General features: G+C 74.9%; 45 protein-coding genes (1 of these 45 running past the window's edge). 20 read left to right on the top strand and 25 right to left on the bottom strand.

The genetic code is table 11. The features are described 5' to 3' along the window. The 4 genes from LG943_RS08260 to LG943_RS08245 form a co-directional block, all read left to right on the top strand. On the top strand, window positions 1-782 hold the 3' portion of the coding sequence (locus tag LG943_RS08260) for a carbohydrate ABC transporter permease (protein WP_270071617.1). Its footprint begins 109 nt before the window's first position; the window shows 782 of its 891 coding nt (coding positions 110-891); its start codon lies off the left edge, out of view; the stop codon is at window positions 780-782. 2 nt (window positions 783-784) lie between these two features. Then, complete coding sequence (locus LG943_RS08255; protein WP_270071616.1) at window positions 785-1,612, top strand: carbohydrate ABC transporter permease; 828 nt, start codon at window positions 785-787, stop codon at window positions 1,610-1,612. A 365-nt stretch (window positions 1,613-1,977) separates the two neighbouring features. Then, complete coding sequence (locus LG943_RS08250) at window positions 1,978-3,987, top strand: glycoside hydrolase family 31 protein (protein WP_270071615.1); 2,010 nt, start codon at window positions 1,978-1,980, stop codon at window positions 3,985-3,987. Between the two features lie 103 nt (window positions 3,988-4,090). Further along, a complete protein-coding gene (locus LG943_RS08245) occupies window positions 4,091-7,120 on the top strand; it encodes a glycoside hydrolase family 3 protein (protein WP_270071614.1) in 3,030 nt (1,009 codons plus the stop codon). A 365-nt stretch (window positions 7,121-7,485) separates the two neighbouring features. Here the strand turns inward: LG943_RS08245 and LG943_RS08240 are convergent, their stop codons facing one another. From LG943_RS08240 to LG943_RS08200, 9 genes are all read right to left on the bottom strand, one after another. Then, window positions 7,486-8,625: a methyltransferase domain-containing protein gene (locus tag LG943_RS08240; protein WP_270071613.1), complete on the bottom strand. Its 1,140-nt coding sequence runs from the start codon at window positions 8,623-8,625 to the stop codon at window positions 7,486-7,488. A 60-nt stretch (window positions 8,626-8,685) separates the two neighbouring features. Then, window positions 8,686-9,249: a dihydrofolate reductase family protein gene (locus tag LG943_RS08235; protein WP_270071612.1), complete on the bottom strand. Its 564-nt coding sequence runs from the start codon at window positions 9,247-9,249 to the stop codon at window positions 8,686-8,688. 304 nt (window positions 9,250-9,553) lie between these two features. After that, window positions 9,554-11,341: a phosphoenolpyruvate carboxykinase (GTP) gene (locus LG943_RS08230; RefSeq protein ID WP_270071718.1), complete on the bottom strand. Its 1,788-nt coding sequence runs from the start codon at window positions 11,339-11,341 to the stop codon at window positions 9,554-9,556. A gap of 533 nt (window positions 11,342-11,874) precedes the next feature. After that, window positions 11,875-12,426 (bottom strand): COG4315 family predicted lipoprotein, encoded by a 552-nt coding sequence (locus LG943_RS08225; RefSeq protein WP_270071611.1) that lies wholly within the window; start codon window positions 12,424-12,426, stop codon window positions 11,875-11,877. A 291-nt stretch (window positions 12,427-12,717) separates the two neighbouring features. Next, window positions 12,718-13,944 carry an acyl-CoA dehydrogenase family protein gene (locus LG943_RS08220; RefSeq protein WP_270071610.1) on the bottom strand — a complete coding sequence of 409 codons (1,227 nt, stop codon included), beginning with the start codon at window positions 13,942-13,944 and terminating at the stop codon, window positions 12,718-12,720. A gap of 9 nt (window positions 13,945-13,953) precedes the next feature. Continuing rightward, a complete protein-coding gene (locus tag LG943_RS08215; RefSeq protein WP_270071609.1) occupies window positions 13,954-14,787 on the bottom strand; it encodes an SDR family oxidoreductase in 834 nt (277 codons plus the stop codon). A gap of 99 nt (window positions 14,788-14,886) precedes the next feature. Next, window positions 14,887-15,870, bottom strand: a complete 984-nt coding sequence (locus LG943_RS08210) for an NADPH:quinone oxidoreductase family protein (RefSeq protein WP_270071608.1) — start codon at window positions 15,868-15,870, stop codon at window positions 14,887-14,889. Between the two features lie 101 nt (window positions 15,871-15,971). After that, entirely contained in the window at window positions 15,972-16,880 is a 909-nt protein-coding gene (locus LG943_RS08205; protein WP_270071607.1) for a universal stress protein, read from the bottom strand. Window positions 16,881-17,281: 401 nt separating this feature from the next. Continuing rightward, on the bottom strand, window positions 17,282-17,629 hold the full coding sequence (locus LG943_RS08200; protein ID WP_270071606.1) for an ArsR/SmtB family transcription factor: 348 nt from the start codon (window positions 17,627-17,629) through the stop codon (window positions 17,282-17,284). A 16-nt stretch (window positions 17,630-17,645) separates the two neighbouring features. On the opposite strand from LG943_RS08200, the gene LG943_RS08195 reads away from it, so the two are divergent. Continuing rightward, window positions 17,646-18,122, top strand: coding sequence for an SRPBCC domain-containing protein (locus LG943_RS08195; protein ID WP_270071605.1), 477 nt, complete (start codon window positions 17,646-17,648; stop codon window positions 18,120-18,122). Continuing rightward, window positions 18,119-18,835, top strand: a complete 717-nt coding sequence (locus LG943_RS08190; protein WP_270071604.1) for a DUF899 domain-containing protein — start codon at window positions 18,119-18,121, stop codon at window positions 18,833-18,835. The genes LG943_RS08195 and LG943_RS08190 overlap by 4 nt, the downstream gene beginning before the upstream one ends. Before the next feature lie 151 nt (window positions 18,836-18,986). Here LG943_RS08190 and LG943_RS08185 read toward each other — a convergent pair whose 3' ends face one another. Continuing rightward, a complete protein-coding gene (locus tag LG943_RS08185) occupies window positions 18,987-20,645 on the bottom strand; it encodes a glycine/sarcosine N-methyltransferase (protein ID WP_456340055.1) in 1,659 nt (552 codons plus the stop codon). A gap of 462 nt (window positions 20,646-21,107) precedes the next feature. Between LG943_RS08185 and LG943_RS08180 the strand changes: the two genes are divergently transcribed. Both LG943_RS08180 and LG943_RS08175 read left to right on the top strand, forming a co-directional pair. Further along, the gene (locus LG943_RS08180) at window positions 21,108-22,421 is read left to right on the top strand and encodes an aminotransferase class I/II-fold pyridoxal phosphate-dependent enzyme (protein WP_270071602.1); all 1,314 of its coding nucleotides are present in this window, start codon (window positions 21,108-21,110) and stop codon (window positions 22,419-22,421) included. Between the two features lie 196 nt (window positions 22,422-22,617). Beyond that, window positions 22,618-23,301, top strand: coding sequence for a DUF6069 family protein (locus LG943_RS08175; protein WP_270071601.1), 684 nt, complete (start codon window positions 22,618-22,620; stop codon window positions 23,299-23,301). Between the two features lie 636 nt (window positions 23,302-23,937). Here the strand turns inward: LG943_RS08175 and LG943_RS08170 are convergent. Then, window positions 23,938-24,741, bottom strand: a complete 804-nt coding sequence (locus tag LG943_RS08170; RefSeq protein ID WP_270071600.1) for a 1,2-phenylacetyl-CoA epoxidase subunit PaaC — start codon at window positions 24,739-24,741, stop codon at window positions 23,938-23,940. A 232-nt stretch (window positions 24,742-24,973) separates the two neighbouring features. Between LG943_RS08170 and LG943_RS08165 the strand changes: the two genes are divergently transcribed. Continuing rightward, the gene (locus LG943_RS08165; protein WP_270071599.1) at window positions 24,974-27,292 is read left to right on the top strand and encodes a hypothetical protein; all 2,319 of its coding nucleotides are present in this window, start codon (window positions 24,974-24,976) and stop codon (window positions 27,290-27,292) included. 608 nt (window positions 27,293-27,900) lie between these two features. After that, entirely contained in the window at window positions 27,901-28,263 is a 363-nt protein-coding gene (locus LG943_RS08160; protein WP_270071598.1) for an STAS domain-containing protein, read from the top strand. Between the two features lie 142 nt (window positions 28,264-28,405). On the opposite strand, the gene LG943_RS08155 is transcribed toward LG943_RS08160, so the two are convergent. From LG943_RS08155 to LG943_RS08140, 4 genes are all read right to left on the bottom strand, one after another. Then, window positions 28,406-29,116 carry a M50 family metallopeptidase gene (locus tag LG943_RS08155; RefSeq protein ID WP_270071597.1) on the bottom strand — a complete coding sequence of 237 codons (711 nt, stop codon included), beginning with the start codon at window positions 29,114-29,116 and terminating at the stop codon, window positions 28,406-28,408. Between the two features lie 140 nt (window positions 29,117-29,256). Beyond that, window positions 29,257-30,240 (bottom strand): DUF4097 family beta strand repeat-containing protein, encoded by a 984-nt coding sequence (locus LG943_RS08150; RefSeq protein ID WP_270071596.1) that lies wholly within the window; start codon window positions 30,238-30,240, stop codon window positions 29,257-29,259. A 73-nt stretch (window positions 30,241-30,313) separates the two neighbouring features. Then, window positions 30,314-30,982 carry a response regulator transcription factor gene (locus LG943_RS08145; RefSeq protein ID WP_270071595.1) on the bottom strand — a complete coding sequence of 223 codons (669 nt, stop codon included), beginning with the start codon at window positions 30,980-30,982 and terminating at the stop codon, window positions 30,314-30,316. A 4-nt stretch (window positions 30,983-30,986) separates the two neighbouring features. After that, a complete protein-coding gene (locus LG943_RS08140; protein WP_270071594.1) occupies window positions 30,987-32,618 on the bottom strand; it encodes a sensor histidine kinase in 1,632 nt (543 codons plus the stop codon). Between the two features lie 257 nt (window positions 32,619-32,875). Here LG943_RS08140 and LG943_RS08135 point away from each other — a divergent pair, with 257 nt between their 5' ends. The 5 genes from LG943_RS08135 to LG943_RS08115 all read left to right on the top strand — a co-directional run bounded on the left by LG943_RS08135 (window position 32,876) and on the right by LG943_RS08115 (window position 36,955). Continuing rightward, window positions 32,876-33,286 carry a TOBE domain-containing protein gene (locus LG943_RS08135; protein ID WP_270071593.1) on the top strand — a complete coding sequence of 137 codons (411 nt, stop codon included), beginning with the start codon at window positions 32,876-32,878 and terminating at the stop codon, window positions 33,284-33,286. Window positions 33,287-33,629: 343 nt separating this feature from the next. Then, window positions 33,630-34,382, top strand: a complete 753-nt coding sequence (gene modA / locus LG943_RS08130) for a molybdate ABC transporter substrate-binding protein (RefSeq protein WP_270071592.1) — start codon at window positions 33,630-33,632, stop codon at window positions 34,380-34,382. A 43-nt stretch (window positions 34,383-34,425) separates the two neighbouring features. Then, window positions 34,426-35,217 (top strand): ABC transporter permease, encoded by a 792-nt coding sequence (locus LG943_RS08125; RefSeq protein WP_270071717.1) that lies wholly within the window; start codon window positions 34,426-34,428, stop codon window positions 35,215-35,217. Continuing rightward, window positions 35,214-36,257 carry an ABC transporter ATP-binding protein gene (locus LG943_RS08120; RefSeq protein ID WP_270071591.1) on the top strand — a complete coding sequence of 348 codons (1,044 nt, stop codon included), beginning with the start codon at window positions 35,214-35,216 and terminating at the stop codon, window positions 36,255-36,257. Before LG943_RS08125 ends, LG943_RS08120 begins: the two co-directional genes overlap by 4 nt. Before the next feature lie 158 nt (window positions 36,258-36,415). Continuing rightward, on the top strand, window positions 36,416-36,955 hold the full coding sequence (locus LG943_RS08115) for a hypothetical protein (RefSeq protein WP_270071590.1): 540 nt from the start codon (window positions 36,416-36,418) through the stop codon (window positions 36,953-36,955). A 64-nt stretch (window positions 36,956-37,019) separates the two neighbouring features. On the opposite strand, the gene LG943_RS08110 is transcribed toward LG943_RS08115, so the two are convergent. Then, on the bottom strand, window positions 37,020-39,320 hold the full coding sequence (locus LG943_RS08110) for a PrsW family glutamic-type intramembrane protease (protein WP_270071589.1): 2,301 nt from the start codon (window positions 39,318-39,320) through the stop codon (window positions 37,020-37,022). 281 nt (window positions 39,321-39,601) lie between these two features. Then, entirely contained in the window at window positions 39,602-40,555 is a 954-nt protein-coding gene (locus tag LG943_RS08105) for a helix-turn-helix domain-containing protein (RefSeq protein ID WP_270071588.1), read from the bottom strand. Between the two features lie 113 nt (window positions 40,556-40,668). Between LG943_RS08105 and LG943_RS08100 the strand changes: the two genes are divergently transcribed. Then, window positions 40,669-41,733, top strand: a complete 1,065-nt coding sequence (locus LG943_RS08100) for a saccharopine dehydrogenase family protein (protein WP_270071587.1) — start codon at window positions 40,669-40,671, stop codon at window positions 41,731-41,733. Here LG943_RS08100 and LG943_RS08095 read toward each other — a convergent pair. Beyond that, window positions 41,714-42,775 carry an endonuclease/exonuclease/phosphatase family protein gene (locus tag LG943_RS08095; RefSeq protein ID WP_270071586.1) on the bottom strand — a complete coding sequence of 354 codons (1,062 nt, stop codon included), beginning with the start codon at window positions 42,773-42,775 and terminating at the stop codon, window positions 41,714-41,716. The two genes, LG943_RS08100 and LG943_RS08095, sit on opposite strands and share 20 nt — an antisense overlap. 314 nt (window positions 42,776-43,089) lie before the next feature. On the opposite strand from LG943_RS08095, the gene LG943_RS08090 reads away from it, so the two are divergent. Beyond that, window positions 43,090-43,629 (top strand): NUDIX domain-containing protein, encoded by a 540-nt coding sequence (locus LG943_RS08090; RefSeq protein ID WP_270071585.1) that lies wholly within the window; start codon window positions 43,090-43,092, stop codon window positions 43,627-43,629. 137 nt (window positions 43,630-43,766) lie between these two features. On the opposite strand, the gene LG943_RS08085 is transcribed toward LG943_RS08090, so the two are convergent. Both LG943_RS08085 and LG943_RS08080 read right to left on the bottom strand, forming a co-directional pair. Further along, on the bottom strand, window positions 43,767-45,260 hold the full coding sequence (locus LG943_RS08085) for an NAD(P)H-hydrate dehydratase (RefSeq protein WP_270071584.1): 1,494 nt from the start codon (window positions 45,258-45,260) through the stop codon (window positions 43,767-43,769). Window positions 45,261-45,319: 59 nt separating this feature from the next. Beyond that, a complete protein-coding gene (locus LG943_RS08080; RefSeq protein WP_270071583.1) occupies window positions 45,320-45,958 on the bottom strand; it encodes a Uma2 family endonuclease in 639 nt (212 codons plus the stop codon). 324 nt (window positions 45,959-46,282) lie between these two features. On the opposite strand from LG943_RS08080, the gene LG943_RS08075 reads away from it, so the two are divergent. Then, a complete protein-coding gene (locus LG943_RS08075; RefSeq protein WP_270071582.1) occupies window positions 46,283-46,822 on the top strand; it encodes a DUF4913 domain-containing protein in 540 nt (179 codons plus the stop codon). Window positions 46,823-46,844: 22 nt separating this feature from the next. On the opposite strand, the gene coaA is transcribed toward LG943_RS08075, so the two are convergent. Both coaA and LG943_RS08065 read right to left on the bottom strand, forming a co-directional pair. Next, window positions 46,845-47,750, bottom strand: coding sequence for a type I pantothenate kinase (gene coaA, locus LG943_RS08070; RefSeq protein WP_270071716.1), 906 nt, complete (start codon window positions 47,748-47,750; stop codon window positions 46,845-46,847). Between the two features lie 208 nt (window positions 47,751-47,958). Then, a complete protein-coding gene (locus tag LG943_RS08065) occupies window positions 47,959-49,866 on the bottom strand; it encodes a COG1361 S-layer family protein (RefSeq protein WP_270071581.1) in 1,908 nt (635 codons plus the stop codon). 364 nt (window positions 49,867-50,230) lie between these two features. Between LG943_RS08065 and glmS the strand changes: the two genes are divergently transcribed. Next, the gene (gene glmS / locus LG943_RS08060; protein WP_270071580.1) at window positions 50,231-52,081 is read left to right on the top strand and encodes a glutamine--fructose-6-phosphate transaminase (isomerizing); all 1,851 of its coding nucleotides are present in this window, start codon (window positions 50,231-50,233) and stop codon (window positions 52,079-52,081) included. Window positions 52,082-52,192: 111 nt separating this feature from the next. Here glmS and glmM read toward each other — a convergent pair whose 3' ends face one another. The 3 genes from glmM to rplM form a co-directional block, all read right to left on the bottom strand. Further along, entirely contained in the window at window positions 52,193-53,545 is a 1,353-nt protein-coding gene (gene glmM, locus LG943_RS08055; RefSeq protein ID WP_270071579.1) for a phosphoglucosamine mutase, read from the bottom strand. Window positions 53,546-53,797: 252 nt separating this feature from the next. Continuing rightward, a complete protein-coding gene (rpsI, locus tag LG943_RS08050; protein ID WP_270071578.1) occupies window positions 53,798-54,304 on the bottom strand; it encodes a 30S ribosomal protein S9 in 507 nt (168 codons plus the stop codon). Between the two features lie 35 nt (window positions 54,305-54,339). Next, window positions 54,340-54,789: a 50S ribosomal protein L13 gene (rplM, locus tag LG943_RS08045; protein WP_270071577.1), complete on the bottom strand. Its 450-nt coding sequence runs from the start codon at window positions 54,787-54,789 to the stop codon at window positions 54,340-54,342. A gap of 937 nt (window positions 54,790-55,726) precedes the next feature. On the opposite strand from rplM, the gene LG943_RS08040 reads away from it, so the two are divergent. Then, entirely contained in the window at window positions 55,727-57,607 is a 1,881-nt protein-coding gene (locus LG943_RS08040) for a flagellar basal body-associated FliL family protein (RefSeq protein WP_270071576.1), read from the top strand. Window positions 57,608-57,671 lie beyond the last annotated feature (64 nt).

Raw genomic sequence — 57,671 nt, 5'->3', positions numbered from 1 at the left:
CGTCCTTCTACACCGGTGAGGCGCCGTTCGTCGGGGCCGCCAACTACGCGGCGGTGCTGGCCGACCCGGTGTTCGGGACCGCGCTGGGCAACACCGCGCTGTTCACGGCGGGCTCGCTGGTGTTCCAGTTCGCCATCGGCCTGGCGCTGGCGGTGTTCTTCCAGCGCAACTTCCCGCTCAACGGGCTGCTGCGCTCGCTGCTGCTGGTGCCCTGGCTGCTGCCGCTGGTGGTGTCGGGCACGGTGTGGCGGTGGATCTTCGACCAGGAGTACGGGGTCCTCAACCAGACCCTGCTGGGCCTGGGCGTGATCGACCAGGGGCTGCCGTGGCTGTCGAGCACGTCCATGGCGCTGGCCTCGGTCACCGTCGCCAACATCTGGGTGGGGATCCCGTTCAACATGGTCATCCTCTACGGCGGGCTGCAAAGCATCCCGGCCCACCTCTACGAGGCCGCCGCGCTGGACGGCGCCGGGCCCTGGCAGCGGTTCCGCCACGTCACCTGGCCGCTGCTGCGGCCGGTGAGCGCGGTGGTGCTGATGCTCGGCCTGGTCTACACGCTCAAGCAGTTCGACGTGATCATGGTCCTGACCCAGGGCGGCCCGGCCAACGCCACCCAGACCCTGACCACGTGGGCCCACGCGCTGTCCTTCGGCGAGCTGGACTTCGGGCTCGGCGCGGCGGTGGGCAACCTGCTGATCGTCATCGCGCTGGGGTTCGCCCTGCTCTACCTGCGGGGCCTGCGCGCGCAGCCGGGCGCGCCGGTCGCGGGAAGGAGGGGGTGAGGATGGGCGTGCACCGCCGGGTCCGCACCGCGTTCACCACCGTGGTGGCGGTGGCGATCGTCGCCGTGCTGCTGTTCCCGCTGTACTGGATGGTCAACGCCTCCTTCCAGCCGCCCGCCGGCCTGCTGGAGACCCCGCCCCGGTGGCTGCCGCTGGACGGCACCCTGGAGGGCTACCGGGAGGCGCTGGACGGCCAGGGCCGGGCGCTGCTCAACAGCGTGGTCATCGCCGCCGGGACCGTGGCGCTCACCCTGCTGCTGGCGGTGCCGGCGGCCTACGCGCTGAGCCGGTTCCGGGTGCGCGGCGCCGGCGTGGTGCTGTTCGCGCTGCTGCTGGTGCAGATGGTGCCCGGGATCGTCATGGCGAACTCGCTGTACGCGGTGATGAACCAGACCGGCCTGCTCAACACCCACCTGGCGCTGGTGCTGGCCGACTCCACCGTCGCGGTGCCCTTCGCGGTGCTGATCCTGCGCGCGTTCATGGTGACCATCCCCAAGGAGCTGGGCGAGGCCGCCATGGTCGACGGCGCGGGCGCGGCGCGCGTGCTGTGGTCGGTGATCCTTCCGGTGAGCCGCAACGCCATGATCACGGCGGCCCTGTTCGCGTTCCTGTTCGCCTGGGCGGACTTCCTGTTCGCCATCTCCCTCAACACCGACGACGCCGTCATGCCGGTCACGGTCGGCATCTACCGCTTCATCGGGGCGCACACCGCCGACTGGAACAGCGTCATGGCCACCGGCGTGATCGCGTCCATCCCGGCGGCCGTGCTGCTGGTGGCCGCCCAGCGCTACGTCGCGGCGGGGGTCACGGGCGGCGCCCTCAAAGACTGATCCGGCCCGACACAACCTGACCCGGCCCGGCACCGGACCGACACGGACAGCCACCGGCCCGCCCGCGCGGTCCGCACCCCCGCCGCCGCCTGCCGGGGCGGCGGGGGCCGGACCGCGCCCGACTCCCCCCCCCCCCCCCCCCCGGGGGCCCCCCCCCCCCCCCGCCGCGGGGGGGGGGGGGGGGGCCCGCCCCGCCCCCGACTCCCCCGCCCCCAGCCGATCCTCCGCCCCCTGCCCCCGGCCCCCATCACCCAGCCCCGGCTCCCCTCCCCCTCCTCCACCACTCCCTACTCCGCGACCGCCGCGCCGCACCTCGGGTGCGCGCGCCCGAAAACCACTGCTTCGTACACGTGAAAGGACTCCGCGTGCTGCACGAGATCGACGGCGGCATCGAATGGCACGGCGGGCACCAGGTGGTGCGCGTCGAGCCCTGGGGCACCGACAGCGTCCGGGTGCGCGCCGGGCTGTCGCACCTGCGCTCCGACATCCCCGGCGCGCTGGGCGAGCGCCCCGCCTCCGACGCCAAGATCCGCATCGACGACGACTCCGGCATCCCCACCGCGCGGCTGGTCAACGGCGAGGTCACCGCCGAGGTCGGCGACGACGGCATGCTGCGCTTCGTGCGCACCGCCACCGGCGCCGAACTGCTGGCCGAGCGGCGGGCGCACTTCTGGTGGCCGGGGCCGCGCGTCTTCTCCTCCACCGGCAACGGCTACTACCGCATCGAGCAGCGGTTCGCCGCCTACGAGGGCGAGCGGGTGTTCGGCCTGGGCCAGCACACCCACGGCCTGCTCGACCAGAAGGGCGCGGTCATCGACCTGGTGCAGCGCAACGCCGAGGTCAGCGTGCCGTTCCTGGTGTCCTCGCGCGGCTACGGGCTGCTGTGGAACAGCCCGGCGGTGGGCCGGGTGGAGCTGGCCGACAACGGCACCCGGTGGGTGGCCGACAGCGCGCGGCAGATCGACTACTGGATCACCACCGGCCCCGACCCGGCGGCGGTCCTGGACCACTACGCGGCGGCGACCGGCCGCGCGCCGATGCTGCCGGAGTGGGCGTCGGGGTTCTGGCAGTCCAAGCTGCGCTACAAGACCCAGGAGGAGCTGCTGGAGGTCGCCCGCGAGTACAAGCGGCGCGGGCTGCCGCTGGCGGTCATCGTGGCCGACTTCTTCCACTGGACCCACCTGGGCGACTGGCGGTTCGACCCCGCCGAGTGGCCCGACCCCGCCGCGATGGTGCGCGAGCTGCGCGAGATGGGCACCGAGCTGATGGTGTCGGTGTGGCCGTCGGTGAGCCCGCTCAGCGAGAACTACGACGACATGCTGCGCCGGGGCCTGCTGGTGGCCACCGAGCAGGGGCCGCCGGTGCACGCCGACTGGGCCGACAAGGGCGTGGCCGCCAAGGTGCAGGTGTCCTTCTACGACGCCACCAACCCCCGGGCGCGCGCCTACGTCTGGGAGAAGGTCCGCCGCAACTACCTCGACCTGGGCGTGCGGGTGTGGTGGCTGGACGCCTGCGAGCCCGAGGTCAAACCCGGCCACCAGGAGAACCTGCGCTACCACGCCGGGCCGGGCGCGGAGGTCGGCAACATCTACCCGGCCGAGCACGCGCGCGGCTTCCACGAGGGCATGCTGGCGGCCGGCGAGACCGAGGTCGTCACGCTGTGCCGGTCGGCGTGGGCGGGCAGCCAGCGCTACGGCGCGGCGCTGTGGTCGGGCGACATCGCCGCCACGTTCGCCTCGCTGCGCGCCCAGATCCGCGCGGGCCTCAACGTCGCGATGTCGGGGATCCCGTGGTGGACCACCGACATCGGCGGGTTCCACGGCGGCGACCAGGAGTCGCCGGAGTACCGGGAGCTGCTGGTGCGGTGGTTCCAGTACGGCGTGTTCTGCCCGCTGCTGCGGCTGCACGGGTTCCGCGAGCCGTTCGTGGACGAGCTGCACCCGCAGATGTCGGGCGGCCCCAACGAGGTGTGGTCCTACGGCGAGGAGGTCTACGGCCACCTGCGGGAGCTGCTGTTCCTGCGGGAGCGGCTGCGGCCCTACGTCATGGAGCAGATGCGCGCCGCGCACGAGCGGGGGCTGCCGCCGATGCGCCCGCTGTTCGTGGACTTCCCCGACGACGACCGGGCCTGGGCGGTGGAGGACGCGTTCCTGTTCGGCCCCGACGTGCTGGTGGCGCCGGTGACCGAGTACGGGGCGCGCGAGCGCGAGGTGTACCTGCCGGCGGGGGCGCGCTGGCGCGACCCGTGGACCGGCGAGGTGCACGAGGGCGGCGCCGCGATCCGGCTGGCGGCGCCGCTGGAGCGGGCGCCGGTGCTGGTGCGCGAGGGCGCCGACGTGCCGATCGCCGGGGACGCCCCGGAGTCCGCGCGGTAGCCGCCGGCGGCGCGCGCCGCACCCCCGCGACCGGCCGGAGGGGCCGGCACCAGGCGAGTCGACGACCCAGCGAAGGATCCCCCAACCGAAGCGAGGTAGCACGGTGAACCCCAGCACCCCCCATCGACCACCCGTACCCCCCGCCCCCTCCGCGCCGCCCGCCCCCGGGGCGCGGCGCGCCCGCCGGGGCCGCTCCCGGTGGGCGGCCGCCGCGCTGGCCGCTGCCCTCGCGGCCGGCCTGGTCGCGGCGGTGCCCGGCGCGGCCTCGGCCGACACCGGCACGTTCCGCGACCCCGACCTGCCGCTGGACACCCGGGTGGAGGACCTGCTCGGCCGCCTCACCCGCGACGAGAAGGTCGCCATGCTGCACCAGTACCAGCCGGCGGTCCCCCGGCTGGACATCGGCCCGTTCCGCACCGGCACTGAGGCGCTGCACGGGGTCGCCTGGCTGGGCGAGGCCACCGTGTTCCCGCAGTCGGTGGGCCTGGGCGGCACCTGGGACCCCGAGCTGGTGGAGCGCGTGGGCGAGGCCACCGGCACCGAGATGCGCGGGTTCCACGTGCAGGACCCCGCCGCCCACGGGCTCAACGTGTGGGCGCCGGTGGCCGACCCGCTGCGCGACCCCCGCTGGGGCCGCAACGAGGAGGGCTACTCCGAGGACCCCACCCTCGTCGGGGAGATGGCCACGGCCTACACCGGCGGGCTGCGCGGCGACGACGACTTCTACCTGCGGACGGCGCCGACACTGAAGCACTTCGCCGCCTACAACATCGAGGCCGACCGCGACCGGGTGTCGGTGACCGTGCCGCCGCGCGCGCTGCACGAGTACGTCTACCCGGCGTTTCGCCCGGCGATCGCGGCGGGCAACGCCACCGGGGTGATGGCCGCCTACAACCTGGTCAACGGGCGGCCGGCGCACGTGACGCCGCTGCTGGAGGACGTGCGGTCGTGGAGCGAGGACGACCTGATGGTCGTCAGCGACGCCTACGGCCCCTCCAACGTCGCCAACAGCCAGGGCTACTACGCCACCCACGCCGAGTCGCACGCGGCGATGCTGCGGGCCGGCATCGACAGCTACACCGACCAGGACGCCAACCCCTCGCTCACCGTCGGCGCGGTGACCGAGGCGCTGGAGGACGGGCTGATCACCGAGGCCGACGTCGACCGGGCGGTGGGCCACAGCCTGTCGGTGCGGTTCCGGCTGGGCGAGTTCGACCCGCCTGAGCGCAACCCCTACTCCGGTATCACCCCCGAGGTCATCGACTCGCCGAAGCACCGGAAGCTGGCGCGCGAGGCCGCGCTGGCGCAGATGACGCTGCTGAAGAACGACGGCGCGCTGCCGCTGGACCCGGAGTCCGACACCGAGGTGGCCGTGGTCGGGCCGCTGGCCGACACCCTGTACGAGGACTGGTACAGCGGCACGATGCCCTATGAGGTCACCCCCGCCGACGGGATCGCCGAGCGGCTGGGCGAGGGCGGCTCGGTGGCCACGGCCGAGGGCGCCGACCGCGTCACGCTGACCACCGCCGACGGCCGGGCGGTCACCGCCTCGGCCGAGCCCGGGGGCGGGGTGCTGCGCGCGAGTGAGGCCGGCGAGGGCGGCGAGGCCGACGAGGACGCCCGCGCCATCAGCGTGTTCGAGTGGGGCGAGGGCGTGGTGACCCTGCGCACCGAGGCCAACGGCAGGGTCGTGGGCCTGGGCGAGGGCAACCGGCTCTACAACGACCAGGAGCAGCCCAACGGCTGGTTCGTGCAGCAGTTGTTCCGCATGGAGGAGGTCGGCGGCGGCGAGGTCGTGCTGAAGTACGCCGGCTACGACACCTGGAACCAGAAGTACGTGTCGATCGGCGCCGACGGCGCGCTCACCGTCGACGCCGACACCGCCGAGGACGCGGCGCGCTTCCGGGTGGACACCCTGGTCAGCGGCACCGACGCGGCCGTGGAGGCGGTGTCGGGCGCCGACGCGGCGGTCGTGGTGGTGGGCAACATGCCCTTCATCAACGCCCGCGAGACCGACGACCGCGAGAGCATCGAACTGCCCCAGGCGCAGCGGGAGCTGGTGGAGGCCGTCACCGAGGCCAACCCCGACACCGTGGTGGTGCTGGAGTCCAGCTACCCGCAGGCGGTGCCCTGGGCGCAGGAGAACGTTCCGGCGCTGCTGTGGACCTCCCACGCCGGGCAGGAGACCGGCAGCGCGCTGGCGGCGGTGCTGTTCGGCGACCACAACCCGGCCGGTCGGCTGCCGCAGACCTGGTACCGCTCCACCGGCGACCTGCCCGACATGCACGACTACGACATCATCCACTCCGGGCACACCTACCAGTACTTCGAGGGCGACCCGCTCTACGCGTTCGGGCACGGGCTGTCCTACTCGGAGTTCGAGTACGGCAAGCCGCGCCTGGACCGCCGCCGGATCGGGGCGGAGGGCACGGTGACGGTGCGGGTGCCGGTGACCAACACCGGCGAGCGCGACGGCGACGAGGTGGTGCAGCTCTACACCCACCAGGAGCGGTCGCGGGTGGCGCAGCCGATCCGGGAGCTGCGCGACTTCGAGCGGGTGCACGTGGCGGCCGGTGAGACGGTGACGGTGGAACTGGAGATCGACGCCGCCGACCTGGCGTTCTGGGACGTCACCCGGGGCCGCGAGGTGGTGGAGACGGCCCGCCACGAGGTGCTGGTCGGCTCGTCCTCCGCCGATATCCGGCGCCGCACCCACATCGACGTGAAGGGCGAGCGCATCCCGTCCCGCGACCTGACCGAGACCACGCGGGCCGCCGACTTCGACCGCTACTCGGGCATCACGATCATGGACGAGACCAAGGCCGACGGGATGACCGTGGAGGGCTCGGCGGGCGACTGGATCTCCTTCGACGCCGCCGCGCTGCCCGCGCGCCTGAACGGATTCACCGCCCAGACCGCCCGCGCCCAGGAGGGCGCCGCGGCCCTGGAGATCCGCCTCGGCTCCCCACAGGGCCGCCTCCTGGGCACCGCCGAGGTCCCCTCGACCGGCGGAAAGTACACCTACGAGGAGGTCACGACCGCTCTCACCCGCCCCGGCCGCCCAACCGGCGACGTCTACCTCGTGTTCACCGGCGACCTCCGCATCAGCGAGTTCACCCTGACCAAGCGCTAACCCGGACCCCGCAAAGACAGGCGAGGGCGCCCACGAGAGGGGGGCGCCCTCGCCGCTACGGCTCCGCACGTTGCCGCCGGATCCACTCCGTGGGGTCTTCACCGTCCGTCCACCAGGGGGCGATCCCAGCGATCTGGTAGACGGACATGACAGGACGGTCGCCAGTCGTGGCGGCAGGTGCGTCCTGCCCCTGCCCGTGATCCGCCTCAGTGCCGTCCGGCGGAGAGGAGCGTTCTTTCATGACGGCTGCTTGCCCGTCCCGTTGCAGAGGGGGCAGGGGACCGAAACCACGGTTCCGTCCCGGGACTCCTGGATGGTTTTCCGGCCATGGCAGCCCACGCAGTTGACCTCCTTGCGGTGACCGGTCATGCGTACTCCTTGATTCGGTTGTCAGGTGTGTCGAGCCAGAGGTGCTGGCCGTCGGGGGACACGGCCACGCCGAAGCGGTCGGCTGCCGGGCGGCCCAGGGAGCGCCAGGTCTGGTAGGCGTCCTCCAGTTCACGCCACAGCCGCCGGTCGCCGATCTCGATCGCCTCGGAGTCGGCGGACTCGGTGGCGGCCACCGCCGTGGCATAGGAGCCGCTGACCGGGTCGCGCAGGCCGAGGCGGTCGGAACCGGGGTACAGGCCGTCCACGACCACGCCCGGCAGGAGACCCGCGAGGGCGACCGCCAGACCGCGCCCGGCGCCGATGATCTCGCCGGGGTCGACGCGCGCCGCGACGTCGCGGCGGTCGCCGACAGGCTGCGGCAGGGCGAACCGCTGTGCGCGCAGCATCATGAACGCGGCGTCGCCGCTCAGCCGGCCGACCGCTTGGTCGCCCTCCACCGTGAGCGCGAGCCGGTGGCCCGCGATGTGGTTGGGCGCCCACGGGAGGGCGATCACGCCGCCCGTCCGGGTCTGGCGCACCCAGGCGTAGGGGACCTCGCGGATACCGCAGGTGACGTGGACGCGGTCGTAGGGCGCCCCGGCCGGGTCGCCCAGCAGGCCGTCGCCGGTCCGCAGGACGGGTGCGAAGCCGGCCCGGTGGAGGTTGGCCGCCGCCTGCTCCGCCACCCGGGGATCGACCTCGACGGAGGTGACGTTCGCCGCGCCGAGGCGGGCGGACAGCAGGGCGGCGGTCCACCCGGTGCCCGTGCCCACTTCCAGGACCCGGTCCCCCGGAGCCGCGCCCAGCAGGCCCAGGAAGGCCGCGACGAGACTGGGCGCGGTGGTGGAACTGGAGGGCGCGGCGGTGGCGGCGGATTCCGGGGTCAGCGGCACGGCACCGTCGGCGACCTGGGTCAGGATCGTGGTGTCGCTGTAGACCGCCCCGGCCCACCGCCGGGGATCGGCGGCCCGGTCGATCCAGTAGCCCGGTGAGTGGTCCATGGGGGTGGCCCACGCGGTCTCGGGAACGAAGTCCGCTCGGGGTACGGCGGCCATGGCCGCGCCCCACGCGGGGTCGTCGGCCAGCGGCCGCAGCGCCTCAGGCCCGACCACGGGGTCGGAGTCAGTCGGAACCATGCCTTTGACCATAGCCGGGAGGTACCCCGCGGCTACTTACTGTTAACTTTCAGATCAGGCTCACACCGGACGGGCGGTGTAGTGGAGGAAGACCATGCCTTCGGGGAAGCGGCGTTCGGCCTGGAGGGTGAGGTCGAGGTGGACGTCGTCGGGGAACGCGCGGAGGCCGCCGCCGACGATGGCGGGGGCGATGTAGAGGTGGCACTCGTCCACCAGGCCCGCCCGGAACGCGTGGGCGGCCAGGGTGGGGCCGGAGACCGACACGTCGCGCGTCGCGTTCTCCTTGAGGCGGCGGACCGCCTCGGGGTCGAAGACCGGCTCGACGCGGGTGCGGCGGGTCGCGGTCTGGTCGAGGGTGGTGGAGTAGACGACCTTGTCGGCCTCGCGCCACAGCTCGGCGAAGTCGCGCATCTCGGGCGACTGCTCGGCCAGTGAGGGGTCGGTCTCCCAGACGGCCATCGACTCGTACATGCGGCGGCCGTAGAGGTAGGTGCCGATCGGCCGCTCGCGGTCGTTGATGAAGGCGTGCGCCTCGGGGTCGGGTTCGGCCCAGGGGAACTCGCCCCGGGCGTCGGCGACGTACCCGTCCAGCGAGGCGATTATCGCGTAGATCAGACTGGCCATGCGGAGCCTTCCCTCACGGTGCCACCGCGGCGGTCCACCCCCGCCGTCCGGCCGCGGCCCCGCCCCGATCCCGGTCAGCGTACGGCCCCGCCCGCCCTCGCGGCCAGCCCCGCCCCGGCGCGCCCCGCACCGGCGCCGCACCCCCTCCGGACTCCCGTGCCCGGACACGGGGATGGCCCGGGAAGGAGGCGCGGATGGCTTTCCGCGCGTTCCGTCCCGGGCCGGTCCGTGGGGAGGTCCCACCCCTGGTGGCCGGTGTGCCGTGGGGGCCTCCCCGGGCTGGGGATGTGCCGTGCCCGCCGGGCTAGGCGAGGCGGTTGAGCAGGGCGTTGTACTCGTCCCACAGCTCGTCGGGCAACTGGTCGCCGAAGGTCTTGAAGAACTCGGGGATCAGCGACGCCTCCTCGCGCCAGGTCTCCTTGTCGACCGTCAGCAGGAACTCCAGGTCCTCGCGGGAGATGTCCAGACCCGTGGTGTCCAGCGCCTCCGGCTTGGGGACGCTGCCGATCGGGGTGCGCTCGGCCTCGGCGGTGCCGTTGAGGCGCTCCACGATCCACTTGATGACGCGGCTGTTCTCACCGAAGCCCGGCCACACGATCCGGCCCTGGTCGTCCTTGCGGAACCAGTTGACGTAGAAGATCCGGGGCAGTTTCGCCGGGTCGGTCTTGCGGCCGATCTCCAGCCAGTGGCCGAAGTAGTCGCCCATGTTGTAGCCGCAGAACGGCAGCATCGCGAACGGGTCGCGGCGCAGTTCGCCGACCGTGCCCTCGGCGGCGGCGGTCTTCTCCGAGGCGACGTTGGCGCCGAGGAAGACGCCGTGCTGCCAGTCGAAGGACTCGTTGACCAGGGGCACCGCCGTGGCGCGCCGGCCGCCGAACAGGATGGCCGAGATCGGCACCCCCGCCGGGTCCTCCCACTCCGGGGCGATCGTCGGCGCTTGGCTGGCCGGGGTGGTGAAGCGGGCGTTGGGGTGGGCGGCCGGCTCGGCGGAGTCCGGGGTCCAGTCGCGGCCCTTCCAGTCGGTCAGGTGCGCGGGCGGCTCCTCGGTGAGGCCCTCCCACCACACGTCGCCGTCGTCGGTGAGGGCGACGTTGGTGAAGATGCTGTTGCCCCACAGCGCCTTGACCGCGTTGAGGTTGGTGGCCTCGCCGGTGCCCGGGGCGACCCCGAAGAAACCGGCCTCGGGGTTGATGGCGCGCAGCCGGCCCTCGTCGTCGAAGCGCATCCACGCGATGTCGTCGCCGACCGTCTCGACCTTCCAGCCGGGGATGGTGGGCGCCAGCATGGCCAGGTTGGTCTTGCCGCACGCGCTGGGGAACGCCGCCGCGATGTAGCGCGGCTCTCCCTGCGGCGGGGTGACCTTGAGGATGAGCATGTGCTCGGCCATCCAGCCCTCGTCGCGCGCCATCACCGAGGCGATGCGCAGCGCGTAGCACTTCTTGCCGAGCAGGGCGTTGCCGCCGTAGCCCGAGCCGTAGGACCAGATCTCCCGCGTCTCGGGGAAGTGCGAGATGTACTTGGTGGTGTTGCAGGGCCACGGCACGTCGGCCTGGCCCGGCTCCAGCGGCGCGCCCACCGAGTGGACGGCCTTCACGAACGAGCCGCGCTCCTCGATGAGGCGCAGGGCCGGGGTGCCCATGCGGGCCATAATCCGCATCGAGACCACCACGTAGGGCGAGTCGGTGATCTCGACGCCGAGCTGGGAGATCTCGCCGCCCAGCGGACCCATGCAGAACGGCACCACGTACATGGTGCGCCCGCGCATGCACCCGGCGAAGACGTCGGCGAAGGTCGCGCGCATCTCGGCCGGGTCGATCCAGTTGTTGGTGGGTCCGGCGTCCTGCTCACGCTCCGAGCAGATGAACGTGCGGTCCTCGACACGGGCGACGTCGCTCGGGTCGGACCGGCAGTAGAAGCTGTTGGGCCGCAGTTCCGGGTTGAGCCGAACGAACGTGCCCTGCTCTACCAATTGGCCGGTGAGCTGCTCCCACTCGGCCTCCGAACCGTCGCACCACACGACCTGGTCGGGCCGTGTGAGGTCCGCGACCTCGCGGACCCAGTCGATCAACTCCTTGTGGCCAGTTGGGACCATGCCCAGGCCAGGCACCTGTTCCGACACAGCGGCTCCTTTGTCTACGTCAAGCCGAATCATCGCCGACGCCCGGGGAAAGAGCCAGTTGGTCTGGACAACAGGTGTGGACCAATGGTCTATTTTCGCGCGACGCGCCGGGCGTTTCCGGGATTACGCCTTGTCAGCGGCGGGTGCGGTGGAGGGCGGCGCGCGCGGTGGGGCACTGGACCACGCGTCCGGACGGGGGGTCGGGGCGCGAAGCCGGAGTTCCGGGTCGGGGCGGCGGCCGCACGGTCCGGCGCGGGTGCGGTCAGCACGCCGACCGGCGCCCGACGCCCATCATCTGCGCAGGTCAGAGCCCATGGCAACGGGCGCGCCGGGCGCCCGCGCCGAGCGGTTCGGGCGGGGTTCACCGGACCGACAGCGGGTGTTCACGCACGCCGACCAGCGGCGTCGCGGCGCGGCCGTGACGCGGCGCGCACGCACCGCATGATTCGTGTCACACCAGTGGTCGACCCGGCCCCGCGTCGGCCCGCCGGCCCGCGCTGACCCGGCTAGCCCTGGGGGAACTCGACGTAGCCGCCGGTGCCCTCGGGGCTGGGGTGGGGCAGCACCTCCGAGCGGGTGCCCTGGGGCCCCACCGCGAACCACACGCCGTCGGCGCCCTGGCCGTTGACGTCGCCGGGGTCGACGTCGCCGGAGAACCGGTACAGCGGCCAGCCCGCCAGCGTGAGCTGCGTGCCGCCCTCGGGCCGCTGGTAGGAGTCCACCAGGGAGGCGTCGATGCCCTCGGTGGTGACCTCGCCCTCGGCCGTCGCCGGCGGCCACTGCTCGGCGCAGTCGGCCGTGCACGTCGACACGGTGGGGTTGGCGCTGTCGGCGGTGGAGACGTAGAGCGTGTAGCCGTCGGCGTCGGTGACGACCGGCCCGGCCTGGGTGTCCTCGGCGACGCTGAGCGTGGCCGACACCCCCTCGCCCGGCTCGGTCTCGCCGGGCCGGTCGCCGTAGCCGCCCGGGCTGCCCTCGTCGGGGGTACAGCCCACGGTGGTCAGCAGCGCGGCGGCGCCGCCGGCCAGGTACAGCCGCATCGTCCTGGGAGCGTCCACGGGTGGCCTTCCTTCCTCGCCGTGCGGGTGCGCCGCCGCGTCGGAAGGGGCCGCGCCCCGGCGGGCGCGGCCGGCGCGCGGCGGCGGACCGGGGTCCGGGCGGCGCGCGGCGGTGCGGCGGTGCGGCGGAAACGCCGTCAATTGAAACCCACCGGGGTGCTGACCGGCCGCAACCGCGCCGAGGCGTGTCCCGATCGTCACCGAACGTACCGGTTGCGCGCGCCCGCGCGGGCCGGTTCGCGGATTCTCCCGGGTTCGGGACGGCCCCGGCGCGGCGTTGCGGCCGGTCCCCTACCGCTCCCGCTCCCCCAGGTAGGGCCGCAGCTCCTGCCGGGCGATCGAGCGCAGGTGCACCTCGTCGGGGCCGTCGGCCAGCCGCAGCGTCCGGTTGGCCGCGAACAGCCGCGCCAGCGGGAAGTCGTCGGAGACCCCGGCGCCGCCGTGGACCTGGATCGCGTCGTCCAGCACCCGCTCGGCCATGCGCGGCACCACCGCCTTGATGGCCGATATCTCGGTGCGGGCCGCCCGGTTGCCGACGGTGTCCATCAGCCACGCCGTCTTCAGCACCAGCAGCCGGGCCTGCTCGATGGCCACCCGCGCCTGGGCGATGCGCTCGCGCACCACGCCCTGCTCGGCCAGCGGCCGGCCGAACGCCACCCGCTCGGCGGCGCGCCGGCACATCAGCTCCAGCGCCAGTTCGGCCACGCCGATGGTGCGCATGCAGTGGTGGATGCGGCCCGGACCCAGCCGCTCCTGGGCGATGCGGAACCCCTCGCCCTCGCCGAGCAGGATGTTGGCCCGGGGCACCCGGACGTCGGTGAACACGACCTCGGCGTGGCCGCCCTTGGTGCCGTCGGCGTAGCCGAACACCGGCAGGCCGCGCTTGACGTCCACGCCGGGGGTGTCGCGGGGCACCAGCACCATGCTCTGCCGCCGGTAGGGCGCGGCGCCGGGGTCGGTCACGCCCATGACGATGAGCAGCCGGCAGTCGGGGCTGAGCGCGCCGGAGGTCCACCACTTGCGGCCGTTGAGCACGTAGTCGTCGCCGTCGGCGCGGATCCGCAGCCGGATGTTGGCGGCGTCGGAGGAGGCGACGTCGGGCTCGGTCATGCAGAACGCCGACCGGATCTCGGCGTTGAGCAGCGGCACCAGCCACCGCTCACGCTGCTCGGGGGTGCCGAACATGGCCAGGATCTCCATGTTGCCGGTGTCGGGCGCGGCGCAGTTGAGCGCGATGGGCGCCAGCCCCGGCGAGCGCCCGGTCAGCTCGGCCAGCGGCGCGTACTGGAGGTTGGTCAGGCCGGCGCCGTACTCGGGGTGGGGCAGGAACAGGTTCCACAGGCCGCGCTCGCGCGCCTCGGCTTGCAGCTCCTTGACCACCGGCGGGGTGGACCAGGGGTCGGCGCGCTCGGCGGTCTGCCGGGCGTAGACGGGTTCGGCGGGGAGGACCTTCTCGTCCAGGAAGGCCCGCAGCCGGTCCAGGTGGTCGCGGGTGACGTCGTCGTAGGTGAAGTCCATGGCCGTCCCTCAACTCCTCTCGGCCGCGCCGGCCGCCCCGGTACCGCTCCGCGGCGCCGCGCCGCGGATCCGCGCCCACGCCTTGCGCATGCCGCCGATCCAGCGGTCGCGGTCGTTGGCGCGGTTGCGCTCGTAGTCGGCCGCCTCGGGGTGCGGCAGGATCAGGAACCGGCCGTCGTGCAGGGCGGCCACCACCGACTCCGCGACGTCCTCGGGCTCGATGTAGTCGCCGCCCAGCCGGGTGGCCGAGGTGCCGTCGTCGCCGGCCGTCATGGCGGTGTTGACGCCCTGCGGGCACAGGCACGACACCCCGATCCCGTCGTCGGCGTGGCGGATCGCCAGCCACTCGGCCAGCGCGACCGCGCCGTGCTTGGTCGCCGAGTAGGGGGCGGAGTCGAGCTGGGTGAGCAGCCCGGCGGCCGAGGCCGTGATGAGCAGGTGGCCGCGCCCGCGCTCGGCCATGCGCGGAAACAGCGCCCGCACCGCGTAGACGTGGGCCAGCACGTGCACCCGCCACGAGACGTCCCAGTCGGCGTCGTCGCCCAGGCCGCGCCCGGCCGCGATCCCGGCGTTGGAGCACCACAGGTCGATCGGCCCGTGCTCCACCTCGATCCGCTCCACGGCCGCGCGCACCGCCGCCTCGTCGGAGACGTCGAGGGCCAGGGGGTGGGCGCGCCCGCCCAGCCGCGCCGCCGTCTCGGCGACGCGGTCGGGGTCGAGGTCGCTGACCACCACGCGGGCGGCGCCTTCGCGCAGCAGGCGCTCGGCGAGCGCCCGCCCGATCCCGCCGGCGGCTCCGGTGACGACGGCCGTCGTCCCGGGGATGGAGAACGGTTCGGGCATGGGGGCTCCTCTGCGTGGGGGGTGGGGGCGGGGGCGTCGCGAAGGGCTGGGACGGGCGGTGGGCCGGGGAGGCGGGGCCGCGTGCCCGGGGCGCGCGGGTCAGGGGGTGAAGACGAGCCGGCCCACGGTGCGGCCCTCGGCCAGCCGCTGGACGCCCTCGGCCAGGTCGGCGGCCGACAGCCGCTCGCTGACCAGCGGCTTGACCAGGCCCTGGTCGGCGAGTTCGGTGAGGCGGTCGTGCGCCTCGGCCACCGCCTCGGGCGCCCGCTGCCGGTACAGGCCCCAGTGCAGGCCCAGGATGGAGTAGTTCTTGATCAGCGCGTGGTTGAGGCCGGGCGTGGGGATGGTGCCGCTGGCGAACCCGATCACCACGATGCGGCCCTCGAAGGCCACGCACTTGGTGGAGCGCGCGTAGGACTCGCCACCCACGGGGTCGAACACCACGTCGGCGCCCCGGCCCCCGGTCAGCTCCTTGACCACGGCCACGAAGTCCTCGGTGTGGCGGTCCACGACCACGTCGGCGCCCAGCGCGGTGGCGGTGGCGGCCTTGTCCGGTCCACCGACCACGCCCACCACGCGGGCGCCTGCGGCCTTGGCCAACTGCACGGCGGCGCTGCCCACCCCGCCGGCGGCGGCGTGCACGAGCACGGTCTCGCCGGCGCGCAGGCCCGCGCGGCGGTGCAGCGCGAACCAGCCGGTCTGGTAGCCGATGTAGAGCGAGGCGGCCTCGTCGTCGCCGAGCGAGGCGGGCGCGGGGAACACGCCGTCGGCGCTCATGAGCGCGTAGTCGGCGAAGGCGCCGGCGGGCAGGTCGGCGCCGCCGAGCACGCGGGCGCCCGGATCGATCCCGGTGACGCCCTCCCCGGTCTCGGCGACCTCGCCGCACAGCTCCACCCCGGGCGTGAACGGCAGCGGCGGGCGGGTTTGGTACATCCCCCGGCACAGCAGCGCGTCGGGGAAGTTCACGGCGGCGGCGCGCACCCGCACCAGCACCTGCCCGGGTCCCGGGCGCGGCACCTCGGTCTCCTCAAGCCGCAGCACGTCCCTGGGCTCGCCGTTCTCGTGCACGCGCAGCGCTTTCACCGGCCGCCTCCCGACTTGGATACCAACTGGTCGGTCCGAGTGAATCGCGGCCCGGCACCGCCCGTCAAGTGCCGCCCGCCCCGGGGCGGCCCGGCCGCGCCTCAGCGCACCACGGCGACCGGGCCGTGCGCGCCGTGCAGCACCGACTGGCTGACCGAGCCCAGCATCAGGCCGCGGAACCCGCCCCGGCCGCGCGAGCCCACCACGATCAGGTCGGCCGGGGTGCTCTCCTCCAGCAGCGCCACCACGGGGTGGGCGCGCACCGTGCGCAGGTCCACGGAGACGTCGGGGTAGGTGTCGCGGAACTCCGCCAGCTCGGCCTCGGCGGTGCGCCGGGCCGTGGCCTCGACCGCGTCGTCGTCAAACGCCTCGGGCGGCACCGGACCCATGGCGGACACGAACGCGGCCATCGGCTGCCAGGCGCACACCGCGACCAGGTCACTCTTGGTCCACGACGCCTGGGCGAACGCGAACTCCACGGCCCGGCGGCTGGACTCCGAGCCGTCGACGCCGGCGATGATGCGGCCGGCGACCCCATAGGCCGCCTCGTGCTTCTTGGGCAGCACCACCACCGGCACCGGGGAGTTGGCGGCCAACTCGATGCCCACCGACCCCACGAACGCCGACGCCAGCCCGCTCAGCCCGCGCGAGCCCACCACCACGGCGGTGCACTCGGGCCGCGCGGCCTCCTCCAGCAGCGCGTCGGCGGCGCGCGCCCGGGGCATGCTGGTGCGCACGGGGAGTTCGGGGAACAGGCGCACGATCCAGTCGCGCGCGTAGTCGAGGAGGGCCTGGGCGTCGCGCTCGCGGTCGGTCACCTGCTCCTCGCCGCCCGGCACGACCTCGCGGAAGGGGCCGGCGGCCTCGGAGGCGCCCACGGCGGTGACGATGCTCAGCCCCCTGCCGCGCAGGGTCGCCTGGTTGGCCGACCACTCCAGCGCGTAGCGGCTGGAGTCCGAGCCGTCGACGCCGACCACGATCCAGCGGGTCTCCTCGGGCGTGCCGTTCATGTGCGCTGCTCCTCTCGTGCCGGCGGCCGCGCGGGCGCCGCCGGCCCCGGCCCGGGGTGCCGGGTTGGCACTTCCACGGCGGCGCCGGGCCCGCGCGGGCGCGGTCCCGCGGATCCGCCGCCGCGGCCCGTTCGCCCCCGTCCGCCGGGGGCGGCGAGCCGATTCTCACCCCGGCCTTACCCCAGGTGGCACCGCGTATGCCGGACCGGGCGGCACTATGGCCGAACAGACAGCCGGCGGCCGCGCCCGGCAGGGGTCGGGCGGGCGCTGGCGTGGGTGGTGTGGGCGTTCGGCCCTTTCCGGGCGGTGAACGCCAGACGTCCGCACCGTAGCCCGGCCCGCTTCGCCGTTCCCGCCGAAGCGAAGCCGGTGCGACCAACCTCCGTGGCCGGTACACCTAGCTAGGCGGTGCTCCCACGGTCCCCGCCGGAGTGCAGGCGGTCGAGCAGGTCGACCGCGGCGTTCATGTAGTCGCTGATCCAGCGGTCGTGGATGCGCTTGATCGGCAACGGCGCGAGCGACAGGTGGCGCTCCCGCCCCACCCTGCGCCCGGTGACCAGTTCGGCGCGCTCCAGCACCCGCAGGTGTTGCAGCACCGTCGTGCGGTCCAGATCCGGCAGGAGCGCGCAGAGCGATCCGGTGGTGTGGGTGCCCGCTTTGAGCGCGTCGAGCATCCGGCGGCGCACCGGCGAGGCCAGCGCTTTGAACACCCGATCGTCATCGGAGTCCTTGTCGCCATCAGGATTCATGTTGTAATTTTACAACATGAATCCTGATGGCGTCCTTACCGAGCTCTCGTTCACCGTGTCCGGCCGCGTGGCGCGGCCCCGCGCCGAGGTGTACGAGGCCGTGGCCGACCCCGAGCAGCTCTCCCGATACTTCGCCACCGGTGGGGCCCGAGGGCGGCTGAAGGCCGGCGAGCAGGTCGCATGGGACTTCGCCGAATACCCCGGCGCCTTCCCCGTCACGGTGGTCGATGACGACCCGCCCCGCCGGATCGTCATCGAGTGGGGCGGCGAGGCCACGACCGGCGCCGGCGGCACCACGCGGACGGTCTTCGAGTTCACGTCGATCGACGCCGATACGCGGACCCTGGTCACGATCACCGAGACGTCCTGGCGGCCGACCCCCGACGGCGCCCGGGCCGCGTTCGGCAATTGCGAGGGGTGGACCGGCATGCTCGCCGCGCTCAAGGCCTGGCTGGAGCACGGCATCGACCTGCGCGAGGGGTTCTACCGGTGAGCGTCGAACACACCTGGCCTCCCGTCGTCGACCGCGCCACGTGGAACGACGCCAGAGGTGTGCTGCTCCAGCAGGAGAAGGCCCTGACGCGGATGAAGGACGCGATCAGCGCGGCGCGCCGGCGGATGCCCATGGTCGAGGTGCGCGCGGACTACGCGTTCGACGGCCCGGAGGGGACCGCCACACTGCTCGACCTCTTCGGCGGGCATCCCCAGCTCATCGTCCAGCACTTCATGTTCGCGCCTGACTGGGCGGAGGGATGCGACGGGTGCTCGATGATGGCGGAGCACATCGGCCCGCTCTCCCACCTGCATGCCCGGCGGACCGCGTTCGCGCTCACCTCCCGCGCCCCGGTGGACCGCCTGTACGCCTTCCGCGACCGCATGGGATGGCGCCTGCCGTGGTACTCGACTGTCGGCGAGGCGTTCAACGCGGACTTCGGAGCGACCGTCGACGGCGAGGAGCGCCAAGCGGTCAGCGTGTTCCTGCGCCGGGGCGATCGCGTATTCCACACCTGGTCGACCCACGCGCGCGGGGAAGAACCCTTCATGCTGGTCTTCGACCTGCTCGACCTCACCCCCTTCGGTCGCCAGGAGGACTGGGAGAACTCCCCGGCCGGGGTACCCCAGGAGCCGGCGTACTCCTGGATGCGGCTCAGCGACGACTACGGCGCCCCCGAGCACCCGTGCACCTGCCGCGACTCCTCCCCGTAGGCGACCGCCCGGCCGGGTGCCGGACCGCACTCGTCGGACGCGGACACCCGCAGCGGACCGGCGTACCCGGCGGCACCGCGCACGGGCGCGGGGCCGCCGGCGGAGCGCGGGCGGGCGCCCGGTACCCCGGGCACCCGCGCGGCAGGGGGCGCTAGGCCCGGTAGTGGAGGATGCCCCAGGTCAGGGCGCCCGAGCGGCCGCCGTTGACCCAGTTGCGCAGGCCGGTCTTCATGTGCTCCAGGTACTCGGAGCTGATCTGCCCGCCCAGTTCGGCCTCGCGGCGCTCGGTCTCGGCCAGGACCCGGCCGTAGTGGACGGGCAACTGCTCGTGGAGGTCGTCGAACTCCACGCGGACCATGCCCAGGCGGGCGGCCTCGCGGTCGTAGAACTCCGGGGTGCCCATGGTGTCCAGGTGCAGCCGCCGCAGGATCGGCCGCAACTCCTCGAACGAGGCGCCCTCGGTGGCCATGGGGTCGGTGAACACGAAGTCGCCGCCGCGCCGCAGCACCCGCGCCACCTCCTCCATCACCCGGGTGCGGTCGCCGCTGTGCAGCAGGGCGTCCTGCGACCACACCACGTCGAAGGAGTTGTCCTGGAGCGGGATGTCCTCGAACGAGCCGTCGACCACGTCCACGAGGTGGTCGAGGCCGGCCGCGCGGGTCATCTCGCGGTTGCGCTCGTTCTCGACCTCGCTGAGGTTGAGGCAGGTGACGCGGCAGCCGTGGGTGCGGGCCAGGAACCGGGCCGAGCCGCCGTAGCCCGAGCCGATGTCGAGGACCCGCGTGCGCGGCGTGATCTCCAGCTTGCCCGCCATCCGCTCCACGGTGCGGCGGCTGGCCTCGGCGATGTCGTCGTCGCCGGCCTCGCCGTACAGCCCGATGTGGATGTCGGTGCCGCCCCACACGCTGTGGTAGAAGGTGTCGGCGTCGCTGGAGTTGTAGTAGTCCCGCGCCGTCTGCACCGCCGCGGAGTAGCCGTCGGCGGGCCGGTCGTCGCCCCGGTACTCCTTCTCGGCGATGTGGATGAAGAAGTCCGGCTCGTCGGCCTGGTAGGTCTCCTGGAAGTCGCCGTAGGTGTCGACCCGCTGGAACCCGACCTCCCGCATGAGCCGCCGCACGTAGTTCTTGCGCAGCGGAAACATGTTCAGGTGGTACTCGGATTCGTCGGGGAACCGGTAGACGAACCGCGCCAGGCCCTCGTCGACGTGCTCGGGCTCGGCCGAGACCTCCTCGCCGCAGTAGTAGTAGGTGTGCTTGTTGCCGTACTTGCCGTCCAGCAGGGCGTCGTAGTTGCGCTGGTCCAGGATCAGCACGCCGTCGTGCTTGAGCATCGCGTAGAACTCGGCCAGCGCCTTGCGCCGGTCGCGCTCGGAGAACAGGTGGGTGAAGGAGTTGCCCAGGCAGATGATGGCGTCGTAGGTGCCGTGGACGTCGCGGTTGAGGAACCGCCAGTCGGCCTGCACGATGCGCAGGATGTGCCCGCCGTAGGTCTGGCCGTTGCTGAACGCCTTGGCCAGCATCTCGGCGCTGCCGTCGGCGCTGACGGTCTCGAAGCCCTCCTCCAGCAGGCGGACCGAGTGGAACCCGGTCCCGGTGGCCACATCGAGGACCTTGCGGACCCCGCGCGCCTTGAGCTGGTCGATGAAGAAGCGGCCCTCGCTGGCCGAACGCTTCTTCCAGTCGATCAGCTCGTCCCACTTCTCAACGAACCCGGTCACGTATTCGGCTTTGTAGTGGTCGGTGTCGCGAACGGCCAGCGGGTCATCACCGAAACGCTGCTGATCCTGTCCCTTAATTGTCCGACTCCTCACACTCGAAAAACCCTCTAGTTGGACACACACGACGCCGAGGGTCAAACTTCGCGCTTATACATTGAACGCCATGACCCCCACCACAGTTCAAGTGCCACTTTGGAATTCGTCGCCATACGCGCAGCTCAGCGGGTGAAAAGTCACCCCGGGTGACCATCCCGACCGACCTTGATCAACACCACCCGAGCGCCGCGAAGACCAATTCCGAGCACCGGGGAATCGCCCTGCGCAACGCATCGCGCAATACGCACCCCGCAATAACGGGAAACAACGCGGAAACAACGAAGAATCCACCGCAATTCCGCCGGACCGTTCCCGCCGCCCGCCCGGGCGCATTTCCCGGCCGCGACCGGCGGGGGCGGCGGCGCCCGCACCGACGCGCGCCGCCCATCCGCGAGCCGTGGCGGGGCGGGCGCGTGCGCGGGCCGGGGAAGGGGCGGCCGCCTGCTGGATAATGCGGGCATGGCCATCACCGGACGCGGTTCCCACGAGATCGCCGACAGCGTCGAGCGCGCGATCACCGGTGGCGAACTCCCGGCCGGTGCCGCGCTCCCGCCCATCCGCGACCTCGCCGGCGACCTCGGCGTCAACCCCAACACCGTGGCCGCCGCCTACCGCCAGTTGCGCGAGCGCGGCCTGGTCGAGACCGGCGGCCGGCGCGGCACCCGGGTGCGGCAGCGCCCCTTGGGTGCCCCGCGCGAGACCGAGCCCGCCGCGATTCCGCCGGGCACCCGCGACGCCGCCAGCGGCAACCCCGACCCCCGGCTGCTGCCCGACCTCTCCGCCGCCCTGGCGGCCGTGGCCCGGCGCCGCGCCGGGCGGCAGGTCCTCTACGGCGAGCCGCCCATGAGCGCGGACCTGGCCGAGGTCGCCCGCGCCGTGTTCGACGCCGACGGTGTGCCCGCCGACCACCTCACCGCCACCTCCGGCGCGCTGGACGCCATCGACCGCGTGCTGCGCTCGGCGCTGCGCCCCGGCGACGCGGTCGTGGTCGAGGACCCGGGCTGGCCCAGCACCTTCCACCTGCTCACCGTGCTGGGCCTGCGCGCCGCGCCCGTGGGCGTGGACGACGACGGCCCGCTGCCCGACGCGCTGGCGGCCGCGCTGCGCGGCGGCGCCCGGGCCGTGGTGCTCACCAGCCGGGCGCACAACCCCACCGGCGCGGCCCTCACCCCGGCGCGGGCCGCCGAACTGCGCGCGGTCCTGGCCGGCCACCCCGGCGTGCTCACCGTGGAGGACGACCACGGCTTCGGGTTCGTCAGCCCGCCCTTCACCGGCGTCTTCGGCGCCACCGAGCACTGGGCGGTGGCGCGCTCGGTCGCCAAGGCGTTCGGCCCCGACCTGCGGCTGGCCGTGGTCGCCGGCGACGCGGTGACCGCCAACCGGGTGCGCGCCCAGCAGCAGTCGGGGCCGGGGTGGGTGAGCGTGGTGCTCCAGGAGGCGTTCGTGGAGCTGTGGCGGTCGGGCGCGGTGGATCCGGAGAAGACCGCCGCCGACTACGACGCGCGCCGCACCGCGCTGATCGCCCGCCTGGCCGAGCACGGGGTGGCGGCCACCGGCCGCAGCGGGCTCAACGTGTGGGTGCCGGTGGGCGACGAGGCGGCGGTGATCAGCGCCCTGCACACCCGCGGCTGGGCGACCTCGCCCGGGTCGCGGCACCGGATCGCCGCGCCGCCCGGGGTGCGGGTGACGGTCTCGGCGCTGGACCTGGCCGACATGGCGCCGCTGGCGGCCGACATCGCCGCCGCCGTGCGCACCGGCGGCCCGCCGGTCTGAGCGGAGCCGGCAGCCGCCGCGCGGGGGCCGGCCGGTCTGAGCGGAGCCGGCAGCCGCCGCGCGGGGGCCGGCCGGCGGGCAACCGAACAGCACCACGCGCAACACACCGTCATTGACCGGACACATGGGGTTATCGCCGGTGACCCCCGGGTATGGGGCACTCGACCGTGTTCGGCGCCGTATCGGGGGGATCGGCATGAGCGAGTTCGGCAGCGAGCGGCGGGTCAACGTCGCCCGCCTGTGGTCGGGCGGCCTGGCCACCGCCGTGGTGGCCGCACTGATCATCCTGGTCGGCGCGCTGGTCGTGCGCGGTGTGCTGGGCGTGCCGGTGCTGGCGCCCGAGGACGCCGGCTACTTCGGCGACCTCGGCACGGCGCTGTACGCGCTGATGGCGGCCTGCGCCGCGCTGGCGGCCACGGCCCTGCTGCACCTGCTGCTGCTCAGCGCGCCCCGGCCCACCACCTTCTTCGGCTGGATCGTGGGGCTGGCCGCGGTGGTCGCCGCCGTCACCCCGTTCACCCAGGACGCCCCGTTCGCCGGGCAGCTCTCCACCGCCCTGATCAACGCTGTCACCGGCACCGCCATCGCCTCGCTGCTCAGCGGGGTGGGCGCGGCGGCGGTGCGGCGGCCCCGGCCCCGGCGGTCCCTCCGGGGGCGGAGGGGCGTGCCCGGCGGCGCGCTGGCCGCCGAGTCCGGCACCGCCGACGTCCTCGACCCCGAGATCGACCCCGCCACGGGCACGGGGGTCGGCTACGCCGCGGGCTACCGCGACGCGCTGGCCGAACACCCCGACCGCCGCTACGACGGCCGCCACCGGAGCGGCGACGACCCGCGCACGGCACCCGAGCCCCGCCCCACCGGGGCAGCCGACCCGGAGTGATCAGCGTTACCGGCCGACGACCTCCGCGACCGACGGCCCACCCTGGCTGACGGCCGACACCGCCCCACGGCCCACCCCGAGGAACGGGCCACGCCGGCTGACGGCCGATCACAACCGATCTCCCACGCCGACTGACGGTCGACACCGCGTGACGACCCAACCCGAGCCGACAGCCGACCGCGACCGATGGCCCCCTGGCCGACACCGGTCCCGACCAACCCCGCCGAGGGCACTGCCCCGGCGAACCGCACCTGAAGGCCGCCCGGCGCCCCGCGCCGGGCGGCCGCCGCGTGCGCCGGGGACCATACCGGACCTCGGCAAACCGACCGCCGTACCCCCGGTCAGCCGGCCCGAGCGCCCCGGACGGCCGACCCCCACGCGCCGGCACCGCCGCGGCACCGCGATCGGCCGGCCACCGCGTCCCCGACAGCCGACTGACGCGCCCCGGAGAGCCGGCGTACGCACCGTGCGGGTCGGCCGGCGCATCCCGGTCAGCCGCCCCGTGCCGGTCAGCCGGGCGCCGCATCCTGACATCAGCCGATATGCCCGCTCCGACAGCCGACCGCCGTGCCACGGACGGCCGACCGCCGCACGCACCGGTTCCCCCGGGTCACTGTCAGCCGACCCCGCGTCCACTCAGCCGGTCGGTGTGCCGCGCAGGCCGGACAAAACCTCCTCGAATCCCGCGCCGTGCACGCCGCCGCGGCCGCCCACCGCCGTCGGGCCGGCCGGCGGCACCGGTCCCGGCGGGGCCAGGCGGGCCTCGCCCAGGGCCGCCGCCACCGTCCGCTCCCAGGCGGGCCGCAGCGTCCCCGGGTCCACGCCCACACCCGCCTCGGCCGCCGTCCGCGCGACCTCGTCCAGGGCGAACAGCTCGCCGGTGGCCGGCCACGCCGCCCCCAGCGCCGCGCTCAACCGGTGGCGGGCGTCGTCGGCGGCACCCAGCCGGGCCACCCACCCCACGGCGTGGTCGCGGTGGCGCGGCAGCCGCTCCGCCGCCGTGCGGGCGATCCGCGCCAGCCCGGGATCGGTCGAGGCCACCAGCGCCGCGTACAGCTCCGCCGCGTAAGCGCTGAACAGCAGTTGGCGCACCACGGCGTGGGCCAGGTCGGTGTTGGGCAGTTCGACCAGCCGCAGGTTGTGGAACTGGTCGGCGCTGCGCCCGGCCACCAGGTCGTCCTCGGTGCGCAGCACGCCCGTCAACTGCTCCTCCATGCGCCCGGCGCAGCCCAGCAGCGACCGGCCCAGCTCCGCCAGCTCCCCCGCGATCGCGGCCGCGCCGGAGTCGTCGGGCGGCGCGCCGGGCTCGGGCCGCCACAGCCCGCGCAGCGCGGGGTCGGCCAGCCGGTGGCCGGCGATCAGCGCGTCGTCGCCCAGCCGCTGCACATAGGCGGTCGCGGCGGTGTCCACCGCGGCGGCCGCGGCCCCTGACTCGTTCATTGCGCCCTCCCACAGACCTGGCCGACACGGTGCGCGCCGGGGGCCGGCCGCGTCGGCGGCCGCGCCCGGCGGCGCGCGCACGGGGGGCCATACCCCCGTTCGGCCGGTCGCGACACCTGGCCGGCGCCCACGCGCCGCCCCCCGGCGGCCTCCCACGCTCCCACCGCACCGGCGACTAGGGTGACCGGTGTGCTGCTCAGCGTGACCGCCACCGGCTGAAGGGGGAGGGGCCGTGGCACTGCGGGGAGTCGTCGTGCGCGCCGGCCTGGCCTGCGCGGTGCTCGCCGCGCTGCTGGCGGCGCCCGCGCCCGTGTCCGCCGCGCCGGCGGCGCCCGCCGCCCAGCGCCCCCCGCACGGCCCGGTGGTGCTGGTGGGGGTGCCCGGGCTGCGCTGGGCCGACGTCGATCCCGGCGTGACGCCACGGCTGTGGGAGCTGGCCGGGCAGGGCGCCATCGGCGACATGTCCATCCGCTCCGCCACCTCGCGCACCTGCCCGGTCGACGGCTGGCTGACCGTCTCCGCCGGCGAGCGGGCGCTGAGCGAGCGGCGGCGCCACTCCGTGTGCGAGCTTCCCGAGCCGCCCCGGCGCGACGGCGCGGGCGCGCGCGTGCCGGGCTTCGCCGAGCACGCGGCCCTCAACGCCGACTCCCCCTACTCCGCCCGCGTGGGCCTGCTGGGCGAGGCCGTGCGCGCGGCCGGGGGCGGGACGCTGGCGGTGGGGCCGGGTGCGGCGCTGGCCGCCGCCGACGCGCGCGGCCGGGTGGACCGCTACGCGCCCGACGTGTACACCCTGGACCGCGCCGACCTGGCCGGCGCGTGGCTCACCGCCGTTGACCTCGACGACCTCGCCGACCTCTACCTCGCCCCGCCGCGCGAGGGCGACGGCGACGGCGACGGCCGCGAGGAGAGCGGCGACGAGGACGGCGAGGAGCGCGACCAGGGCGGCGAGGACGGCGAGGAGGAGACCGGGCGCGACCCGGTGCCGGTGGGCGACACCCACCGCCTGGCGGCGCTGGCCCGCGTCGACGCCCAACTCGGGCGCGTGCTGGACCTCCTGCCGCCCACCGCCACGGTCGCCGTCGCCGGGATCTCCGTGGCCACCGGGGAGTCGGAGCTGAACACCGCGCTGCTGGCCGGCCCCGGCCCCGACGGCGCCGGCTACGGCGGCGGGTTCCTCACCTCCGAGTCCACCCGGCGCACCGGCCTGGTCACCCTCACCGACGTCACCACCACGCTGACGCGCTCGCTGGAGCTGCCCGCGCCCCCGGGCGCCGTGGGCCGCGCCTGGTCCCAGCGCGAGCGCCCACCCGACCTCGCCGAGGCCGTGGCCGACCTGGTCGGGTTCAACACCGCCGCCCAGGTGGTGGAGTCGCTGATGGCGGGCTTCTTCAGCCTGCTGGTGGCGGTGCAGTTGCTGATCTACGCCGCCGCGGCCGTCACCCTCAAACGCCTGGGCCGGCGCGACCGCCACACCCGCGACGCCGCGCTGACGGTCACCCGCGTGGTCGCGCTGGGCGGGGCCGCTTTCCCCGTCTCCAGCTACCTGGCCAACCTCATCCCGTGGTGGCGGGCGCCGGCGCCCGAGCTGGCGCTGCCCGCGTGCGTGCTGCTGGTGGACGCGGCCGTGGTGGCGGCGGCCACGGCCGGCCCGTGGCGGCGGGAGATCCTGGCGCCCATGACCGCCGTGGCGGGGGTGACCACCGCCGTGCTGTTCGTGGACATGTGCACCGGCGCCAACCTCCAGCTCAACTCGCCGACGGGCTACACCCCCATCGTCGGCGGGCGGTTCTACGGCCTGGGCAACATCGCCTTCGCGACCTTCGCCACCGGCATGCTGATGACGGTGGCGGGCATCGCCCACGCCCTCATCGCGCGCGGGCGGCGCCGGTGGGCGGTGGGCGCGGCGCTGGTGATCGGCGCGGCCACGGTGTTCGTCATCGGCTGGCCGGGCCTGGGCACCGACTTCGGCGGGGTGATGGCGCTGGCCCCCGGCCTGACCGTGACCGTGCTGATGATCGCCGGCCGCCGGGTCACCACCGGCTGGCTGCTGGGCGTGGGCGCCGCCGCCGCGGCGCTGCTGGGGCTGATGGCCTACCTGGACTACCGGCGGCCGCCCACCGAGCGCAGCCACTTCGGCCAGTTCGCCGGGCAGGTGCTCCAGGGCGAGGCCGGCCCGGTGCTCACCCGCAAGCTGGACGCGATGCTGGGCTCGCTGGGCAACTGGCAGCTCACCCTGCTGGCGGCGGGCGCGCTGGTCTTCCTGTTCGCGGTGCTCAACAGCCCGACCAACTGGCGGGTGGGCACCCTCCAGCGCGCCTACGAGTACGCGCCGATGCTGCGGGCGGGCCTGACCGGGTCGCTGCTGACGGCGGTGACGGGGTTCGTCGTCAACGACTCCGGCATCGCCATCCCCGCGCTGGCGCTGACCGTGGCGGTGCCGCTGACGCTGTCGGCGTGCACCTGGGTGCTGCGCCGCGAGGGGCCGCGCGGCGCGGCCCCGGCGCCCGACCGCGCGGGGGCCGGCGCCGGCGCCGAGCGGGGTGCGGGGTAGGCGCGGACGGGGTTCCGGGCCGGCGGCGGCGGGGTTGCGGCTGGGGGCGGCGGGGTTCCGGGCGGCACGGCGGCGGGGGTTCCGGGTGGCCCGCCGTGGTTCCCCATAGGGGTGTGGGGCATCTCGCTCTTTGCGGGCGCGGATCCCCCCGTGTGCAAAGCCCCAGGTGAGCGTATTTCCGCATGGACCCGGAACACGCATCCGCGTCACTCACGTCACGAATAGAACACGGCCGTGTGGTATGGTCCGGTCGGACGCTTGGTTCTAAGTGTCTTAGCAAGAGGGGGGAGGCGCTCGCGGTTCGCGAGTCGCCCAGCAGGCCCTGAGGGCCACAGCCATCTGCCGCCGATCCGCCCATGCCGACCACGCGCCCGCGGCATGCCGGCACGGCAGGCAGCGCAGATCAGCAGATCACATGAGAACCACATAGGCCCGGCAGCGCCAACTGCCGGCGTGGGGGTATCGATTTGAAAGACCAACCTCGCCTAAGCGGCGCGCCCGTCAACGCGCTCACCAGCGCGTTCGGTATTCGCCTTCACTCTGGAGGCCGTGGCGGCACCGCACCGACCCCCAGGGCCACGGTATCGGCGCAACACCTCGGAGCGAACATGCCCGCGCTGAAGATCACCCGACGCACCCGCGACGACGGCATCGTCCTCGCGCTCAGCGGCGAAGTCGACATGGCGACCGAGGAGCAGTTCCACCGCGCCGTGCGCGACGCCCTGGAGGCCCGCGCGGGCCGCCTCGTCCTCGACTTCACCCGTCTGGCCTTCATCGACTCCAGCGGCCTGCGGGTCCTCATCCAGGCGCACAAGGCCGCCAAGGCCGTCGACTCGGCCGTGGCCATCGCCGGCGCCACCGAGCGCGTGGCGCGCATCCTGCACGTCACCGCGATCGACACCCGCATCCCCATGTTCGAGTCCGTCGACGCCGCCCTGGCCGCCCCGCAGGAGAGCCCCAGCGCGAGCTGACGCCCCAACACCGCCCGCCCGAGTCGGCGGCAGGCGATACACGAACACACGAAGAAAAGGCGCCCCACGCTGCCGCGTGCGGCGCCTCCGTCGTTCGGTGGCCGGTCCCCCGCCGTCGCCCCCGGTCGGCGGCCACGAGCGGCTAGAACATCAGCAGCCACACCCCGGCGGCGGTCACCGCCACGTTGACCACGCCGAAGAACATCACCCACACGATGCCCGGCACCCCCGTCAGGCGGTGCAACTGGTCGGCGTCGGAGTGCGGGGAGGGGTGGCGGCTGCGCTGGGACTGGAGTTCGAAGACCGGCCGGATCCCGGCCAGCAGCAGGAACCAGGTGAAGAAGTAGGCGAAGGCGGCCTGCACCTCCGGCGGGGTGAACCAGGAGACCAGGAACACCACCGCGCCGGTGCCCACCACCGACACCACGCCGTAGACGTTGCGGATGAGCAGCAGCATGGCGGCCAGCACCAGGATGCTCATCCACAGCAGCGCGGTGATGCGGTTGCCCAGGAGCAGCAGGATGCACAGCAGGCCCACGATCGAGGGCGTGATGTAGCCCGCCGCGACCGTGAGCACCATGCCCGGACCCGTCGGCTTGCCGCGCGAGACGGTCACACCCGAGGTGTCGGAGTGCAGCCGGATCCCGGTGAGCTGGCGCCCGCTGAGCAGGGCCATCACCGCGTGCCCGCCCTCGTGCGCGATGGTCACGACGTTGCGGCCCACCCGCCACGCCGGGCGGAACAGCACCGCCGCCAGGGCCACCACGCCCGCCGTCACCACGAGCCACATCGGCGGGGCGGGCTGCACCGTGAAGACGTCGCGCCAGACGTCTCCGAAGGTCGTCGCTTCCATGGGCGCATCTCCTCGATCACCGGGGCTCGGGCCAAACGGGTTGGCCTGGGGGCGCGGGCGCCGGCCCCGCCGGGGGGGGGGGGGGGCGCCGGCGGGCGGCGTCCCCTACCGGGGTTGACGCGCGCGGACTCCGGCGGGTTCTAGTCGTCGTCGCTGACGGAGACCTCGCCGGTGGTGCTGACCACCCGGATCAGCGACTCGGCGCCGCCGGAGGTCTCAACCTCCACCTCGCGCTCCCCGGTGGTGGAGTCGCCCTCCACCCGGTAGGTGCCCCGGGGCACCTCCACGTCGATCTCGCCGGTGGTGCTCTCCGCGTCGATCTCGGAGAACGGCCCGGCGGCGCGGATGTCGACCTCGCCGGTGGTGGAGTCCACGCGCAAGGAGTCGAACACCGCCTCGACGCCGACCTCGCCGGTCGTGGTGGTGACCTCGATCGTCTCGGCGTCGAAGCGCTCCAGCTCGATGCTGCCGGTGGTGGTGTCGGCGATGACGGACTCCCCGCTGCCGGTGGCGTCGATGCTGCCGGTCGTGGTGGAGGTCTCCAGGTTGCCGCGCACGCCGGTCAGTTCGATCTCGCCGGTGTCGGTGTGCGCGGAGACGTCGCCGCGCAGGTTGTCGCCGGTGATGGAGCCGGTGTTGGTGTCGACCTCGATGTCGCCCTCGACCTGCTCCAGCTCCACCTCGCCGTTGTCGGTCTCGATGAGCAGGGCCACGTCCCCGTCGCGGGGGAGGAGGACCTCGTAGTCGACCCGGCAGCCGGTGAAGGCCCACATCCCGCCGCAGTCGGCCTCGGCGCGCACGGTGTCGCCGACCAGTTCGGCGTCCTCCTCGGGCTCGGCCAGGGGCGTGCCGCTGGTCTCGGCCTGGATCTTGACCTCGTCGCCGGGGCCGCCGCCGCGCACGGTGATCGTGCCCTGGGTGCTGTTGCGGATCTCCACGGCCCGCACGCCCTCGAACGCGTGCCGGCTGCCGTCGCCGTTGAGCGGGACGCTGCCGAACGCGGCCACGCCGCCGCCCACCAGCACCACCAGCGCCACCACGGCGCCGATGAGCAGCCAGCCGGAGCGGTGGCGCCGGGGTTCCTTGCTGGAGTGGGCGTAGAGCCCCCTTCCCGTGAACGTCATCTGCTGTCCTTTCCGGGGCGAGACGGCGGCCCCGTGCGCGTGTGCGGGGGGTCGTGGGAGGTCGTTGCGGCGGTCATGGAGTCGGGCTGAACGTGTCGCTGCCGCGCAGGTAGGACAGCACCGCGCGCACCCTGCGGTGGTCGTGGTCGTCCTGGCCGAGGTCGAGCTTGGTGAAGATGGAGCGGATGTGCTTCTCCACCGCGCGCTCGGTGATCACCAGGCGCGCGGCGATGCCGGCGTTGTTCAGGCCCTCGGCCATGGCGGCGAGCACCTCGCCCTCGCGCGGGCTGAGCCGGTTTAGTTCGCTGTCGTTGCGGCGGCTGAGCAGTTGCGACACCACCTCGGGGTCGATGGCCGCGCCGCCCTGGGCGACGCGGCGCAGGGTCACCAGGAACTCCTCGATGTCGGCGACGCGGTCCTTGAGCAGGTAGCCGACGCCGCCGCTGTTGCCGCCGAGCAGGTCGGCGGCGTACCTGCTGACCACGTGCTGGGACAGCAGCAGGACCGGCGTGCCGGGGCGGCGGCGCCGGATCTCGATGGCGGCCTGGATGCCCTCCTCGGCGTAGCCGGGCGGCATGCGGATGTCGATGAGGCACAGGTCGACCTCGGGGTGCCGGGCGACGGCGGCCAGCAGCGCATCGGCGTCGCCGACGGCGGCGGCCACCTCGACGCCGGCGTCCTCCAGCAGCTTGACCATGCCGCTGCGCAGCAGCACGGAGTCCTCGGCGATGATGATCCGCACGTTCCTACGCCTTCCAGGGGATCTCGGCGGTGAGGACGGTCCCCTCACCGGGCGGGCTGTGCACCGACAGCGTGCCGTCGACCGCGTTCACACGGTCCCACAGACCGTAGAGGCCGCTGCCGGAGTCGGGGTCGGCGCCGCCCGCGCCGTCGTCGTGGACCGCCAGCCGCAGCAGGGCGCCGCCGCGCCGCTCGACGCGCTCGGCGCGGACCACGACGCTGCGCGCGCCGGCGTGCTTGGCGACGTTGGTCAGCGCCTCGCTGGCCACGTAGTAGGCGACGCCCTCGGCGCGGGCGCTGGGCCGCTCGGGCAGGTCCACGCGGACCTGGACGGGCACCGGGCAGCGGCCGGCGGCCACCGGCAGGGCGGCCTCCAGGCCGTGGTCGGTGAGGACGCGCGGGTGCAGGCCGCGGGCGACGTCGCGCAGGTCGGCCATGACCGCCTTGGCCTCGGCCTGCGCCTCGTCGATCAGGGCGCGGACCTGGTCGGGTTCGCCGCCGCGGTCGACGCGGGCGCGGGCGCGGGTGAGCGTCATGGTGACGGCGAGCAGCCGCTGCTGGGCACCGTCGTGCAGGTCGCGCTCGATGCGGCGGCGCTCGGCCTCGGCGGCGTCGACCATGCGGGAGCGGCTGGCCTGCACCTCGGCCAGGCGGCGGCGGATCAGGTTCTCGGGCGCGTCCAGCAGCAGCCTGCGGCTGACCTCGACCTCCATGCGCACCAGCAGCGGCACCAGCCACACGCCCACGCACACGCCCAGCGGGCCCAGCGCGATCCACACCAGCGGCGAGCCGGCGACGGCCAGCGACTCGCTGGCCAGCGCGTAGCCCAGGCCCACCAGCGAGCCCAGCGTCATGCCGATGCCGTAGACGACCAGGCCCAGCGCGATGCCGCCGAAGACCGCGCCCTGCACCCCGGTCAGCGTGCAGCACATGACGGCGGTCCAGGCGTCGCGGCCGTAGAGGTAGACCAGGGCGCGCAGCGGCCAGGGCAGCGGTGCGGCGGTGCGCGGCGCGCCGGACTCCACGATGCCGAAGACGTCTTCGAGGCGGCGGCGCTGGATGTGGCAGGCCAGGCGGGCGAGCAGGGTGGCGGCGGCCGACAGCGCGATGGCCAGCACGGCGACGAACAGCGGCGAGGGGCCGTTGGCGGAGGAGCCCACGAGGGTCTCCACGGCGGTGGCAACCGGTCCGGCGGCCTCGGCGCCCTCGCCCGGGCGGCCGGGGGGATCGGGCCGGTCGGGGGGTGCGGGGAGTTCGGGGAGCACCGGGAGCGGCGGGAGGTCGCCCGCCAGGGTGCCGATGGGCCGGGGGGTGTCGGTGAGCGCGGCGATGACGGTGAACAGGGTCCCCACGGCGGGGACGGCGACCAGGAAGGCCGGCACCAGGTAGACGGCCGACAGCGCGAACGAGGTCAGCAGGTGCAGCAGGCCCAGCAGCCGCCCGCTGAGGGTGGCGGGCGCGAACGCGGTGCCGGCGGCGAGGAGGGTGGCGGGGGCGGGGACGGCCGCGGCGGCGGGTGCGGCGCCGTCGGCGGTGTCGGCGTCGGCGGCCGTGCCGGCGCCGGTGGCCGTGTCGGCGGGCGCGGGACGCCCCGCGGGGCCGCTGTGCGCGGCGGTGGCCGCCCGGCTGCGCGCCATCGTGGTGCCCGCCCCTCCGCTGGGCGCCGCGCGAGCGCGCGGGCGCCGTGCCCTCGGTTGTGCCGGGCCGGTGGCCGGCCCTTTATTCGACAACGGTACGAGGGCGCGGCGGCGCCGGCCATGGCGGCACCACGTGGCGCGGGGGTGGTGCTACCGCTACCCGGGGCGCGGCTGCGAGGGCAGACCGCCGCACAGCCTCGCAAAAGCCCGAGAAAAGGGCGGTTCCCCTTGGCGTGCGCAAGAGGTACATTCAGGGCGTGCCGAAGTTCCGGATCAGCGAGGTCGCCCAACTCCTGGGCGTCAGCGGCGACACCGTGCGCCGCTGGATCGACTCCGGGCGGCTGCCCGCCGAGCGCGACTCCCACGGGCACCGCACGGTCGAGGGCGCCCAGCTCGCGGCGTTCGTGCGCGCCGACCCCGGCGACGACCCCGCGCGCGAGGTCTCCTCGGCGCGCAACCGCTTCCGCGGCCTGGTCACCGCCGTGGTGCGCGGCGACGTCATGGCCCAGGTCGAGATCCAGGCCGGCCCCCACCGGGTGGTGTCGCTGATGAGCCGCGAGGCCGCCGACGAACTCGGGCTGGAGGTCGGATCGCCGGCCGTGGCGGTCGTCAAGTCGACCACCGTGGTCGTGGAGAACGAGACCCCCCGGGGGCGACGCCATGGCTAGGGCGCGTTTCAGGGAGAATCCCCACCCGCCCGGAGCGAGCGGCGCACGCGCATGTGCCCCCGCGCCTGGCGCGGAGCGGCCCCGCGCGGGGCGCCGGACAGGGACCGGTGGCGCTCTCGCAAGGCCCAGGAGGGAGTCAGGGTGGTTCCCTGTCGCCCTCCCCTTGCGGGCCGGCTCCGCCGAGATCGCCCGGCAGGAGCCCAGAAAACGCGGCGAGAGTGAGAACTCCTACCCGACGCGGCCGCGCGGCAGGGCGAGTATCCATAAAACCCGCCCTGGGCGGCCTGCCGGGCGCGCCCGCTCCGCCGACCGCTCCCCCGCCCGGCCGCGCGCGGCGGCCGGTGTGCTGGTGGCCGCCGCGCTGGCGGCCCTGGCCGGCTGCGCGCCCGTGGACGGTGGCGGCGCGGGCGGCGCGGACTCCCCCGGCCGCACGCTGACCGTGTTCGCCGCCGCCTCCCTCACCGGCACCTTCGAGGAGCTGGGCGAACGCTTCGAGCGCGACCACCCCGGCACCGAGGTGGAGTTCGGCTTCGCCGGCAGCTCCCAGCTCGCCGCGCAGATCAACGAGGGCGCGCCCGCCGACGTGTTCGCCTCGGCCGACGCCCGCACCATGGACTCCGTCGCCGAGGCCGGCAACACCGCCGGCGAGCCCGTGGTGTTTGTCCGCAACACCCTGGAGATCGCGGTGCCGCGCGGCAACCCGGCCGGCATCACGGGCCTGGCCGACCTCGCCGACCCCGGAGTGGCCGTGGCGCTGTGCGCCGAGGAGGTCCCCTGCGGCGCGGCGGCGGCCCAGGCGCTGGACGCCGCCGGGGTGCGCGTCACGCCCGTCTCGCTGGAGGAAGACGTCAAGGCCGCGCTCACCAAGGTCGAGCTCGGCGAGGTCGACGCCGCCCTCGTCTACCGCACCGACGTCCTGGCCGGCGACGCGGTCGAGGGGATCCCCTTCGATGAAGCCGCCGGCGCCGCCAACGACTACCCCATCGCCGTGCTGGCCGAGGCACCCCACCCCGGCCTGGCCCGGGACTGGGTCGACTGGGTGTGCTCGGCCGACGCCCAGCGGGTGTTCCGTGACGCCGGGTTCACCGCCCGCTGAGGCGGCGCCGCCCGAGGCCGCCGGCACCCGCCGCGCGGCGGCCCTGCGCGTGCGCGCCGGCCGGTTCCCCTGGCCGCTGGTGGTGCCGGCGCTGATCGGGCTGGCGTTCCTGGTGCTGCCCTTCGCCGGGCTGCTCGTCCGCGCTCCGTGGGCCTCGCTGGGCACCCGGCTGCTGCTGCCCGAGGTGCGCGGCGCCCTGTGGCTGTCGCTGACCACCGCCACGGCCGCCACGGCGGTGTCGGTGCTGCTGGGGGTGCCGCTGGCCTGGCTGCTGGCGCGCACCGCGTTCCCCGGGCGGCGCCTGGTGCGCGCGCTGGTGACCGTGCCGATGGTGATCCCGCCGGTGGTGGGCGGTGTGGCGCTGCTGCTGGCCCTGGGGCGGCGCGGCCTGGTCGGCGGCTACCTCGACGCCTGGTTCGGGGTGAGCCTGCCGTTCACCCCGGCGGCGGTGGTGCTGGCGCAGGTGTTCGTGGCCATGCCGTTCCTGGTGATCAGCGTGGAGGGGGCGCTGCGCGGCGCCGACCGCCGGTATGAGGAGGCCGCCGCCACGCTGGGCGCCTCGCGGGCGGTGGTCTTCTGGCGGGTGACCCTGCCGATGGTCGCGCCTGGGGTGGCGGCCGGGGCGGTGCTGGCGTGGGCGCGCGCCCTCGGGGAGTTCGGCGCCACCATCACGTTCGCGGGCAACTTCCCCGGGCGCACCCAGACGATGCCGCTGGCGGTGTACCTGGCGATGCAGGAGAGCCCGGAGTCGGCGATCGTGCTCAGCCTGGTGCTGCTGGCGGTGTCGCTGGGGGTCCTGGTGGCGCTGCGCGACCGCTGGACGGGCGCGCTGTGAGCGCCGGGCTGGACGCGCGCCTGGTGGTGGACCGGGGGGAGTTCCGGCTGGACGCCGCGCTGCGCGCGCGGCCCGGCGAGGTCGTGGCGCTGCTGGGCCCCAACGGTGCGGGCAAGTCCACGGCGCTGCGCGCCCTGGCCGGGCTGGAGTCGCTGACCGGCGGGCACGTCCGGCTCGACGGCCGCGACGTCACCACCGCGCCGCCCGAGCGGCGGCCGGTGGGCATGGTGTTCCAGGACTACCTGCTGTTCGACCACCTCAGCGCGCTGGACAACGTGGCGTTCGGGCCGCGCTGCGCGGGGGCGGGCCGGGCCGAGGCGCGCGCGGCGGCGGCACGACTACTGGAGCGGGTGGGCCTGGCCGCGTTCGCCCGCGCCCGGCCGCGCGCGCTGTCGGGCGGGCAGGCGCAGCGGGTGGCGCTGGCCCGCGCGCTGGCGGTGCGGCCCCGGCTGCTGCTGCTGGACGAACCGCTGGCGGCGCTGGACGTGCACACCCGCGCAGGAGTGCGCGCCGAACTGCGCCGGCACCTCGCCGACCTGGACTGCGCGACCGTGCTGGTCACCCACGACCCGCTGGACGCGATGGTGCTGGCCGACCGGATCACGGTGGTGGAGGCGGGCCGCGTGGTGCAGGAGGGCGCCCCCGGCGACGTCGCCCAGCACCCGCGCACCGGGTACGTGGCGCGGCTGGTGGGCCTCAACCTGTACCGGGGCACCGCGCACGGCACGCGGGTGGAGGTGGCGGGCGCCGGCGCGGAGGTGGCGCTGCCCGAGCCGCGCGCGGGCGAGGTGTTCGTGGCGTTCCCGCCGCGCGCGGTCGCCCTCTACCGCGAGCGGCCCGACGGCTCGCCGCGCAACCTGTGGCGGCTGCGGACCGAGGGCGTGGAGCGGTTCGGCGACCAGGTGCGGGTGCACCTCGACGGCCCGCTGCCGCTGCGCGCCGACATCACGCCGGCGGCGCTGGCCGAGCTGCGGCTGGACACCGGCACCCCGGTGTGGGCGGCGGTGAAGGCGGCGGAGGTGCGCTGCTACCCGGCTTGACCGCCGGCGCGTCATATCCCGTCTGACCTGCGGTTACGATGCCGCGCGGCGCGGCGGACACGCCGGTTCGCCCCCTTGTGGACGGTGCTGGTGGTGTGCGGCACGACTGATTACAGTTGTCACCGTCAGTAGTCAACTGATTACCGAGGGGATCCTTCGTGTCTCTGAAACGAACCGTCGCCACCGCCGCCTTCTGCGCCGCCGCCGGTGCCGCCATCGCCATGGCCGGCGCAGCCTCGGCGCAGGCCGACGGCGCGAACGGATACTACGGCCACGAGCATCGGGACCACCAGGAGACCATGCCGCAGGAGCGCGGCGCATGGGGCAAGGACTACGACGGCTACTACGGCCACGACCACGGCAAGCCGGGCCACGAAGGTCACGAAGGCCACGACTCCGGCCGACCCGGCCACGGGCAGGACGGCCACGACGTCGTGCGCGGCCCCGAGGCCGGGCCCGAATCCGGCAAGCCCGGCCCCGGCCACGACTCCGGCAAGCCGGGTCACGACGGCCACGGCGACGTGAAGGACGGCCACGGTCACGGTGACGTGAAGGACGGTCACGGCCACGGCGACGTCAAGGACGGTCACGGCCACGACGGCTACTACGGCTACGGCCACGGCCACGAGCACGGCCCCGACGCCGACCGCGACGCGGTCGGCGACAACCGGGGCTGGCGCGGCCACCAGGGCGACTGACCCGCGCACGGGCCACCGCCCGTAGGCGCGGCCGGGCGCGCGGCCGGAGGACCGACCGCGCGCCTCAGCGGTGCCGCAGCAGCCGGTCCACCCCGCGCGGCAGCAGCAGCCCCGCCAGCCCCGCAATCGCGTAGGGCACCTGCCCCGGCGCGAACGCCCCCAGCACCCGCCCCGCCATCCGGCCGGGTTCGCGCAGGAACACCCGCAGGCGCGGATAGGCGTGCGGCACCGACCACCCCACCGCCAGCAGACTCACCAGCGCCACGCACCACGCCCACACCCACGGCACCTGGGCCGGTGGCAGCGCGGCGTACCACCCCTGGCCATGAGACACCGCCTCCGCCGCGTAGGCGGGGGCGGTCGGGGGCAGGGCCCCGGCCGCTTCGGCGGCGCGGTCCTGCCAGCCGTCCGCGTGGCGTACGGCCTCCGCCGCGTAGCCGGCGGCCGCCCGACCGGGTCCGAGCGCACTCTCCGGCCCGGCGGGCGGCCACCCCGCCCCCACCACCGCGGCGGCCACCACCACCGCCGCCGCGGCGGCAACGGCGGCGGCACCGCCCAGCAGCGACTCCTCCAGCCGCTGGGCCACCGAGCGCAGCTCCTCGCGGGGCGGGAACCGCCGCCAGGGCCGGTCCCCCGACCGCGCGGCGCCCATCGCGTAGGCCCGGCGCTCCCGCAGGAACCGCCAGGCCGTGCCCAGTTCGCCCAGCCCGCGCCGGGCGGCCACCAGTTGCACCGCCGCCTCGTGGAGCACGGCCGAGGCCGTGAGCGCCAGGCGCAGCGGCAGCCGCGCCCACACCAGCGCGGCCCAGCGGAACACCGGCGCGATGTCGCCGGGCACGCGCACGCCGAGCCGGATCGCCCGGCCGTAGGCCCGGCGGCGCAGCCCGCCCAGCGGGGGCTCGCCCGGCAGCGGCGGGGTGACGTCGGCGGCGGCGCGCGCCATCCGGTAGTCCAGCAGCACGCACCACAGCAGCAGCGCCGCCAGCAGCCACCGGGCCGCCCCGCCGGAGCCGGTGAGCCCGTAGAACACGGCCGTGGCCGGGTGCAGCTCCAGCGGCGCGCCCAACTCGACCTCGGCGACGGCGGCGTTGAACACCATGTGGTCCAGGACCGCCAGCCACACCGCCGCGAACGGCACCAGCCACAGCCACAGGCCGTGGCGGCGGCGGCCCACCACGGCCAGGCCGATGCCCGCGCCGATCAGGCCGGTGAGCACGGCGTGCCCGGCGAACTCCACGCCCGCGTGCGGCATCACCACGCCGCCGGGCAGGAACGCGAGCAGCGCGGGCGCGGGCAGCGGCACCACGCCGCCCCACGGCCCCTGCGGCAGGGCGCGCAGCAGGGTCTCGGCGAGCTGGAATCCGGCGCCGGAGGCGGCGGCCAGCAGCAGGTAGTCCACGGCGGCCATGCGGCGGAAGCGGCGGCGGGCGGGGATCCGCAGCAGGAGCAGCGGCAGCAGCTTGGCCGCCTCCTCCACGGCCACGGCGATGTAGGTGGCCGACACCCACGTCTCCACACCCAGGGCGGCCGAGGCGGCGTTCTCCACCAGGGCGACCGGCCACACCAGCAGCGCGCCCAGCAGCAGGACGCGCACCAGCGTCGCGAACGCCACGGTGCGCGACCGCGACAGCCACGCCAACTGGGCCAGGAGCCACAGCGCGCCCGCCGCCACCGGCACGGCTGCGGCGGTGCCGGGCACGAAGAAGGGGGCGGCCAGCAGCACGGCGAGCATGGCCCAGGCCCATGCGCCGCGCAGGGTCCGCAGCGGACCGGCGGCGCCGCTCTCGCGCCGGGCCGCCGCCCGCACGGTGAGGCGCTCGGCGAGGTCGGGACCCGGCCCGCGCGGCGCTCGGGCGTGGCGGGCGCCGGTCTCCAGGCAGTTGTACTGCTGGGCGGCGCGCAGGAGTTCGGGGTCGCGGGTCTCGCGCGCCTCCTCGGCGAACGCGGTGCGCGCGGCCTCGATGTCGGCGCCCACCAGGGGGCGCAGGAAGTCCTCGGGTCCGGCGGCCACGGTCAGCGTCGTGGCGGTCACGATCACGGCGGCGGAGAGGTCCTCGACGGCGACGAGCACGTCGGTGGGTTCGGAGCCCCAACTGCGGATCACGTGCACCACGCTGCGGGAGTCGGCGGCGACCTCGGTGACGGGCTCGTAGGCGTACTCGGCGCGGGTGCGGCAGACCAGCAGTCGCTCCACACCGAGCGCCCGACCGGCGGCCACGACCCGCTCGATCAGCGCGGTGTCGCGGGGGGCCGTGAAGGGGACGACGGTCTTGGAGTCGGCCTCGATCCAGCTTGCGTCGAACTCGGTGGCGTTGCCGCACACCCGCAGCGCGAGGTCGCGGGTGATCATGGCCTGGTCGTCCATAAGCCCCCTACGGCGGTGTGCCGGGCACCGGCCCGCCACCGGTGTCCCTGCGGCGGGCGCGGCCCCGGAGGAGTCGAGAGGTCCGCCTCCGCGCGGCGCGTGCGGGGCGGGGGGCCACGCACCCGGGAAACGGAGGCGAGCGCCTACGCTATCGCGGAGCCCCCCGCCCGCGCCGCCCCGATGCTCCAGCCCGTGGGCTATCCGGCCGCTCCCTCACGCGGCGGGCGAGGTCAGCGCACGGGTGCGCGGTTTGAGGTCCGTTCCGATCCGGGGCGGGCGACTCACCCCGCGAGCCGGGCCCGCGCGCGGAAGGTGCGGCGGTAGGTGTCGGGCGGCACGCCCACGGTCCGGTTGAAGTGCCGGCGCAGGGTCGCCGCGGTGCCCATGCCGGTGGCCGCCGCGATGATGTCGATGCCGTCGTCGGTGGTCTCCAGCAGTTCCTGGGCCAGGCGGATGCGCTGGGCCAGCAGCCACCGCAGCGGGGTCGTACCGGTCACCGCCCGGAAGTGCCGACCCAGGTTGCGCGCGCTCATCCGCGCCTGACGGGCCAGATCCGCGACGGTCAGCGGGCGGTCAAGCCGCTCGATCGCCCAGGGCAGCAGGTCGGCGAGCGGGTGGTGGCCCGGCTCGGGAACGGGGGCGGTGACGAACTGGGCCTGGCCGCCGTCGCGGTGCGGCGGCACGACCAGGCGGCGCGCGGCCGCGTTGGCGGCCGAGGACCCGTGGTCACGGCGGACCAGGTGCAGGCACAGGTCCATGGCGGCGGCCTTGCCCGCCGAGGTGAGCACCCGGCCGTTGTCCACGTACAGGACGTCGGGGTCCACGGTCACCCGGGGATGGCGCGCGGCCAGGGCGGCGGTGTGCGCCCAGTGCGTGGTCGCGCGTCCGCCGTCCAGCAGTCCGGCGGCGGCCAGTACGAACGCGCCCGTGCACAGGGACGCCACGCGCGCGCCCGCCGCGTGGGCCGCGCGCACCGCCTCGACCAGGTCGGCGGGCGGGTCCACGTCCACGTCGGCCCAGCCCGGGACGATCACGGTGTGGGCGCGCGCAAGGTGGTCGAGGCCGTGGTCGGGCTCCACTCGGAACCGGCCGACCCGCACGGGCCTCGGACCGCAGACGGCGAGGCGGTACCAGGCTCCGGCCAGGGCCGGCGGCGCGGACCCGAAGACTTCGGCGGCCAGGGCCAGCTCAAAGTGCAGCATGCCGTCGGTGACGGCCAACGCGACGGAGGTCATGTCCGAAACTGTACGTGTATTGGCGTTCCGGACACTCGCCGGGCGCGCCCGCGCTTGCCAGGATGATCACGACAGACCGCCGCGGCGGAACATGCGGACCTTGAGGAGAGCCCGTGGGATCAGGGCAGACAGTGGCGGTGTACGGCGCCTACGGGCACACCGGGCGCTTTGTGGTGGCGCGGCTGGGCGAACGCGGGTTCACCCCGGTCCTCTCCGGGCGCGACGCCGGCCGGCTCGCCGCGCTGGCGGCCGAGACCGGGCTGGAGGCCCGCCCCGCGCCGGTCGGGGACCCACGCGCGCTCGACCGCGCGCTGGCCGGCGCCGCGGCCGTTATCAACTGCGCCGGGCCCTTCGCCGCCACGGCCGCCCCCGTGATCGAGGCGGCGCTGCGCGCCCGCATCCCCTACTTGGACGTGGCCGCCGAGATCGAGGCCAACGCCGACACGTTCGCGCACTTCGCCGACCGCGCCCGCGCCGCCGGAGCCCTGGTGGTGCCCGCGATGGCCTTCTTCGGCGGGCTCGGCGACCTGCTCGCCACCGCCGCGATGGGCGACTGGACGGCCGCCGACGAGGCGCACGTCGCTTACGGGTTGAGCGGGTGGCACCCCACCGCCGGGACCCGCGCCGCGGGCGCGGTCTCGCGTGAGCGGCGAGGCGGCCGCCGCGTCCGCTTCGCCGGGGGACGGCTGGAGTACCGCCGCGACGACCCGCCGACCCTGGAGTGGCCCTTCCCCCGGCCGCTGGGGCCCCGGCCCGTCGTCGGGGAGTTCTCGATGGCCGACATCGTCACGCTGCCCAGCCACCTGTCCGTCCCCGACGTGCGCACCTACATGGCGGCCGAGGCCGCGCGCCAGGTCACGGCCCCCGACACGCCGGGCCCGGCCCCGGCCGACGACCAGGGCCGCTCGGACCAGACCTTCCTGGTCGACGTGGTCGTGCGGCGCGGAGGCGAGGAGCGGCGCGCCGTGGCGCGGGGCCGGGACATCTACGCCGTCACCGCGCCGCTGGTGGTGGAGGCGGTGGACCGCGCCCTCACCGGCCGGACCAGGACGGCGGGCGTGGCCTCGGCGGGCGCGGCGTTCGACGCGCCCGACTTCCTGAACTCGCTGTCGGCGCACGTCTCGGTGGACCTGCCCCAGGCGGCCGTTGACGGTGCGCTCAGGCGGCGGGGAGCGTGAGGGTGGCGACCACGGCGCGGTGGTCGCTGCCCGGAATGGTGTGCACGTCGGTGTGCTCGACGGCGGCGCGGCGGTCGACCAGGACGTGGTCGAGGACCGTGCCCGGCAGCGAGCCGTCGGAGGGCCAGGTGGGGTGCCAGCCGTCGCCGGTCGCCGCCGCGGCGTCGGTGTAACCGGACTCCAGCAGCGCCCGGAACTCCGCGTGGTCGTGGGTGGCGTTGAAGTCGCCCGCCAGGATGCGCAGGGCACCGTCGGGGGTGGCGTCGGGCAGCTCCCGCAGCGACGCCGTCCACTCCTCCATCGCGCTGGAGCCGACCGGCGGCATCGGGTGCGCCGCGACGACCTCGACCGGCGGCGCGCCCGCCACCTCCACCTCGGCGCGCGGCATGGCGAAGTGCTCCGTGGGCGGCCGACCGCGATCGGTGAGCGGGTAAGACGAGTACACCGCACCGCCGACCGGCCCGCTGGCGGCGTAGGCGACCTCGTGCGGCAGCGCCGCGCGCAGCCCGGCGCGGCTGAGCGCGTCGGCCGACTGCGGGGTCAGCTCCTGAAGGCTGAGCACGTCCACGCCGTACTCGCGCACCAGCCGCACCAGGGCCTCGGGGTCGGCCAGCCCGTAGTACATGTTCACCGTCATGACGGTGAGGCGCGGCCCGGTCGGCGCGGGCTGGGGCTGCGGCCCGGGCAGGGCGCGCGGCAGGACGCAGCAGGCCAGCGCGGCGGCCACGGCTCCGGCCGCCAGGGCGGCCGACCAGCGCCGGGCCAGCAGCGCCAGCGCGAGCGGCACGCAGGCGGTGGCCGCGACGTAGGGCGTGAACGCCATCAGCGCGACCGGGAGGAAGCCCGCCTCCAGGCCGAGGAGCCGGACGACCGCCCACGCGCCCCAGGGCGCCAGGCAGCCGACCGCGACGACGGCGGTCCAGCGGGGGCGCGGCGGGCGCGACCGACGCTCGGGGCCGGAGCCGGCGGCCCGTGTGGGCGGAGGAGCGGGGCCGCGCGGAACGGCCCGGCCGGGGGCACCGGTGTCGACAGCTCGGTCCACGGCCGCCCCCGTCCTTGTCCCTCGCGTCGGCTTCGTCGCCTACTGTTCTGGTGTACCACCCCGGTGACAGGCGAATCCAGACTTAGGACATACGGCCCAATCCGGTCACGGGCCGTTCCCGGCGGTCCGGGCGGCCCAGTGGTGCGGCGGCGGGGCGGTGGTGCGACACCCGCTCCCCCGGTTCCGACACCCGCAGCGCACGCCCGCGCGTGCCCGGCGCTTGGTCCGGACGGCGCCCGGCAGGACGGGCACCGCGCGCGGCGCGCCGGGGCGCGGCACGGACGGCGTCGGCGAGGACGAGGAGGCGCGGGAACATGGCCGAGGGCACCGAAGGCACCGGCACCGAAGGCGTCGCGGTGGCCGAGGGGATCGCGTTCCCCGACACCGGCGACGGCCGGACCTGGGTGGTGGGCGCCGTGATCACCGACGGGCGGGGACGGGTGTTCGTGCAGCGCCGCTCACCCGACCGGCGGCTGTTCCCCGGCTGCTGGGACCTGGTCGGCGGGCATGTCGAGCCCGGCGAGACCATGGTCCAGGCCATGCGCCGCGAGATCGCCGAGGAGACCGGCTGGCGGCTGGCGGGTGTGCTCGCCGAACTGCACCGGCTGGTGTGGACGCCCGACGACGGTGTGGAGCGGCACGAGATGGACTACCTGGTGCGGGTGGACGGCGACCTGGCCGCCCCGCGCCTGGAACCCGGCAAGCACACCGAGTTCGCCTGGATCACCGAGGACGACCTGGGCCTGCTGCACGATGCCCGCGATCCCGGCGACACGTTCGTCGCCGACGTGGCCGCCAAGGGCCTGGCGAGCGCCCGCGACCTCCCGGGCGCGCCCCCGACCGTGCGCGACTGACTACCCCTGGCCGCGCCCAACTCGGCCGACCTTGCCGACTGCGAATGACTCCAACCGGCCGCGAAGCCACCTCGGCTGATGGCGACCCGACCGCGACCCGCCCCGGCTGCCCCGAACCGACCGCGCCGCCCGGCCCCTCAGTGTTCGGCCACTGCGGCGACCGCCCGGGGGACCGCGTCGAAGAGGTCGGAGGCCGAGACCGCCGCGCCGTCGTGGGCCAGGCGGGCGGCCAGGCCGTGGAGGTAGGCGCCGCACATGGCGGCCTCGCGGGGGGTGAGGCCGCTCGCCAGCAGGGCGCCGACCATGCCGGACAGGACGTCGCCGCTGCCCGCCGTGGCCAGCAGGGGACTGCCCGTGGGGTTGGCGATCGCGGGGTGGCCGGGCTCGGCGATGACCGTGGTGGAGCCCTTCAGCAGGACCGTGCAGCCGTACTCGTCGGCCGCGCGGGCGGCGTGGTCGAGGCGGTGGGCCTCGATGTCCTCGCGTTCGGTGCCGGGCAGCAGCCGCGCGAGTTCACCGGCGTGCGGGGTGATCAGCGTGGGCGCCGACCGGTCCCGCAGCAGGCGGGGGTCCTTGCCGATGAGGGTGAGGGCGTCGGCGTCGGCCAGCACCGGGCGCGGGCTGTCCAGCACGGCCTCCAGTTCGGCGACGGCCATCGGGTGCAGCCCCCGCCCCGACCCCACCACCCACGCGCCTACCCTGCGCGGCAGCGAGCCCACGGGGTCCATGGGGTCCAGGGCGGAGGCCACGACCTCGGGCCAGTGGTGCAGGACCTCGGTGACGGCGCCCTGGGTGCCCGCGTAGCGGACCATGCCCACACCCATGCGCAGCGCGCCGCCCACCGCCAGCACGGCCGCCCCCCGGTAGCGGTCGGAGCCCACCGCCATGGCCAGCACGCCGCGCCGGTACTTGTCGGACTCGGCGGTGGGGCGCGGCAGCAGCGCCGCGATGTCGGCGCTCTGCGGGACCTCCAGGCACGGCCCGGGGAGTTCGGGGCCGATACCGATGTCGACGCACTCCACCACGCCCGCGCGGGCGGCGCCGGGGTCCACGAACAGGCCGGGTTTGTGGGTGCCGAAGGTGACGGTGACGTCGGCGCGCACCGCAGGACCCTCGACCGCGCCGGTGTCGGGGTCGATGCCGCTGGGGAGGTCGACGGCCACCACCGGGGCCTCGGCCGCGCCCGCCAGCGCCGCCAGCGCGGCGTGGGGCGCGCGCAGCCCGCCCCGGCCGCCGATGCCCACGAGGCCGTCGACGACGAGGTCGGCCGCCGCGATCTCGGCGGCGGCCGGGGAGTCGCCGACGCCGTCGCCCGCCGGGGCCGGGAGCGTGCGCCCGCCCGCGCCGCGCAGCGCGGCGAGCCCGCCCTGGTGCACCCGCGACCCGGCGAGCACGGCCCGCACCGCCGCGCCGCGCCGGGCGAGCAGCGCCCCGGCGTAGAGGGCGTCGCCGCCGTTGTCGCCGCCGCCCACGAGCAGCACCACCCGCGCGCCGTAGGTGCGGGGCAGCATCCGCGCGCACACGGCGGCCAGCCCCGCCGCCGCCCGCCGCATCAGCGCGCCGTCGGGAAGCCGGGCCATGAGCCCGCCCTCGGCCTTGCGCACGGTGTCGACCGTGTGTGCGTAGCGCACGTCCCAACTCCCTTGTGCGGTGTGGGCGGACGGCGGCTCCTACGCCAGCGCCCGAGAGGTCAGCGCTTGGGGCGCCGCTCCAGGAGATCGATGTCCATGTCGAACGGCACGCGCAGCTTCAGGTGTTCCCGGTGAATTCCGGTCGGTACATAGGTGCCGGTGACATCATCCAGTTCGTACACGTAGATAACGGGTTCTCCCTTCTCGTTTTCCACTCGCCAGAAGTGCCGCACCCCCGCCTTCGCATAGATCTGCGGCTTGCGCTCCCGGTCGCGCACCTGGGATTCGGGGGAGACGACCTCGACCGCGACAACGAGCGACTCCACGGAGAGAGACGTCGCCTCGTCACCGCCATCCGGCGCGCCTTCACTCACCGAGATGTCCGGCTCAAGGCGCTGCCGCTCGGTGATGGTGACACTCATCTCCCGGCTGATGAAGTACTCGGCGGGCGCCTGTTCCCACAACTGGCGCTCCAGCAGGGAAATTATCCGCGTGTGAAACAATTTCTGCGGACTCACTAGAACCAGACTCCCGTCGATGAGCTCGGTGTGCGGAGGGAGATCCGGAATCCGGTCGAGGTCGTCGGCGGTAAAGCCCTCAGGGGGAGGCAACGGCCACGTCCGGGTCAAGGCAGGCTCCCCCGGCTCCGCCGTGGACGCGGGCTGGGCCTGGGGTTCGGTCGCGGAGAGCACGCCCATCTCACTACCTTCGGCTGTCGGATCGTTTTCGTCGCCCAGAGTAGCCATCCGTGTCACCCCGTAACAGCGAGTTCGCCAATCGGCCCGGCCGCACACCGCGGCGGTTTCGGATCATACCCATCGCGCCTCGTCAGAACCCGCTCACGCGGGCGTGCGCGGCGGCGCGCCGCGCGGGGCCACCGCCCGGACCCGGCAGCGCCGGGGGTGGCGTACCGTCGAGGGAAGCCCTGACAACCGCACCGGGACCCCCCGGTACGCGCCCGACACGGAACCAGCAGCCCGGGAGCCCCGCCCGGACACGGACAGCAGCACGGGACGAACCGCATGACCTCCACAGACGACCGCATGCTCACCTCTGACGGGCTCTCCGAGCGCGTGGCCAACCTGCAAAACGCCATGCACCGCCTCGGGGCCGACGTCATCCGGCTGCAAACCCAGTTGAGCGAGTTCGCCGCGGCACCTCGGCCGGAGGAGTCCGGCGACGGCGACCCCGACCCCACGCCGTTCATCTTCAACATGTCCCGCGACGCCTACAAGGGCGAACTGGCCGACCTCGTGCGGTGGGTGAACGACTTCCTCGTCCCGGTCTACGTCGGCGAGCCCCACGACGACGACCCCGCCGACGGCACCGCCTGGTGCCCCGTCTGGTGGGAGCACCACGAGGCCGTCGGCCGCCTGCACGCGCTGCGGCTGGCCTACGACGAACTCGCCGACACCCGGATCTCCGGCCCCTCCGGGCCGGGCGTGTGGCACCGCGACCACCTCGACCCGGTGCTGGACCGGCTGCGCTCGGCGCGGGGGCCGTTCGCCGCCTGCTCCCGGGCGATGGGCCACGTCGAGCGGCGCCGCTCCGCGTCGGCCTGAGCCGCCACCGGCGCCGCGCGCCTCAGGTCTTGCGCAGCCGCACCCGGCGCACCGCGTGGTCGCCGCCCTTGTAGAGCACCAGGGTGGCCCGGCCCCGCGTCGGCAGGATGTTCTCGACCAGGTTGACCTCGTTGATCGTGCGCCACACGCCGGTGGCGAACCCCACCGCCTCCTCCTCGCCGATCGAGGTCGCCATGGCGTGGAAGTAGGAGCGCGGGTCGGAGAACGCGGTGCGCCGCAACTCCAGGAACCGGTCCAGGTACCAGGAGCGGATGTGCTCCACCTTGGCGTCGACGTAGATCGAGAAGTCGAAGAAGTCGGCCACCGCCAGCCGCCCCGGCAGCGGCGGCTGGAGCACGTTGATGCCCTCCACGATCAGGATGTCGGGCCGGTGCACCGTCTGGGTGCGGCCCGGCACGATGTCGTAGGCCAGGTGGGAGTACACCGGGATCTCCAGCCGCGCCGCCCCGGCCTTCATCTCCGACACGAACCGGACCAGCGCCCGCCGGTCGTAGCTCTCGGGGAACCCCTTGCGGTTCATGGTCCCCCGCTCCTCCAGCACCGCGTTGGGGTAGAGGAAGTTGTCGGTGCTGACCAGTTCCACGTTGGGGTGGTCGGGCCACTGCGCGAGCAGGGTCCGCAGCAGCCGGGCGGTGGTGGACTTGCCCACCGCGACGCTTCCGGCCACGCCGATGATGAACGGCGCGGGCTGGTCGTCCTCGCCGAGGAAGTCGCGCACCGCGCCGTGCCGCTGGCGGGTGGCGCGGACGTAGAGGTTGAGCAGGCGCGACAGCGGCAGGTAGATGTCGCGGACGTCGTCCAGCGACGTGGGGTCGGTGGTGCCGCGCAGCCCCTCCAGCTCAGCCTCGGTCAGCGGCAGGGGCGTGGTGTCGCGCAGTTGCGCCCACGCCTGCCGGTCGAGTTCCACATACGGCGTTGAGAAGCCGCTCTTCATCTGCGCCACGTCTGCCCACACTAGACGAGCCCGCCCGCTGACCTGCGGCCCGCCCCTGTCCGGGGCCGGGTAGCAGCCGCTGACCTGGGCACACGCGCGGCGCCCCGGGGCGGGTGTGCCCCGGGGCGCCGGTGCCGGACGGCCGGCGGGCGGCCCGGCGGTGCGGTGGTGCGGTGGCCGGCTAGCTCCCCGCCAGGCGCCGCAGCGCGAGCCCGATTCCGGCGAGCGGCACGCCCAGCGCCGCCAGCGCGCCGAGGCCGCCGCCGGTCACTGGCAGGCCGGTGTCGGGCTTCTCCTCGTCGTCGCCCTTTCCGTCCCCGTAGCCGTCATCGTCGCCGTCACCGCCGTAGCCGGGCGGGAGCGGGTCGCCGGTGGGGTCGGGGGTGGGGTCCCCGGTCGGGTCGGGCGACGGGCCGGGCGTGGGGTCGCCGGTCGGGTCGGGCGACGGACTCGGCGACGGACTCGGGGTCGGCTCCGGGCTGGGCGACGGGCTCGGGCTCGGCTCGGGATCGCCGTCCTCGACCGCCACGTCGACGCAGGCGGAGTTGTTGTCCGCGTCCGTCTCGGGCGTGTCGGTGTGCCCCACGGCGCAGTTGGCGAGGTGCGTGCCCGCCTCGGCACCGGGGTCCACGCGCAGCACGAACGTCAACTCCCGGCTCTCCCCCGGTTGCAGGTCGCCCAGGTCGCACACGATCTCGGAGCCCTCCAGGCGGCACTCCTCGGGCAGTTCCTCGACCGTGGCGAGGTCGGTGTCGATCGGGTCCTCCAGCACGACGCCGCTCGCGGTCTGGCTCCCGGTGTCGGTGACGGTCACCGTGTAGACCAGTTCGCCGCCGGGGGCCACCGTCGCGGGCGCCGACTTCTCGACCGCGATGTCGGTCACTGCGTCCACCGACGGACCCACGTCGGTGTCGGCGCAGGAGTCGTTGTTCTCGGTGGTGGTCTCGCGGCTGCCCGTGTAGACCGTGGCGCAGTTGACGATGCGCGTCCCCTCGGCCACGTCGTCGTTGACCCGCACGGTGAACTCCAGGGTCACCGTCTCACCGGGTTGCAGGGTCCCCAGCGGGCAGGTCACCGTGAGCCCGCTGGGCGGGCACTCCGGCGGCAGGTCCACGATGGTCGTGAGGTTGCCGTTGGTGGGGTCCTGCACGGTGACGTCCACGGCCTCCGACGGCCCCTCGTTCGTCACGGTGATCGTGTAGGTGATGGTGCCGTCCGGGTTGACCGTGGCCGCGTCGGCGGTCTTGTCGATCACCACGTCGGTCTGGGTCTGCGTCTGGCTGATGAGCTGGGTGGAGTCCGATCCGGCGTTGGCCGACGCCACCTCGGCGCGGTTGGTGATGTTGGTGCCGTCGGCGAGTCCGGGGTCCACCCGGACGGTGACGGTGTAGGTGACCGACTCCCCCGGCGCGACGGTCGTGCCCGCCCCGCCGCAGGTCACCGTCTGCCCCGCCGCCGTGCAGCCCGGCGCCGACACGAAGGTGACGTTGGGGTCGAGCTGGTCGGTGACCACGACGTCCTCGGCGGGTTCGTCGCCGGGGTTGGTCACGGTGATGGTGTAGGTCGCCGTGTCGCCGATGACCATCGGGTCGGGTGAGACGCTCTTGCTCAGCGACAGCGGACCGGCGACCTGCGGCTCCCGCTCCTCGGCGGCCTCGCCGCCCCGGGTGCCCGCGGCGGGCTCGGCCGGTGTACCCGGCGCCTCTGCGGCGCCCTCTGCCGCACCGGCGTCCTCGGCGCCCGCGCCGCCGCCCGGCTCCGCCGCGACCGGGTCCCCCGCCGCCGGCTCCGCCGGCGGGACCGCCTCGTGCGCCTCCACCGGCGCCCCGGCGCCGGCGGGCGCACCCGCGCCCACCGCCACCCCGGCCGCCGCCATGCCCGCCGCTCCCGCCGCGCCCCCGGCTCCCGCCGGCGCGCCCGGCGCCTGGGCCGTCCGCGCCGCCTCCGCCGCGTCCGGCACCGCCACCGGCCCCGCCGCCCCCGTCGTCTCCGCTGCGGCCGGGCCGCTCAGTCCCCATCCCGCCACCAGCACCAGTGCCGCCGCCGCCCGGACGGCACGGGCCGCCCCGCGCGTGCCCGACCTCGCCATGGTTCTCCCCACTCGGCTCTCCCGCTCCTCGACGCCTCGATCCTGGCGGGGCCGCTCCGCCGCGCCACCGGCCGGACACGGGCGGCGAGGAAGTGCTGGCCAGATCTTTAGCGGACGATGGGCGGCCCCCGACCCGGGTCGGGGGAGCGACCCGGACGCGGCGCCCCGAACCGGACGGGAACGGATTTTTTTACCTTTCCGCGATCCGGCCCCCGCGCGCCGCCCCCGGACCCCCGCCGTGCGCCCTGACGTGCGCGGTCTTACCGGGGCAACCAAATGGTCTATACCCTTACCTGGGAAAATGTGCATTGGTCTGGAGGCAGGACGGTCGGGGAACCCCGGTTCATTGGCTACGCTGGCGGCCATGTGCGGAATCGTTGGCTACGTCGGGCCGCAACCGGCGCTCGAAGTCGTTGTGGACGGCCTCAAAAGGTTGGAGTACCGGGGTTACGACTCCGCGGGCGTCGCCGTTGTGGCCGACGGCCGGATCGAGACCGAGAAGCGCGCGGGCAAGCTCGCCAACCTCAAGGCGGCGCTGGAGGAGCACCCGCGCTCGGCCGACGGCATCGGCATCGGGCACACCCGCTGGGCCACCCACGGCGCCCCCACCGACGTCAACGCCCACCCCCACGTCGACAACGACAACCGGGTGGCCGTGATCCACAACGGCATCATCGAGAACTTCGCCTCCCTGCGCCTGGAGCTGGAGGAGCGCGGCTGCAAGTTCACCTCCGAGACCGACACCGAGGTGGCCGCGCACCTGCTCGGCGAGGAGGTCAAGGCCCAGAACGGCGACCTGCCCGCCGCCATGCGCGCGGTCTGCCGCAAGCTGGAGGGCGCCTTCACCCTGGTCGCCGTCCACGCCGGCCAGCCCGACCTGGTGGTGGCCGCCCGCCGCAACTCCCCGCTGGTGGTGGGCCGCGGCGACGGCGAGAACTTCCTGGCCAGCGACGTGGCCGCGTTCATCGCCCACACCCGCGACGCCGTCGAGCTGGGCCAGGACCAGGTGGTGGAGCTGCGCCGCGACTCCGTCACCGTCACCGACTACGACGGCAACCCCGCCGAGGTCCGCGAGTACCACGTCGACTGGGACGCCTCCGCCGCCGAGAAGGGCGGCTACGACTACTTCATGCTCAAGGAGATCGTCGAGCAGCCCCAGGCGGTCGCCGACACCCTCCTGGGCCGCGTCGGGGTCGACGGCACCCTCACCCTGGACGAGATGCGCCTGGCGCCCTCGGAGCTGCGCGACATCCAGAAGATCGTCATCATCGCCTGCGGCACCTCCTACCACGCCGGCCTGATCGCCAAGTACGCCATCGAGCACTGGTGCCGCATCCCCTGCGAGGTCGAGGTCGCCAGCGAGTTCCGCTACCGCGACCCGATCCTGGACCGCCAGACCCTGGTCATCGCGATCTCCCAGTCCGGCGAGAGCATGGACACGCTGATGGCGGTGCGCTACGCCCGCGAGCAGCGCGCCCGCGTGCTGGCCATCTGCAACGTCAACGGCTCCACCATCCCGCGCGAGTCCGACGGCGTGCTCTACACCCACGCCGGCCCCGAGGTCGGCGTGGCCGCCACCAAGACCTTCCTCACCCAACTGGTGGCCTGCTACCTGGTGGGCCTCTACCTCGCCCAGGTGCGCAACCTCAAGTACGGCGACGAGATCAACGCCGTCATCGAGCAGCTCGCCAACATGCCCCAGCAGGTCGAGAAGGTGCTGGACACCGTCGGCTCGGTGCGCGACCTCGCGCGCTCGCTGGCCAACGCCGAGACCGTGCTGTTCCTGGGCCGCCACGTGGGCTACCCGGTGGCCCTGGAGGGCGCGCTCAAGCTCAAGGAGCTGGCCTACATGCACGCCGAGGCGTTCGCCGCCGGCGAGCTGAAGCACGGCCCGATCGCGCTGATCGAGGACGGCCTGCCGGTGGTCGTGGTGGTGCCCTCCCGCGAGGGGCGCGGGGTGCTGCACGACAAGATCGTCTCCAACATCCAGGAGATCCGCGCGCGCGGCGCCCGCACGATCGTCATCGCCGAGGAGGGCGACGCCGACGTGCTGCCCTACGCCGACGAGCTGATCGAGATCCCGGCGGTGCCCACGCTGCTCCAGCCGATCGTGGCGACCATCCCCATGCAGGTGTTCGCCTGCGAGCTGGCGCTGGCCAAGGGCAACGACGTCGACCAGCCGCGCAACCTCGCCAAGAGCGTGACGGTGGAGTAGGCGCCGCCCGGCGGCCCCCGGGACGCCCAGGACGCCACGAGGCGGCCCGCCGAACGGCGGGCCGCCTCTTCGCGTTCGCGCCCCGGGCGCGCCCTCTCGGCTTGGGGCCGGCTACTCCGCGGCGACGGCGAGGTCGGCCCGCACCACGCCCGCCAGCCGCTCGGCGACCTCCTGGGCGTGCGCCTCGGCGGCGGCCTCCACCATCACCCGCACCATCGGCTCGGTGCCGCTGGGCCGGATCAGCACCCGGCCGGTCTCGCCCAACTCGGCCTCTGCGGCGGCCACGGCCTCGGCCAGCGCCGCCGAGGACTTCGCGCGGGACTTGTCCACGCCGCGCACGTTGATCAGCACCTGCGGCAGCCGCGTCATGACCTTCGCCAGCTCGGCCAGCGCCTGCCCGCGCCGGCTCACCGCGCCCAGCAGGTGCAGGCCCGTCAGCAGGCCGTCGCCGGTGGCCGCGTGCTCCAGCAGCACCACGTGGCCCGACTGCTCCCCGCCCAGCGAGAAGCTGCCCTCGCGCATGGCCTCCAGCACGTAGCGGTCGCCCACCGGGGTCTCGACCACGGCGATCCCGGCCTCCTGCATGGCCAGCTTCAGGCCGAGGTTGGACATCACCGTGACGACGAGGGTGTCCTTGGCCAGGCGGCCGGACTCCTGCAACTCCAGCGCCAGGATGCCCAGGATCTGGTCGCCGTCGATGACCGAGCCGTCGGCGGCCACCGCCAGGCAGCGGTCGGCGTCGCCGTCGTGGGCCAGGCCCGCGTCGGCGCCGTGCCGCCGCACCGCCTCCTGGAGCTGCTCCATGTGGGTGGAGCCGCAGTCGGCGTTGATGTTCAGGCCGTCGGGGGTGTCGTGGATCGCGATGACGTCGGCGCCCGCCCGGCGCAGCGCCTCGGGCGCCACCGCCGAGGCCGCGCCGTTGGCGCAGTCCACCACGATCCGCAGGCCGTCGAGGCGGTGCGGCAGGGAGTCCACCACGTGGCGGATGTAGCGCTCGGCGCCGTCGGGGGCGTCGGTCACCCGGCCCACGGCGCCGCCCACCGCGCCCGGCGCCGGGTCGCCCAGCGCGGCCTCGATCTCGTCCTCGACCGCGTCGGCGAGCTTGTGCCCGCCGCGGCCGAAGAACTTGATCCCGTTGTCGGGCGCGGGGTTGTGGCTGGCCGACAGCATGACCCCGAAGTCGGCGCCCAGCTCCTCGGTGAGGAACGCGACGGCCGGGGTGGGCAGCACGCCCAGCCGCACCACGTCGACGCCGGCGGCGGCGAGGCCGGCGACCACGGCCGCCTCCAGGAACTCGCCGGAGGCGCGGGGGTCGCGGCCGACGACCGCCATGGGGCGGGCGCCCTCGCGGGCGGGGCCGGGGAGCACCCGCGCGGCGGCGGCGGACAGCTCCAGCGCCAGCGCGGCGGTGAGGTCGCGTCCGGCGACCCCGCGGACTCCGTCAGTACCGAACAGCCGAGTCACGAACCAATCGCCCCTTCGTCTGGGATGGCCCTCGCGGACCGGAAGGACAGTGTCGACAGTGCCGCGGTGAGACACCGGCGGGAGAGCAGTGGGACAGCACGGTGCCGCGGTGGGTGAAGGCGACGCGGTCCGCCCGCGGCCGGTGGACCCGTGGAAACAGGTATGGCCCGCCCTGCCCCCGCGGAGCGGGGGCGGGCGGGCCATGACCGGATGCGGCGGCCGAGCACGGCAGCGGCATCGCGGCCGTGCGCCTTAGCGCTTGGAGTACTGCGGGGCCTTGCGGGCCTTCTTGAGACCGGCCTTCTTCCGCTCGACCTCGCGGTCGTCGCGGGTGAGGTAGCCGGCCTTCTTCAGGACCGGGCGGAAGTTCTCGGGGTCCAGCCCGGCGAGGGCGCGGGCGAGGCCGTGGCGCAGCGCGCCGGCCTGGCCGCTGGGGCCGCCGCCGTTGATCCGGGCGAAGACGTCGTAGGCGCCCTCCAGGCTCAGCGCGACCAGCGGCTCCTTGATGAGCTGCTGGTGCACCTTGTCGGGGAAGTACACCTCCAGCGGCTTGCCGTTGATACGCCACTCACCGGCGCCGGGCAGGATGCGCACGCGCGCGATCGCCGTCTTGCGGCGACCGGTGCCGGCGCCGGGGCCCGAAGCGGTGGGGACGTACCCCGCACCGGCGGACTCGGGGGTCTCGGTGGTGTACTCGGCGGGGAACTCCTCGGAGTTCTCCTCGGTTGCCACGTCTTCGATACCGGTGGGCTCGACCACGGTTCTCCTCGTACTTCCTTCGGTCTCGCGAACGCCTAGGCGGGCTGCTGGATCTTCTTCATCTCATAGGGCACCGGCTGCTGCGCCTGGTGCGGGTGCTCCGCACCGGCGTACACCTTGAGCTTCTTGGCCATCTGACGGCCCAGGGAGCCCTTCGGCAGCATGCCCTTGACGGCCTTCTCGATGGCGCGCTCGGGGTGCTTCTCAAGCAGGTCGCCGTAGGCCACGGAACGCAGACCGCCGGGGTAGCCGGAGTGCCGGTAGGCGCGCTTCTGCTGGAGCTTGTTACCGGTCAGCGCCACCTTGCCGGCGTTCACGACGATCACGAAGTCGCCGGTGTCGATGTGGGGCGCGTAGTAGGTCTTGTGCTTGCCTCGGAGCAGCGTGGCGACGTGGGCGGCCAGCCGGCCGAGCACGACATCGCTGGCGTCGATGACGTGCCACTGACGCTGGACATCGCTGGGCTTAGGGCTGTATGTGCGCACGATCGTAAGCCTTCGTCTCAGTCGGCGGGGCCCATCCCCGCGAACGGAGATGGAAAACTCGAATTACGGGTCCGGCTGCCGCGCCTGCGCGGGCGGTCAGCCGACGGGTGAGTGCGGACGATGATGCGTGATCGGCGCCCAAGTGGAAGGTCTGGGAACCCACGGCAACTCAACGCACAACGACGGACTATTCTATCGGCCGGGCGCACCTCTGGTCAAAACGACCGATGATCATACACTGCTCGATCATGCCTGGACCCGCAGCGGCACGGCGACACGTGAATACTCCACTCTCATTATGCCTTGCCCGGCGAGTGCTTTGGCCGTACCACCAGCGCGCGGCGCCGGAACACCGTGCCACGCGGGCCGACACCGGACCGGAGGATCCATGACATAAGGCCCCCCTCGCCCCGAACCGGACGCTACAGTCGGAGGGGACGCGGACGCGCCCGCCGCGACGGGCCGCGCCGCCACCCGGGCACCGCGCACCGCTTCGCGCCCGCCGCGCCCCGGGACCGGGCGCGGCGCGCCGCCGCGGCGACGGGCTATCCTCTGCCGGCACCCCCGACCGGTCCGGACCCCCAAGCGCGGACCGCCCGGCGCCCGCTCCGCTGCACCGCGCCCGGTCCCGACGGCGCCCCGACCGACGCGGCCGACCCTCCGCGGCGCCCGGCCCCGCCCCGCGCCGTACCCGCCCACCCCCGCCCAGGACATCCTCCGGAGTACCGCCATCGCACCGCATCCGAATGAGCCGAACGACGGCCGCCCCGGCCCTGACGGCCGGCCCGAAGCGCGGCACACCGCCGCGATCCCGGAGTCCGCGGAGCGGACCCGCGGCCCGCAGCCGCCGCGCCACCCCGCGCCCCCGGCGGACGAGGGCGACCTCCTGGGCGGCGCCGCGCCCCCGCCCGGCCAGGCGCCGCCGCACTTCCCCACCATGCCGCTGACCGGCGGGCCGATCGTCGGCGCGCCGCCGCACACCGGACCCTCCGGCCCGCAGGCGCCCTACGGCGCCGCGCCCACCGGCGGCCAACCGCCGCACGGCGCCGGCTCCGGCCCCCAGCGGCCCCCGCTGCCCGGCCTGCCCTCCGCACCCGCCGGCGGCCCGTACAGCCCGCTGGCCGACCCCGCCGGCGGCCGGGTCCCGCCCCACCCGCCGACCGGGCCGCAGCAGCAAAGCGGCGGTCAGCGGCCGCTGCCGGACCCCCAGGGGTTCGCCGGGCAGCCCCCGCGGCCCCCGCACCCCGGTCCGGAGCCGGCGGCCGAGCCCCCGGGCTCCGGTCCGCAGACCCCCTACCGGATCCCCACCGGCCCCGGGGCCGCGCACCCGGGCGCTGGACACCCCGCCTCGTCCGGCCCCTCCGGACCGCAGCGGCCCCAGCCGCCCCAGCATCCGGGCACCGGCGGCCAGCACGCGATGTCGGGTCCCCAGCGGTCCTTCCAGGGACAGCCCACCGGCGGCCAGGCCCCGATGCCGCCGTCTCCTTCAGGCCCCAACTCGCCCTACCGGGTGCCCACCGGCGGGAACCCGGCCATGGCCCCCGGCGCGCCGCAGGGTGCTCCCCCGGCCGGTCCCCCGGCCCCTCCGGCGGGCCGGCCCGTGCCGCCGGGTCAGCAGGTCCCGCCGGGCCGCCCCGGCGCGCCCGGCCCCGCCGGCGTGCCGCCGCACGGCCCGCACCCGGGCGGGCCGGTCCCGGCCGCGCTGCCGGCGGGCCTGCCCGCCGCGCCCGGCCCCCAGGCCGGACCCGGGCCGCAGGCGCCGCCCCAGCCGCCGCCCGGCACCGCACCCGGCATGGGCGCCCCCGGCGGTCCCCGCACGCCCACCGGCGGCGCCGAGGGCATGGGCGCCGGCCCCTACGGCCAGCCCCACCCGCCGACCGGGCACCCGGGGCCGCCGCCCAACCCCAACCAGCCGCTCCAGGGCCGCGTCGTCGCGCCGGGCACCCCCACGCCCCCCGACGTGGAGGAGGCGCCCCTGTTCCCGGCGGACGCGGGCGCCCAGACGCAGCACATCGGCGCCGTCGCCGACGAGGACGCCACCCAGGCCATCAACCGGGTGGAGGACGACTTCGGCGGGCGCCCGATGTTCCGCGACGAGGCGCCCCCGCGCCGCAAGAGCGGCCCCAGCACCGCCGAGATCGACCTGTCGGCCATCGGCGACGACGATGACGACGACTACGGCGGCCGCTCCCGCCTGCCGCGCACGCTGCTGATGGCCGCCGGATTCCTGGTGCTGCTGCTCATCGCCGGCGGCGGCGCGTTCTTCCTGGCCACCGGCGGCCTCGGCGGCTCCGGCGGCCCGGCGGCCGAGGCCCCCGACACCCCGGCCACCCTGGAGACCGGGGACCTGTTCCCCAACTCCGTCGATGTCGCGGGCGAGCCCTACACGCTGAGCGTCACCGACGACACCGACGCGTGCGACACCGCCGCCCACGGCGACTACGGCGCGGTCCTCACCGACAACAACTGCCAGCAGGTCGTGCGGGCCACCTACGTCAACGAGGACCAGACCACGGCCGTCACGGTGGGCATCGCCGCGATGGGCAGCCCCGACGAGGCCCAGACCGCCCAGGACGCCCAGGACCTCGAAACCACCCAGTGGTTCGCCGGTCTCCAGGGCGAGGAGGGCAGCGGAGCCGAGCGCATGGACATCGCCGGCGGCCACGGGGCAGGCGCCCGCTGGGGCCCCTACCTGCTGTTCTCACTGGCGGCGGGCAGCGACGGCCGGGTGAACGACAGCCGCGCCGACCAGATGGCCGAGGTCAGCGAGGGCTTCCTGGAGATCCCGCTGGAGTCCCTGGGCGAGCAGAGCGGCTGAGCGGGCGCGGGCCGCCCCCTCGGCGGCGGCCCGCCGCGCACACACCCGTGCCCCGGCGCCGCAT

This window comes from Streptomonospora mangrovi, assembly GCF_027604915.1.
Lineage (GTDB): Bacteria > Actinomycetota > Actinomycetes > Streptosporangiales > Streptosporangiaceae > Streptomonospora > Streptomonospora mangrovi.
This window is presented reverse-complemented; position numbering and strand designations above follow the sequence as displayed.

Coding starts and splice junctions, on each gene's coding strand:
- LG943_RS08170 (WP_270071600.1), bottom strand. CDS start 24,741: ATGAACGAGTCAGGGGCCGCGGCCGCCGCGGTGGACACCGCCGCGACC.
- LG943_RS08065 (WP_270071581.1), bottom strand. CDS start 49,866: ATGGCGAGGTCGGGCACGCGCGGGGCGGCCCGTGCCGTCCGGGCGGCG.
- LG943_RS08075 (WP_270071582.1), top strand. CDS start 46,283: ATGACCTCCACAGACGACCGCATGCTCACCTCTGACGGGCTCTCCGAG.
- LG943_RS08200 (WP_270071606.1), bottom strand. CDS start 17,629: ATGAATCCTGATGGCGACAAGGACTCCGATGACGATCGGGTGTTCAAA.
- LG943_RS08220 (WP_270071610.1), bottom strand. CDS start 13,944: ATGGACTTCACCTACGACGACGTCACCCGCGACCACCTGGACCGGCTG.
- LG943_RS08235 (WP_270071612.1), bottom strand. CDS start 9,249: ATGGCCAGTCTGATCTACGCGATAATCGCCTCGCTGGACGGGTACGTC.
- LG943_RS08140 (WP_270071594.1), bottom strand. CDS start 32,618: ATGGCGCGCAGCCGGGCGGCCACCGCCGCGCACAGCGGCCCCGCGGGG.
- LG943_RS08240 (WP_270071613.1), bottom strand. CDS start 8,625: ATGGTTCCGACTGACTCCGACCCCGTGGTCGGGCCTGAGGCGCTGCGG.
- LG943_RS08205 (WP_270071607.1), bottom strand. CDS start 16,880: ATGAACGGCACGCCCGAGGAGACCCGCTGGATCGTGGTCGGCGTCGAC.
- LG943_RS08195 (WP_270071605.1), top strand. CDS start 17,646: ATGAATCCTGATGGCGTCCTTACCGAGCTCTCGTTCACCGTGTCCGGC.
- LG943_RS08150 (WP_270071596.1), bottom strand. CDS start 30,240: ATGACGTTCACGGGAAGGGGGCTCTACGCCCACTCCAGCAAGGAACCC.
- LG943_RS08230 (WP_270071718.1), bottom strand. CDS start 11,341: ATGGTCCCAACTGGCCACAAGGAGTTGATCGACTGGGTCCGCGAGGTC.
- LG943_RS08160 (WP_270071598.1), top strand. CDS start 27,901: ATGCCCGCGCTGAAGATCACCCGACGCACCCGCGACGACGGCATCGTC.
- glmS (WP_270071580.1), top strand. CDS start 50,231: ATGTGCGGAATCGTTGGCTACGTCGGGCCGCAACCGGCGCTCGAAGTC.
- LG943_RS08175 (WP_270071601.1), top strand. CDS start 22,618: ATGAGCGAGTTCGGCAGCGAGCGGCGGGTCAACGTCGCCCGCCTGTGG.
- LG943_RS08110 (WP_270071589.1), bottom strand. CDS start 39,320: ATGGACGACCAGGCCATGATCACCCGCGACCTCGCGCTGCGGGTGTGC.
- LG943_RS08040 (WP_270071576.1), top strand. CDS start 55,727: ATGCCGCTGACCGGCGGGCCGATCGTCGGCGCGCCGCCGCACACCGGA.
- LG943_RS08105 (WP_270071588.1), bottom strand. CDS start 40,555: ATGACCTCCGTCGCGTTGGCCGTCACCGACGGCATGCTGCACTTTGAG.
- LG943_RS08255 (WP_270071616.1), top strand. CDS start 785: ATGGGCGTGCACCGCCGGGTCCGCACCGCGTTCACCACCGTGGTGGCG.
- LG943_RS08180 (WP_270071602.1), top strand. CDS start 21,108: ATGGCCATCACCGGACGCGGTTCCCACGAGATCGCCGACAGCGTCGAG.
- LG943_RS08155 (WP_270071597.1), bottom strand. CDS start 29,116: ATGGAAGCGACGACCTTCGGAGACGTCTGGCGCGACGTCTTCACGGTG.
- LG943_RS08215 (WP_270071609.1), bottom strand. CDS start 14,787: ATGCCCGAACCGTTCTCCATCCCCGGGACGACGGCCGTCGTCACCGGA.
- LG943_RS08090 (WP_270071585.1), top strand. CDS start 43,090: ATGGCCGAGGGCACCGAAGGCACCGGCACCGAAGGCGTCGCGGTGGCC.
- LG943_RS08080 (WP_270071583.1), bottom strand. CDS start 45,958: ATGGGCGTGCTCTCCGCGACCGAACCCCAGGCCCAGCCCGCGTCCACG.